41 protein-coding genes and 1 pseudogene (1 of these 42 cut by a window edge) are annotated in these 48,942 nt (G+C 70.6%); 25 read left to right on the top strand and 17 right to left on the bottom strand.

Translation table 11 applies throughout. From position 1 onward, the window contains the following. Nucleotides 1–244 precede the first annotated feature (244 nt). The 6 genes from AB0J91_RS19610 (at nt 245) to AB0J91_RS19585 (ending at nt 5,722) form a co-directional block, all read left to right on the top strand. Nucleotides 245–934 (top strand): energy-coupling factor ABC transporter permease, encoded by a 690-nt coding sequence (locus tag AB0J91_RS19610; protein ID WP_363794346.1) that lies wholly within the window; start codon nt 245–247, stop codon nt 932–934. Continuing rightward, nucleotides 931–1,266: a PDGLE domain-containing protein gene (locus AB0J91_RS19605; RefSeq protein ID WP_363870706.1), complete on the top strand. Its 336-nt coding sequence runs from the start codon at nt 931–933 to the stop codon at nt 1,264–1,266. Before AB0J91_RS19610 ends, AB0J91_RS19605 begins: the two co-directional genes overlap by 4 nt. Then, the gene (cbiQ, locus tag AB0J91_RS19600) at nt 1,267–2,034 is read left to right on the top strand and encodes a cobalt ECF transporter T component CbiQ (protein ID WP_363870703.1); all 768 of its coding nucleotides are present in this window, start codon (nt 1,267–1,269) and stop codon (nt 2,032–2,034) included. Beyond that, a complete protein-coding gene (locus AB0J91_RS19595; protein ID WP_363870700.1) occupies nt 2,022–2,798 on the top strand; it encodes an ABC transporter ATP-binding protein in 777 nt (258 codons plus the stop codon). The genes cbiQ and AB0J91_RS19595 overlap by 13 nt, the downstream gene beginning before the upstream one ends. A gap of 65 nt (nt 2,799–2,863) precedes the next feature. Continuing rightward, on the top strand, nt 2,864–4,363 hold the full coding sequence (locus tag AB0J91_RS19590; protein WP_363870697.1) for an AMP-binding protein: 1,500 nt from the start codon (nt 2,864–2,866) through the stop codon (nt 4,361–4,363). Between the two features lie 171 nt (nt 4,364–4,534). Then, a complete protein-coding gene (locus AB0J91_RS19585; RefSeq protein ID WP_363870694.1) occupies nt 4,535–5,722 on the top strand; it encodes a Bcr/CflA family multidrug efflux MFS transporter in 1,188 nt (395 codons plus the stop codon). 37 nt (nt 5,723–5,759) lie between these two features. On the opposite strand, the gene AB0J91_RS19580 is transcribed toward AB0J91_RS19585, so the two are convergent. Further along, nucleotides 5,760–7,448: a hypothetical protein gene (locus tag AB0J91_RS19580; RefSeq protein WP_363870691.1), complete on the bottom strand. Its 1,689-nt coding sequence runs from the start codon at nt 7,446–7,448 to the stop codon at nt 5,760–5,762. A gap of 243 nt (nt 7,449–7,691) precedes the next feature. On the opposite strand from AB0J91_RS19580, the gene AB0J91_RS19575 reads away from it, so the two are divergent. From AB0J91_RS19575 to AB0J91_RS19560, 4 genes are read left to right on the top strand one after another with little or no spacing between them, the layout of a single operon-like run. Further along, on the top strand, nt 7,692–9,773 hold the full coding sequence (locus AB0J91_RS19575; protein ID WP_363870688.1) for a DUF6541 family protein: 2,082 nt from the start codon (nt 7,692–7,694) through the stop codon (nt 9,771–9,773). 2 nt (nt 9,774–9,775) lie between these two features. Further along, nucleotides 9,776–11,779: a DUF6541 family protein gene (locus tag AB0J91_RS19570; protein WP_363870685.1), complete on the top strand. Its 2,004-nt coding sequence runs from the start codon at nt 9,776–9,778 to the stop codon at nt 11,777–11,779. Further along, nucleotides 11,776–12,471, top strand: coding sequence for a glycosyltransferase family 2 protein (locus AB0J91_RS19565; protein ID WP_363870682.1), 696 nt, complete (start codon nt 11,776–11,778; stop codon nt 12,469–12,471). The genes AB0J91_RS19570 and AB0J91_RS19565 overlap by 4 nt, the downstream gene beginning before the upstream one ends. Then, on the top strand, nt 12,468–12,803 hold the full coding sequence (locus AB0J91_RS19560) for a DUF2304 domain-containing protein (protein ID WP_210969732.1): 336 nt from the start codon (nt 12,468–12,470) through the stop codon (nt 12,801–12,803). The genes AB0J91_RS19565 and AB0J91_RS19560 overlap by 4 nt, the downstream gene beginning before the upstream one ends. Here AB0J91_RS19560 and AB0J91_RS19555 read toward each other — a convergent pair. Beyond that, nucleotides 12,735–13,796 (bottom strand): NAD-dependent epimerase/dehydratase family protein, encoded by a 1,062-nt coding sequence (locus tag AB0J91_RS19555; RefSeq protein WP_363870678.1) that lies wholly within the window; start codon nt 13,794–13,796, stop codon nt 12,735–12,737. The two genes, AB0J91_RS19560 and AB0J91_RS19555, sit on opposite strands and share 69 nt — an antisense overlap. Before the next feature lie 283 nt (nt 13,797–14,079). Between AB0J91_RS19555 and AB0J91_RS19550 the strand changes: the two genes are divergently transcribed. Then, nucleotides 14,080–15,396 carry a hypothetical protein gene (locus AB0J91_RS19550; RefSeq protein ID WP_363870675.1) on the top strand — a complete coding sequence of 439 codons (1,317 nt, stop codon included), beginning with the start codon at nt 14,080–14,082 and terminating at the stop codon, nt 15,394–15,396. 34 nt (nt 15,397–15,430) lie between these two features. Here AB0J91_RS19550 and AB0J91_RS19545 read toward each other — a convergent pair whose 3' ends face one another. From AB0J91_RS19545 to AB0J91_RS19530, 4 genes are all read right to left on the bottom strand, one after another. Then, nucleotides 15,431–16,309 carry a 3-methyladenine DNA glycosylase gene (locus AB0J91_RS19545; protein WP_363870672.1) on the bottom strand — a complete coding sequence of 293 codons (879 nt, stop codon included), beginning with the start codon at nt 16,307–16,309 and terminating at the stop codon, nt 15,431–15,433. 26 nt (nt 16,310–16,335) lie between these two features. Next, the gene (locus AB0J91_RS19540; protein WP_363870669.1) at nt 16,336–18,051 is read right to left on the bottom strand and encodes a protein kinase; all 1,716 of its coding nucleotides are present in this window, start codon (nt 18,049–18,051) and stop codon (nt 16,336–16,338) included. A gap of 162 nt (nt 18,052–18,213) precedes the next feature. Further along, nucleotides 18,214–19,254, bottom strand: a complete 1,041-nt coding sequence (locus AB0J91_RS19535; RefSeq protein WP_363794316.1) for a hemolysin family protein — start codon at nt 19,252–19,254, stop codon at nt 18,214–18,216. After that, a complete protein-coding gene (locus tag AB0J91_RS19530) occupies nt 19,251–20,591 on the bottom strand; it encodes a hemolysin family protein (protein WP_363870666.1) in 1,341 nt (446 codons plus the stop codon). The genes AB0J91_RS19535 and AB0J91_RS19530 overlap by 4 nt, the downstream gene beginning before the upstream one ends. 412 nt (nt 20,592–21,003) lie before the next feature. On the opposite strand from AB0J91_RS19530, the gene AB0J91_RS19525 reads away from it, so the two are divergent. Beyond that, entirely contained in the window at nt 21,004–22,482 is a 1,479-nt protein-coding gene (locus AB0J91_RS19525; RefSeq protein ID WP_363794312.1) for a peptide MFS transporter, read from the top strand. Nucleotides 22,483–22,549: 67 nt separating this feature from the next. Here AB0J91_RS19525 and AB0J91_RS19520 read toward each other — a convergent pair whose 3' ends face one another. The 3 genes from AB0J91_RS19520 to AB0J91_RS19510 form a co-directional block, all read right to left on the bottom strand. Beyond that, entirely contained in the window at nt 22,550–24,067 is a 1,518-nt protein-coding gene (locus tag AB0J91_RS19520; RefSeq protein WP_363870663.1) for an alpha/beta hydrolase, read from the bottom strand. Nucleotides 24,068–24,168: 101 nt separating this feature from the next. Next, a complete protein-coding gene (locus AB0J91_RS19515; RefSeq protein WP_363870660.1) occupies nt 24,169–26,250 on the bottom strand; it encodes an FUSC family protein in 2,082 nt (693 codons plus the stop codon). A gap of 70 nt (nt 26,251–26,320) precedes the next feature. After that, entirely contained in the window at nt 26,321–26,914 is a 594-nt protein-coding gene (locus AB0J91_RS19510) for a helix-turn-helix domain-containing protein (protein WP_363870658.1), read from the bottom strand. Nucleotides 26,915–27,167: 253 nt separating this feature from the next. Between AB0J91_RS19510 and egtA the strand changes: the two genes are divergently transcribed. From egtA to egtD, 4 genes are read left to right on the top strand one after another with little or no spacing between them, the layout of a single operon-like run. After that, complete coding sequence (egtA, locus tag AB0J91_RS19505; RefSeq protein ID WP_363870656.1) at nt 27,168–28,328, top strand: ergothioneine biosynthesis glutamate--cysteine ligase EgtA; 1,161 nt, start codon at nt 27,168–27,170, stop codon at nt 28,326–28,328. A 17-nt stretch (nt 28,329–28,345) separates the two neighbouring features. After that, on the top strand, nt 28,346–29,680 hold the full coding sequence (gene egtB, locus AB0J91_RS19500; RefSeq protein ID WP_363870653.1) for an ergothioneine biosynthesis protein EgtB: 1,335 nt from the start codon (nt 28,346–28,348) through the stop codon (nt 29,678–29,680). A 2-nt stretch (nt 29,681–29,682) separates the two neighbouring features. Beyond that, the gene (gene egtC / locus AB0J91_RS19495; RefSeq protein WP_363870650.1) at nt 29,683–30,459 is read left to right on the top strand and encodes an ergothioneine biosynthesis protein EgtC; all 777 of its coding nucleotides are present in this window, start codon (nt 29,683–29,685) and stop codon (nt 30,457–30,459) included. Continuing rightward, on the top strand, nt 30,441–31,406 hold the full coding sequence (gene egtD / locus AB0J91_RS19490; protein ID WP_363870647.1) for an L-histidine N(alpha)-methyltransferase: 966 nt from the start codon (nt 30,441–30,443) through the stop codon (nt 31,404–31,406). Before egtC ends, egtD begins: the two co-directional genes overlap by 19 nt. A gap of 1 nt (nt 31,407) precedes the next feature. On the opposite strand, the gene AB0J91_RS19485 is transcribed toward egtD, so the two are convergent. Next, entirely contained in the window at nt 31,408–31,638 is a 231-nt protein-coding gene (locus AB0J91_RS19485) for a hypothetical protein (protein ID WP_363794296.1), read from the bottom strand. A gap of 458 nt (nt 31,639–32,096) precedes the next feature. Between AB0J91_RS19485 and AB0J91_RS19480 the strand changes: the two genes are divergently transcribed. The 3 genes from AB0J91_RS19480 to AB0J91_RS19470 all read left to right on the top strand — a co-directional run bounded on the left by AB0J91_RS19480 (nt 32,097) and on the right by AB0J91_RS19470 (nt 35,900). After that, nucleotides 32,097–33,386, top strand: a complete 1,290-nt coding sequence (locus tag AB0J91_RS19480; protein ID WP_363870645.1) for an aminotransferase class III-fold pyridoxal phosphate-dependent enzyme — start codon at nt 32,097–32,099, stop codon at nt 33,384–33,386. A 106-nt stretch (nt 33,387–33,492) separates the two neighbouring features. After that, entirely contained in the window at nt 33,493–34,923 is a 1,431-nt protein-coding gene (locus tag AB0J91_RS19475) for a PrsW family intramembrane metalloprotease (RefSeq protein ID WP_363870643.1), read from the top strand. 101 nt (nt 34,924–35,024) lie between these two features. Continuing rightward, nucleotides 35,025–35,900, top strand: a complete 876-nt coding sequence (locus AB0J91_RS19470) for a LysR substrate-binding domain-containing protein (RefSeq protein WP_363870640.1) — start codon at nt 35,025–35,027, stop codon at nt 35,898–35,900. 21 nt (nt 35,901–35,921) lie between these two features. On the opposite strand, the gene AB0J91_RS19465 is transcribed toward AB0J91_RS19470, so the two are convergent. Then, nucleotides 35,922–36,644 carry a haloacid dehalogenase type II gene (locus tag AB0J91_RS19465; RefSeq protein ID WP_363870637.1) on the bottom strand — a complete coding sequence of 241 codons (723 nt, stop codon included), beginning with the start codon at nt 36,642–36,644 and terminating at the stop codon, nt 35,922–35,924. 76 nt (nt 36,645–36,720) lie between these two features. Further along, nucleotides 36,721–37,722 (bottom strand): aldo/keto reductase family protein, encoded by a 1,002-nt coding sequence (locus AB0J91_RS19460; protein WP_363870634.1) that lies wholly within the window; start codon nt 37,720–37,722, stop codon nt 36,721–36,723. 123 nt (nt 37,723–37,845) lie between these two features. Here AB0J91_RS19460 and AB0J91_RS19455 point away from each other — a divergent pair, with 123 nt between their 5' ends. Next, entirely contained in the window at nt 37,846–38,127 is a 282-nt protein-coding gene (locus AB0J91_RS19455; protein WP_363794284.1) for a hypothetical protein, read from the top strand. Nucleotides 38,128–38,258: 131 nt separating this feature from the next. Here the strand turns inward: AB0J91_RS19455 and AB0J91_RS19450 are convergent, their stop codons facing one another. Then, nucleotides 38,259–40,088 (bottom strand): glycoside hydrolase family 3 N-terminal domain-containing protein, encoded by a 1,830-nt coding sequence (locus AB0J91_RS19450; RefSeq protein WP_363870631.1) that lies wholly within the window; start codon nt 40,086–40,088, stop codon nt 38,259–38,261. A 338-nt stretch (nt 40,089–40,426) separates the two neighbouring features. Between AB0J91_RS19450 and AB0J91_RS19445 the strand changes: the two genes are divergently transcribed. Further along, nucleotides 40,427–41,872, top strand: coding sequence for a glycoside hydrolase family 30 beta sandwich domain-containing protein (locus AB0J91_RS19445; RefSeq protein ID WP_363870628.1), 1,446 nt, complete (start codon nt 40,427–40,429; stop codon nt 41,870–41,872). Between the two features lie 132 nt (nt 41,873–42,004). Then, on the top strand, nt 42,005–42,604 hold the full coding sequence (locus tag AB0J91_RS19440; protein WP_363870625.1) for a cadmium resistance transporter: 600 nt from the start codon (nt 42,005–42,007) through the stop codon (nt 42,602–42,604). A 213-nt stretch (nt 42,605–42,817) separates the two neighbouring features. Here AB0J91_RS19440 and AB0J91_RS19435 read toward each other — a convergent pair whose 3' ends face one another. Beyond that, nucleotides 42,818–44,014: a cytochrome P450 gene (locus AB0J91_RS19435; RefSeq protein ID WP_363870622.1), complete on the bottom strand. Its 1,197-nt coding sequence runs from the start codon at nt 44,012–44,014 to the stop codon at nt 42,818–42,820. Nucleotides 44,015–44,230: 216 nt separating this feature from the next. Here AB0J91_RS19435 and AB0J91_RS19430 point away from each other — a divergent pair, with 216 nt between their 5' ends. Further along, complete coding sequence (locus tag AB0J91_RS19430; RefSeq protein ID WP_363870619.1) at nt 44,231–45,658, top strand: serine/threonine-protein kinase; 1,428 nt, start codon at nt 44,231–44,233, stop codon at nt 45,656–45,658. A 1-nt stretch (nt 45,659) separates the two neighbouring features. Here the strand turns inward: AB0J91_RS19430 and AB0J91_RS19425 are convergent, their stop codons facing one another. After that, on the bottom strand, nt 45,660–46,313 hold the full coding sequence (locus tag AB0J91_RS19425) for a response regulator transcription factor (RefSeq protein WP_363794270.1): 654 nt from the start codon (nt 46,311–46,313) through the stop codon (nt 45,660–45,662). After that, entirely contained in the window at nt 46,310–47,404 is a 1,095-nt protein-coding gene (locus AB0J91_RS19420; RefSeq protein WP_363870616.1) for a histidine kinase, read from the bottom strand. Before AB0J91_RS19420 ends, AB0J91_RS19425 begins: the two co-directional genes overlap by 4 nt. 162 nt (nt 47,405–47,566) lie before the next feature. On the opposite strand from AB0J91_RS19420, the pseudogene AB0J91_RS19415 reads away from it, so the two are divergent. Beyond that, a pseudogene (locus AB0J91_RS19415) lies at nt 47,567–47,994 on the top strand (hypothetical protein); the annotation flags it as partial. Here the strand turns inward: AB0J91_RS19415 and AB0J91_RS19410 are convergent. Continuing rightward, nucleotides 47,949–48,146: a hypothetical protein gene (locus AB0J91_RS19410; RefSeq protein WP_132673685.1), complete on the bottom strand. Its 198-nt coding sequence runs from the start codon at nt 48,144–48,146 to the stop codon at nt 47,949–47,951. The pseudogene AB0J91_RS19415 and the gene AB0J91_RS19410 sit on opposite strands and share 46 nt — an antisense overlap. 127 nt (nt 48,147–48,273) lie before the next feature. Between AB0J91_RS19410 and AB0J91_RS19405 the strand changes: the two genes are divergently transcribed. Further along, a protein-coding gene (locus AB0J91_RS19405; protein WP_363870613.1) for a dipeptidase crosses the window boundary here: on the top strand, nt 48,274–48,942 show its 5' portion. Its footprint extends 525 nt past the window's final position; the window shows 669 of its 1,194 coding nt (coding positions 1–669); it begins with the start codon at nt 48,274–48,276; the stop codon falls past the right edge of the window.

The raw sequence follows: 48,942 nt of genomic DNA, 5'->3' as shown, positions 1-48,942 counted from the left end.
ACCTCGTCGCCGCGCCGCGGGCGGCGGGGGTTGCGCGGGCGCCCCCCGCGGATCCGCCCCACCCAATACCACATAACCCCCTCTTGCGCCCCCCCCCCGGGTGGTGCACCCGGGTCGACGGCTTTTTCGGCCTGATTGCGACGAGCACCTCTTGCCAGGACCTGGTGATAGCGGGTGATCGGCAACTACCCTTGACCGGCGGTTGTTCCATCGGGGAACACCGGTTCGCAGGAGAGGGAGCCCAGTGCCGACCACGACGCTCGCCATGCACATGAGCGACGGGCTGCTCGACGCCCGCACCGCGGTCCTGTTCGCCGTCGTGGCGATAGCCGGCCTGGCGGTGGCGCTGGTGCGCGCGAGGGCCGATCTGGACGACCGCACGGCCCCGATGGCGGGGCTGGTCGCGGCGTTCGTCTTCGCCGCGCAGATGATCAACTTTCCGGTGCTGCCCGGCGTGAGCGGGCACCTGCTCGGCGGTGCGCTGGCCGCCATTCTGGCCGGCCCGTGGGTCGGGGCGCTGTGCGTGGCGATCGTGCTGGTCGTCCAGTCGCTGCTGTTCGCCGACGGCGGCCTGACGATGCTCGGCGCGAACATCACGAACATGGCGTTGATCGGCACCGCCGTCGGTTACCTGGTGGCGCTGGCGCTGCGGAAGCTGGCCACCCGCAGCCGGGCCGGTCTGCTGGCCACCGCGTTCATCGCGGCGTGGGTCAACACCGTGGCCGCCTCCTGCGGGTTCCTCGTCGAGTACGCCATCGGCGGCGCCGCCGGGTTCGGCCTGGCGACGGTCTCGGTGGCGATGATCGGCGTGCACTGCCTGATCGGGCTCGGCGAGGGTCTGATCACCGCCGCCACGGTCGGCGCCGTCGCCAAGGCCCGGCCGGACCTGGTCCACCTGTTGCGCGGTGCCCGGCGCGAGGAGGTCGCCCGATGAAGCGCTTTCTGCTGATCTTCGCCCTGGTCGTGCTCGCCGTCGCCGGGGGTGTCGCCTACTTCGCCGACTCCGACCCCGACGGTCTCGACGCCGTCACCCAACAGGGCTGCTCGGTCGTGCAGACCGAGCGCGGCGAGTCGTTGGAGGGCAACTGCATCGCCCAGCACGCCGGAGACCACGCCCTGGCCGACGGACCGCTGGCCGACTACGCCGTCGGCGGTGACGAGAGGTTCACCGGTGTCGCCGGGGTCATCGGCGCGGTGGTCACCCTCCTCGCGGCGGGCGGCCTGTTCTGGGGGCTGCGTCGCCGCTCCGGATCAGAGGAGGCGTAGGTGGGCACCGGGCACGCCGACGCCCTGCACCTGCCCGGTGACACGGCGGTGCACCGGCTCGACCCGCAGGTGAAGATCACCGCCGCGTTCCTGCTGGTGCTGTGCGTGGTGGCCACGCCGCGGGAGATCTTCTGGGCCTTCGGCGGCTACGCGGTGCTGCTCGCCGCGCTGGCCGCCATCGCGCGCATCCCGCCGCGCTGGCTGGCCGCGCGACTGCTGATCGAGGTGCCGTTCGTGGTGCTGGCGCTGCTGCTGCCGTTCACCGCGGGCGGCCCGAGCACGGAGGTCGCCGGCCTCGCGCTGTCCACCGAAGGACTGCTGGCCGGGTTCAACATCATGGTCAAGGGCACGCTCGGGCTCGGGACCTCGCTGCTGCTGGCGGCCACCACCGCGCCTCGCGAGATCGTGCTCGGCCTGCAACGGCTGCGCGCGCCGAAGCTGGTGATCACCATCATCACCCTGATGCTGCGGTACGCCGAGGTGATCGTCGCCGAAGCCGGCCGGATGCGCATCGCGCGGATCTCCCGGGGGCACGACCCGAGGTTCCTGTGGCAGGTCGGGGCGACCGCGCGCGGCGTCGGCAGCCTGTTCATCCGCTCCTACGAGCGCGGCGAGCGCGTGCACCTGGCGATGGTCTCGCGCGGCTGGGAAGGCGAGATGCCCGAGCTGGAACCGGCTCGCCGCACCTCGTGGAAGACCTGGAGCACGGGCCTGGCCGCGCCCGCCGCAGCGGCCGTCGTACTGGGGGTGTCGCTGTGGACCGCGTGACCGAGCAGCCCGCCGGGCTCCGCGAAGCGGTGACCGCACCCGCGCTGGAGATCACCGGTCTGGCGCACGCCTACCCCGACGGGCATCGCGCGCTGCACCACGTCGACCTGCGCGTCGAGCCGGGGGAGCGGGTCGCCGTGCTCGGCCCCAACGGTGCGGGCAAGACGACGCTGACCCTGCACCTCAACGGCGTGCTGCGGCCCACGGCGGGCAGCATCTCGGTGGGCGGGATGCCGGTGGAGACCCGGCACCTCAAGGAGATCCGCCGCCGCGTCGGCCTGCTCTTCCAGGACCCCGACGACCAGCTGTTCATGCCCACCGTCCGGGAGGACGTCGCGTTCGGACCGGCCAACTTCGGGGCGCGCGGCGCCGAGCTCGAACAACGCGTCCAGGAGGCCCTCGACGCGGTCGGGATGACCGAGCACGCCCACCGCTCACCGCTGCACCTTTCCGGTGGCCAGCGCAAACGCGTCGCGCTGGCCGCCGTGCTGGCGTGCCGCCCGGAACTGCTGGTGCTCGACGAGCCCTCGGCGAACCTGGAACCGGTCGCGCGCCGCGAGCTGGCGGAGGTGCTGCTCGCCGTGGGCGGGACGACGCTGATGGTCACCCACGACCTGCCCTACGCGCTGCAGCTGTGCCCGCGCAGCGTGATCATCGACGACGGCCGGGTGGTCGCGGACGGCTCCACCGCCGAACTGCTCGCCGACGAGGAGCTGCTCGCGGCGCACCGGCTGGAACTTCCGTTCGGGTTCCGCGTGCCGTGACCGCTTGACCCCCGCCATCCGGCGAGTGACCGTGATCACGGTCCGCGCGACGGGGAGGTCAGGCGATGTTCGACAGGTCCGGCATCGAACGCGACGAACGAGGCATCGCCCGCTACACCGGGCTGGCCGAGTCGCTGGTGGACATGCTGCGAGGCGCGGTCGAGCGGTTCGGCGACCGCGAAGCGCTGGTGGAGGTCGGCGGCGGGCGCGTGACCTACCGGGAGCTGTGGGACGGGGCCGCCCGGATCGCCGGCGGGCTGCGCGCGGCCGGGATCTCCCGCGGCGACCGCGTGGCCAACCTGCTTCCCGCCGGCGTCGACTGGGTGCTGGCGTTCCTCGGCACGCAGCTGGCCGGCGCGATCGCGGTACCGGTCAACACCCGCTTCGCCAAGCCCGAGGTCGACTACGTGCTGGCCGATTCCGGCGCGGCGTTCACCTTCCACCCCGGCGCACCGCTGCCGGACGGACCACCCTCCGCCGTCGACGACCTCGCCCGGGACGAGGTGGCGGCGATCTTCTACACCAGCGGCACCACCGGGCGCCCCAAGGGGGCGATGACCACCCACGAGAACTTCTTGTCCAATGTGGAGAACGTGTGCCGGGTGAAGGGCATCGACGTCGAGAACGGCTGGCGGACGCGAAACCTCGTGTCCGTTCCGCTGTTCCACGTCACCGGTTGCAACACGCAGCTGCTGCTGCAGCTCTCCTACGGCGGATCGACCGTGGTGATGCCGTCGTTCGACGTGCGCCAGTTCCTGCGGATCATCGCCGAGGAGCGGATCAACCTGTTCACCACGGTGCCCGCCATCTACGCGCTCGCGCTCAAGCAACCGGACTTCGCGGAGTTCGACACGTCCTCGGTCGAGCACGTCTCCTACGGCGGCGCTCCCACGGCGCCCGCGCTGGTCGAGCGCATCAAAGCGGCGTTCCCGCGGGCGCGGGTGGGCAACGGCTTCGGGCTGACCGAGACCTCGTCGATCTCGACGTTCCTGCCGCACGAGCACGCGGTCGCCCACGCCGACTCGGTCGGGTTCCCTGCGCCCGTGGTCGACGTGGCGTTGGACGAGCCCGACCCGGTCACCGGCGTGGGCGAACTGCTGATCCGCGGACCCAACGTCGTCGCCGGTTACTGGAACAAGCCCGAGGCCACCGCGTCGACGTTCGTCGACGGTTGGCTGCGCACCGGTGATCTCGCCCGCGTCGACGACGCCGGGTTGGTCTACGTCGTCGACCGGGCCAAGGACGTGATCAACCGGGGCGGCGAGAACGTCTACTCCGTGGAGGTCGAGAACGCCCTGGCGGCCGCGCCGGGCGTGGTGGAGGCGGCGGTCGTCGGGGTGCCGGACGACGTGATGGGGGAGAAGGTCGGCGCGGTGATCGTCGCCGACGACACCTTCGACGCCGAACGGCTGCTGGCTCATCTCGGGGAGCACCTGGCGGACTTCAAGATCCCCCAGTTCCTGCACCTCAGCGAGCGGCCGCTGCCGCGCAACCCCGGCGGCAAGCTCCTCAAGCGCGACCTGCGCGCCACCTCCACCTGGCAAGGGCCGCTCTGGGGGCGGTGAGCACGGGCACCGGGCGGTTCTCGTCCGAAGCGTCCGTGATCGAAGTCCTCTTCGTCCGGTCGGTTCGGACCAAAACCGCCGCCTGGTGCGATGAACGACTCATCGCGAGGGCGCTCCGCCGCGGGTTACCGTTGAGCCGAACTGATTCGCGGTGCGAACGATCGAGGGCGGATGTCAGAGCAGTCGCGCGGGAAGTACGCGCTGATCCTGGGCGGGATGTCGGCGTTCGGGCCGCTGTCGATGGACATGTACCTCCCCGCCCTCCCGGCCATCTCCGGCGAGCTGCACGCGGGCGCCTCCCAGGTGCAGCTGTCGCTGATGGCTTGCACGATCGGGCTCGCGCTGGGGCAGCTGGTGATGGGTCCGCTGTCGGACACCTACGGTCGACGCCGCCCGCTGCTGATCGGTGTCGTCGTCTTCGCCCTCGCCTCGCTGGCCTGCGCGCTCGCGCCCTCCGCCTACGCGCTGGCCGCGCTGCGGCTGGTGCAGGGCTTCGGCGGAGCGGCCGGCATCGTGATCGCGCGAGCCGTGGTGCGCGACCTGTTCTCCGGCGTCGCGCTGGCGAAGTTCTTCTCCCTGCTGATGCTGGTCAACGGTGTGGTCCCGGTGCTCGCGCCGGTGCTGGGAGGACAGCTGCTGCGGGTCACCTCGTGGCGCGGGGTGTTCGTGACGCTGTGCGCGATCGGTGCCGCGCTGCTGGTCGCCGCCCTGCTGGCCCTGCCCGAGACGTTGCCGCCCGAGGGGCGGCGTCCCGGCAGCCTGCCGCAGACCCTGCGCACCTTCGGCGGACTGCTGCGCGACCGGAAGTTCACCGGTTTCGCGCTGTCGGCGGCGCTGGCCTTCGCCGCCATGTTCGCCTACATCTCCGGTTCGTCGTTCGTGCTGCAGGACGTCCACCACCTCTCGCCGCAGATGTTCAGCCTGGTCTTCGGCGTGAACTCGATCGGCATCGTGACGATGGGCCAGATCAACGGGCTGCTGGTCGGCAAGGTCGACTCGCGGCGGTTGCTGGCGATCGGGCTGAGCTGCAACGCCCTCGGCGGCGTTTCCGTGGCCGTGTCGACGCTGCTGGGCCTGGGGCTGCTCGCACTGCTCCCTGCTCTGTTCGTGACGGTGGCCAGCATCGGCCTGGTGTTCCCGAACGCCACCGCTCTCGCCCTGTCCGGGCACCGCGAGACGGCCGGGAGCGCCTCGGCGCTGCTGGGCGTGCTGCAGTTCATGATCGGCGGTCTGGTCTCCCCGCTGGTCGGCATCGCAGGCTCGGACACCGCGGTCCCGATGGGCCTGGTGATGGGCGCGCTGTCGGTCTCGGCGGTCGTGGTGTTCGCGGTGCTCACCAGGGGCCGCGCCCGAACCTGAGCCGCGTTGACACCTCCCCTCCGGTGAAGGGAGGGCGTCAGCGGCCGACCCGGAGGACGGGTCCGCAGTCGCGGGTCGGGACGGTGGCATCGCGGTGGTTGATCTCGTCGATGTGGCGCCCGGCGTCGGCGCGCAGAGCCGGGAGCAGCGCGGGATCCGCGACGGCCTCCCTGCGAATCCAGTCCTGGTTGGGAGCCAGGGCCTGGTCGGCGTGGACGAGCACGTAGTCGCGGGCCAGCCGCGGATCGCCGAGGACGCCGGTGGCCGCGCTCCAGTGCCCGTGCGCGTGGATGATCGTCGGGCGTGCGCGGTCGAAGACGTGGTCGCGCAGGCCGCGCATGTCGCCGCGGTGGTGGTGCTCGGCGATCGCCGCATCGGTGAGCCCGGCGAGGTCGACGATGCGGAGCCGGCTGGTCAACGCCGTGCCGCCGACGTCGGGGACGAGCAGGGTTCCGCTGCGCAGGCCGAGGAGATCGGCGTAGCGGTCGGGCACGTGACCGTAGCGTTCGGTGATCGAGCAGAGCGGCACATCGGGAGCGGCGCGAAACGCCGTGGCATCGCGATGCAGCCGCGGTGCGCCGACGAGTCCGGCGAGCACGACGACCAGCACCAGTGCGACGCGCCACCGGCTGCGTTGACCGGCGAGGCCGGCTGTGACGACCAGCGCCGTGGTCAGCGCGGCGAGCGTCCAGACCGGGGTGGCGAAGCGGTACTGGCTCATCCAGTCCTCCGGCAGCAGGGTGTAGGCGAGGACCGCGAGGACCAGCGGGATCAGCAGCGCGGGAAGCGCGGCGCGGTGCTCGCGACGACGCCCCAGCACCACCACGCCGATCAGGAGGGCGACGGTGGCCGGCCATCCGGGGTAGGAGAGGAGCTCGCGCAGCCGGTCCAGTTGAGGCGCGCCGAGCGCGATCCCTCCCTTGGCGACGGCGGTGTTGGGCACCAGAATTCCGAAGTGGACGAACCGCCAGGCGAGGAAGAGTCCGAAGGGGACGATGAAGGACGCGCAGGAGATCAAGATCGCGCGGATCGCCGCGCTGCGCGCGCACCAGACGGCGAGCAGGGGGAACGCGGCGGCGAGCAGCGCGCCGTCGGGTCGCGTCATCGCGGCCAGCACCGCCAGCGCTCCCGACGCTGCGGCGATGCGCGGGTGCAGCAGCGTTCCGGCGAGACTCGCTCGCAGCAGCAGCGTGGCCAGCGCCGCGGTGATGAGCGCGTACAGCGGGTTCTCCAGACCGGAGAAGCTCCAGATCACGAACGACGGCAGCGCCGCGAGGACCGCGCCCGCGACCAGCGGAGCCCACGCGGCCCGGGAGGTCAGCGGCCGGGCGGCGGCGTAGCAGCAGACGAGCACGCCCGCGCAGCAGCCGAGCGCCAGCAGCTTCGGAAAGGCGACGTAGTCGGGAACCCCGAACAAGGTGCCGGAATCGAACAGGCCCAGTGCCCGGCCGAGGGTCAGCAGCACCAGCCACGTCGGGTTGGAATAGCCCTCGACCGGCATCGCGCCCTGCTGGAGCACGAGGCCCGCTCCGCTCGCGAGGTTTCGCGCGTAGGCGAACGTGATGGCCGCGTCGTCGATGAGCCAGGAACCGTAGGCGCGCGCGTGCACGGCGATCAACGCGGTGCCGCAGCCGACGGAGAGGACCGGGCCCCAAGCCGATCGGTGCCGCAGCGTCGTGCGGAGTGAGCGTGCCGGTGCGGAGCGATCGGCCAGCGTCTTGGCCATCGATACCCTCTTTTGAGTAGTGAACGGACATGTCTGCGCGGCTGCTTCGTGGCGACGCTAGTTTCGAAGCGGGGTGCGCGCGAACGCTCGATCACTCGTCCGGGCACCGGTTCTGGGACTGCGATCACGACCGCTCTGGTTTAGCTTGCCTGTGCCGTGATCAGAGCCGTCGTCGATTGCGGTGACGTGCGACGTACGTCGCCGGGACACTCCCGGCGACGCAGCCAACGCAGGTGGGACACGGTGAAGACCTTGTGGGTGCTCGCGGTTGCGACGTCGGTGCTGTTCGTCCCCGGCGCGATCGTGCTGCTGGCGGCCCGGGTGAGACGGGTGAGCTGGTTCGCCGGGGTGGCGCCGCCGATTTCGTTGGGGATCGCATCGCTGACGGCGATGGGCTGCGCGCTGATCGGCGTCCCGTTCGGACCGGGTCCGCTCGGCCTGGTCGTCGGTCTGGTGGCGCTGGTCGGCGTGGGGGTGCGGTGGCGGAGTCCCCGCAAGCCGTTGACCGGGCCGCGGCGTCGGCCGGTCGAGGTGGCCGGAGCGGCGTGCGGCGTCGTGCTGGTCGCGGGCGCCATCGCGGCAGGCGTGCGGTCGTGGTTGGCGGGCATGGGTTCGCTCCGCACCCTGCCGCAGGAGCACGACATGGTCGTGCACACGACGTTGACGGCCTTCATCGAACGCACCGGGCGGGGCGCTCCCTGGCAGCTGCTCCCGGCCGACCTGCTCACCGGAGCACCCGCTCAGCCGTATCCGGCGGGGCTGCACCTGCTCTCGGCGGTCGTGGCCCGGTTCGCCGGGGATGCCGTGGTCGGGTTGAACGCGGTGTCCATCGTGGTCTGCGCGGTGGTGTGGCCGGTGTCGGTGGCGACGCTGGGCGTGCTGGCGGCCCGACGAGCGCGAATGGGCTTCGGAATCGCGATGCTCGCCGGGGGAATGGCCGCTGTGGTGGCGATCGGCCTGCAGCAGCCCATGTTCCTGCTCAACCACGTCGGCGGGATGCTGCCGAACGCGACCGCGCTTGCGATGACGCCGGGCATCGTGGCCGCCCTCGTGACGATGCCGCTGGCAACGGGCCCGGTGCTGGCGGCCGGGCTCGCGTGCGCGGGCGCCGTGGCGGTGCACCCGAGCGCCGGCGTGACGGTGGGTGTGAGCCTGGTGGCCTGGTGCGCGGGCGAGCTGTTCACGCGGGGCGGAGCGGGTTTCGCCAAGGAGCGGGTGCGCGCGGTGGGGGCGGCGGTCGTGGTGGCGGGGGTGATGTCACTGCCGGGACTCGCCGCAGTGCTGTCGCAGAGCGCGACCGTGACCTCGTTCCCGTCGGAGAAACCTGCTGAGACGCTGGCGCAGGCGGTGGGACGGGTTTTCGCGGTCCCCTACGACGGGTTCCCGGGTGACACGGTGCCGTTGGGCGCCGGGCAGTTCGCGGTGATGCTGCTGTTGCTGGCGGGATTGGTGGCGATCCTGGTCAGGGGAGGGCCGTGGGGGCTGATCACGACGTGGGGCGCGTGGGCGATCGTCGTCGTGGCCATGTACGTCAGCCCCGGTCGCGGCTGGGAGGCCGGGATCACCCGCTACTTCTACAACGCGACGTTTCGGATCTCCAGCCACCTGAACCTGTTCGTGCCGGTCATCGCGGCGTTGGGCGTCGTGTTCACGGCCGCGGCAGTGGCGCGGCGGCTGCCGCGGCTGCCGTCGCTGCGCCCCTCGGCAGGGCGGTGGGCCGCGGTCGGGCTGGTGATGGTGCTGGCGGTGACCTACGGCGTGGCCGTTCTGCCGGGATACCTGCGCACCGGCCAGTCCACGGTGGCCAGCCGGTTCAGCAATCCGACTCCGTACGTGCGGGTGTCGCCGGACGATCTCGCCGCGATCCGGTGGCTCGTTCCCCGCGTGCTGCCCGGCCAGCGCGTGCTGAACTCCGCCAACGACGGGTCGACCTACCTCTACGTCCTCGGTGGCGTGCCGGTGGTGAACGTGCTGACGCTGGGCGCGGCCACGTGGCCGCCGAGCTACGCGCTGTTGGCGGACTTCAACCGGTATCGGACCGACCGCTACGTGCGGCGCGCCCTGATCGATTTCGACATCGCCTGGATCTACGTGGACACGAAGACCCCGACGATCAGTTCGGCGGGAGCGCCCGAGAACTGGGTTTCCGGGCCGTCGTACGGGCTGGCACCTGGACTGCTGAACCTCGAAGCGCTGCCCGAGGTCCGTCCCGCGTTCCGCAGCGGCACGGTCGCGGTGTACTCGGTGGACCTGAACGCGATTCGCACGCTCGACGCGGCGCCGCCGGCCGGACGCCCTCCCGTCGTCGTGGGCTCGACGAGGTGACGATGGCCGATGCTTGGTCGCACGCGGTTCCGCTCTGGGCGACGGCGGTGGTGTGGACGTTGCTGGCGGGGTTGCCGATCGCCTCGGCGATGGGACTGCGGGGATGCGCGGCGTGGGCCGCGGCTCCGGCTCTGGCGGTGACGACCCTGTCGATGGCTGCCGTGGCGGCCGGGGCCGCGTCGGTGCGGTGGTCGCCCGTCGTGGCGCTGGGCGCGGTCGTGCTCGCGACGCTGCTCGCGATGGCGGTGAACGGGCTGGTCGGCGGACGCCCTGCGCGTGACCCGGGATCGGTGCGGGCCTGCGCTGCCGGCGGTGTGCTGGCCGGGGCCCTGCTGGGCGGGGTCGCGCTCGTGCTGGCGTTGCGAACCCCGGCGGCGTTGTCGCAGAGCTTCGACGCGGTGTTCCACTACACCGCGCTCGCCGCGATCCGGGACTCCGGGGACGCGTCGTCGCTGACGGTGGGCGCGTTGGACGTGCCGGGGGCACCACCCCGGTTCTACCCGGCCGCGTGGCACGACCTCACCGCAATGGTGCTCGCCACCGCCGGTGGAGCGATCCCGGCCGGGGCGAACGCGGTCGCCGGGGTGATCGCCGTGCTGGTGTGGCCGTTGGCGTGCGTCTTCTTGGCGCGCCAGGTGTTCGGCCCGAAGCCGGGGACGTTGGCCGTCACCGGGCTCTACTCGGTCGGGTTCACCGCGTTCCCGTGGGGCCTGCTCAAGTGGGGCGTGCTGTGGCCGAACCTGCTGGGGATGAGCCTCGTCCCCGTGGCGCTGGGACTGGTGCTGGCGGTGATGGGCCGAGCGGTCGACGACGCCGTGGGTCGGCCTCGCGCGCTCGTGCTGCTCGCCGTGACGCTCGTGGGGATGGCGTTCGCGCACCCGAACACGGTGGTGTTCCTGGCGGTGCTGGCCTCGGTCCTGATCCTGGTGACGACCGCGCAGCGGGCGCGCGAGCACGTCGCGGACGGCCGCGTCGGTCGCGCGGGGTGGACCGTGGCCGCAGCGGTGGTCGTGCCGGTGGCGCTGCTGGCCGGGTTGCGCATGACGCCGCTGATGCGGGAGGTCGCGGCCGTGTGGTGGGCACCCACCACCACCGCGGCCGGAGCCGTCGGCGAGGCGCTGCTGCACGCCACGCACGGACGTCGCGCGGAGTGGCTGCTGGCGGCGGTGGTCCTGGTGGGGATCGTGCGATCGCTCCGCGATCCCGGGTTGCGGTGGCTGGCCGCGGCCCACGCGGTGTCGGCGGCGCTGTTCGTGATGGCCGCGTCGATCCAGTCGCCGTGGACGATGCTGCTGACCGGCTTCTGGTACAGCGACTCGTGGCGGATCGCGGCGATGCTGCCGATCACCGGGGTGCCGCTGGCGGCGCTGGGCACGGTCGCGATCGCCGAGTGGCTCCGGGAGCGGATCGACCTCCGGGTCGCGGTGCCGGTCGGCGCGACCACGCTGCTGATCGCGGCGATCATCGCGGGCGCCACGAAGGGCATGCACCTGGGCCGCTCCGCGATGCTGGTGCACAGCACGTTCGCCGCCGAGGACGCCCCGGCGACCAACATGGTCAGCCCGGACGAGGCGGAGTTCTTCGCGCGGATCCGCGACCGCATCGAACCGGACGCCGTGGTCGCCAACAACCCGTGGGACGGCAGCGCGCTGCTGTGGCCGCTGCAGGGCCGCCGCGTCCTGTTCGGACAGCTGGACGGCCGGAAGCAGACCGCCGAGCAGAACTACCTCGCCCAGAACCTCGTCTTCGCCGCATCCGACGCGCGCGCGTGCCGGATCGCGACGAAGCTGGGCGTGCGCTACCTGCTCGTCGGCGAGGTGCACTTCTGGCCGGCCGACCCTAGGGTCGACGACTACCCCGGTGTGCGTGATCCGGGACGAATAACCGGTTTTCGACTGGTCGAACGGCAGGGTGAACTGGCCTTGTTCGCGCTGTCCTCCTGCTCGGAGAACTCCAACCTGGATTCGTCGGCGCCGGCGCCCGACGGACGGAGGGGAACGCGATGACTGCACGGGACGACATCTGGGTGATCATCCCGATGTACAACGAGGCGACGGTCATCCACGAGGTGGTCACCGAGCTCAGGCAGGCGTTCCCGAACGTGGTGTGCGTCGACGACGGCAGCGCCGACGATTCGGCCGCCCTGGCGCGCGATGCCGGGGCGGTGGTGGTGCGTCATCCGGTGAACCTCGGGCAGGGCGCCGCGCTGCAGACCGGGGTCGAGTTCGCGCGAACGCGGCCGGGTGCCCGATGGTTCCTGACCTTCGACGCCGACGGCCAGCACCAGGTGTCCGACGCCCTCCGGTTGCTCGACGAGCTCGCAGCGGGTGATCGCGACATCGTCATCGGCACTCGTTTCGGCGACGGCGCAGCGTCCGTCCCGATCCTCAAACGAGTGGTCCTCCGCACGGTGGTGCGGTGCAGTCCGAGCTTGCGACGCCTGCAGCTCTCCGACGCGCACAACGGGTTGCGGGCGTTCAACCGATCGGTCGCCGACACGATGGAGATCACCTGCGACGGCATGGGTCACGCCTCCGAGATCATCGGCATGATCCGGCGTCTTGGCTGGCGGGTCGCCGAGAGCCCGGTGACCATTCGGTACACCGCCTATTCCATGGCGAAGGGACAGTCACTGCTCAACGCGGTCAACATCGCGTTCGAGACGGTGGTGCGGACCAAGACGGAGCACATCAGATGACAATTCAGGTGATACTGGTCGCCGCCGTGACGGCACTGCTGGTGTTCTTCCTCCGGCACCACGGCACGACGTACGTGACCGCCGCTGTCCGAATCGGCTTCATCATGTTCCTGGCGTTCGGCGTGTTCGCCGTGCTGCGCCCGGACACGCTGACGGTGCTGGCAGCCGCCGTCGGCGTCGGCCGGGGCTCGGACCTGCTGCTGTACGGGCTGGTGACGGCGTTCGCGTTCTTCTCGCTCAACACCTACCTGCGGTTCAAGGAACTACGGGTGCGGTTCTCGCGGCTGGCGCGCGCGGTCGCCCTCGACGAAGAGCGCGATCGGACCTCCTGAACCTTCTCGTGAGACGGCTTCGGGTCGGCGGCGTCGGGGTCCTGGAACCGGGATGTCGCGCTGCGACAGCAGGTGCTCCACGACGCTGCCGATGCCGGTGACGAGGTCGATCTGCGGTTTCCAGCCGAGTTCACGGCCGATGAGGGACCAGTCGAGCACGGAATCCCGCACGTCTCCCTGCCGCGCGGGCAGGAACGCCGGTTCGTCGGGAGCACCGGTCGCCGCGGCGACGATGGAGTGCAGTTCCCGGTCGGAGGTCGGCACTCCGGTGCTGACGTTGTAGCGCTTGCCCGATCCCCGCTCTCCCGAGGCGGCGATGAACGCGGCGATGACGTCGTGGACGTGCACGTAGTCTCGGGTGTTGCGGCCGTCGCCGTAGATCGCGGTCGGCGCGCCGTCGAGCATCGCACCGGCGAACACGGCCACGACTCCCGCCTCGCCGAGCGAGAGCTGGCGGGGCCCGTACACGTTGGCCATCGCCAGGTGCGTGCACTCCAAGCCGTGCAGCCGCCGGTAGGTGTCGAAGTAGATCTCGCCCGCGAACTTGGACGCCGCGTACGGCGAGAACGGTTGAACGCGTTCGGATTCGTCCGTCGGAACGGTCTCGGCGTGCCCGTAGATGGAACCGCCGGAGGTGGCGTAGACCACCTTGCGGGCGCCCGACAACCGGGCCGCTTCGCCGACGTTGACGACGCCCAGGACGTTGGCGCGAGCGTCGGCGAGCGGGTCGGCGACGCTCGCGCGCACGTCGATCTGCGCGGCGAGGTGGTACACGACCTCCGGGCGATGTTCTCCAGCCAGGGCAACGACTTCGGGAGAGCAGACGTCGACGCGATGAAGGCTCAGGTTTCCGGTGTCGAGCGATGCGGCCAGGTTGTCCACACTTCCCCGGCTGAGGTCGTCGACCACGCACACCTCATGACCGTCACGAACGAGCTGCTCCACGAGGTGCGAGCCGATGAAACCGGCCCCGCCTGTCACCAAAGCGCGCACAAGTTTCCTCCTGAATGACGAAAACGATTCCGATCCCAGGTGCCTGAGGCCACCCGCTGCGACCTGATACCTGCGAGCGTGGGTGGCCCCGAGCGCGAGCCGCAAACCGGGAGGTGGCACACCACTCAAACACGTGATGCTCCCGACGGCCGCGCAGATTCTCGAACGAGAAACGTGAAAACGGTGTTCTCGCGCGGTGATGTTCGTCCTTTGGGGACACCGGAACCGTGGCGGCGCTCGTGCGTTCTGCGGGGGTGCGCTCGCACGCGTAGCGTGCGACTCCGTGACCGGAGGTGAGCAGTCAGGGGCAGTGGCGCTCGCGGTGGGAACCGTTCTGGTCGGAGCGGCGGGCTACGCGTTCGTCGCGTTGGCGGGACACCTGTTCGCCCCGTCCGAGGCGGCGGCGGTGTCCACGTTGTACATGGTCGTCAACATCCTCGGTCCGGGTGTCTTCCTCGCCTTGGAGCAGGAGGTGAGTCGCCGCACCGCGCACGCGGTCGCGCTGGGGCGGTCGGTGCGAGAAGCCGTGGCGTGGACGGCGATTCGCGGTGCGGCGTTGCTCGTCGCAGGACTGCTGGCACTCGTGGCGTGCGCGCCGCTGCTGGTCGACGACGCGCTGGCGGGCCACAGCGGGCTGCTCGTCGTGGCCGCGGTCAACACCGCGCTCACCGCGATGATGTCGCTGGTGCGCGGGGTGCTCGCTGGTCTGGACGATTTCGGTGGCTACGCGGCGTCATTGGGCGCGGAGGGGATCGGACGGCTCGTGTTCGTCGGTTCCGCGTGGGTCGCGGGTCCGGTTCCGGTGACGTGGTACGCGGCCACGTTCGCGGCGGGGACCGGGTGCAGCGCGCTCGTCGGCGCGCTGTGCGCGGTGAGGCGGAGGCGTCCGCTCGTGCACCCGGGTCCTGGGGATGCTGCCGTGCAAAGCGTTTCGCGTCCGGGCGCGTCCGGCGGGTTGCCGTCGCTGGCGGTGGCGACGCTGCTGACGTACGTGATCGCCAACCTCTCGGTCGTGATCGTCACGACTCGGCTGCACGATGCCGCGCTGGCAGCGGCTTTCGCCGCCGGACTGCTGCTGGCGAGGATGCCGCTGTTCGTGTTCTCGCCGGTGCAGGCGTTCCTGCTGACCGCGCTGACCGATGCTCAGGCGCGCGCGCAACGGCACCGGTTCCGGGCGACGGTCAGGAACGGCATGGCGGTGGCGTTGGCGTTCGGAGCGGCCGGGTTCCTGGGCGTTGCCGGCCTCGGCGGGTGGGCTTTGCGAGAGTTGTTCGGAACGCGAGTTCCCCTGTCGACGCTGACCTCGGTGTGCCTGGTCGGCAGCACGGTGCTGCTGATGGGAGCGCAGGTGCTGCACGCGGCGCTGATCGCACGCGGTCGGCACCGGAAGGTGGCGGCGTCCTGGCTTGCGGGAGCGGTGGTCTTGGTGGCGGTGCTGACATCACCGGCCGAGCCCGTGGCGGCCGCGGTCGCCGCGCAGGCGCTCGCGGCCGTGACGGTGGTGGTCGGCATGGCGTGGGCGCTGAGCCGGTCCTCGACGACACCCGGGAACACGGGAACCCCGGCGGGCGCTGTCGGCACCCTGGCGGGGGAGCGCTAGGCGAGAAACCGAATCCCCTTCCGCTGAGGACGTTTCAGACCGGACTCGGCGCGGCCCAGGTCAGGACGTCGCGGCAGGTGTCGATGAGCCGTTGCCGCAGCCCCGCAGCTTCCTCGGCGAACTCGCGCTGCCGCCGCGCGTAGTCGGCGCGTCCCTGCGGGGTCTCGATCGGCACCGGCTCGTAGCCGAGCTCGGAGAGATCGTACGGGCTGGCGCACATGTCCAGCTCCCGGACCCGCACCGCCAGCTCGAAGCAATCGGCGATGAGCTCGCCGGGCACGAACGGGTCGAGTTTGTAGGCCCACTTGAAAAGATCCATGTTCGCGTGAAGGCAACCGGGCTGCTCCAGCCTGACCTGGTCGGCTCGGGACGGTTGCAGCTCGTTGAGCGGGCGCGCCTGCGGGGTGAAGAACCGGAACGCGTCGTGGTGGGTGCAGCTGATCGGCATCGACTCCACGACCTGGTCGGTGCCGTCGTGCCCCAGCCGCAGCGGCCAGCCGCTGTGCCGGACGTCGCCCGGCTCGGTGCGGTAGACCATCGCCCACTCGTGCAGTCCGAAGCAGCCCAGCCGGGCCGGACGGGACGCGGTCGCGCTGAGCAGGCCGAGGATGAACTCCGCCGAATCACGCCGCTTGTCGGTCAGCGCCGCCGGGTCCAGCGCGACACCGCCGGGCGCCTCGGTGAAGCCCTTGCGGGACAAGAACTCCTGACCGTTCTCCAGCACCACGCCGACGCCGGGCTGCCACCGCTCCAGGCGGGCCGGGCGGAACGAGTAGTAGGTGAACAGGAAGTCCAGCACCGGATGCTTGCGCTGGTTGTGCTGACGCCGCCGGTGCGGCGAGGTCCACCGGGCCACCCGCTCGCGGTGGGCGGTCTGCCGCTCGCGCCACTCCTGCTCGGTCAACACCAACATCGCTGGTCAGGGTATCTGCCCGGGGTTCAGCGGTGGAACTGGACCCAGTCCAGCTGCAACGCCTCGCCGCCGACCTGCGAGCTGATGACCAGGTAGACCGTGTGCTTGCCCGACACACCGCGCTCCAGCTCCACCGGCACGGTCTTCCAAGCGCTGTCGTGGTGGAGGTCCGCCACGTTGATCTGGCCGACCCGCTCGCCGTTGGGGCTGGCCAACCGGACCGCGATCGTCGCGTTGGCCGACGACGGCACCGAGGTGCGGAACCGCGCGGCGACCTCGGTGGCGGGCACGGGCCCGAAATCCACCTGGTCGAACCGCAGCACGTGGCCCGGCAGCAGGGGGCCGGCGTAGGTGACGCCCTGGTAGGTGGTGGTGCCGAACGAGCGGCCCGTCCAACCGGCGAGCTCGGCCTGCAGCGCATCGTAGGCACTGCCGGCCGGGCGGCTCGGCTGGATGGTCGATTGGGGGTCTTCTTCCTCGTTGCCGACCGCGTAACCGAACACCGCCGCGCCCGCGACCAGCACCAGCGTCACCGCACCCGCGATGATCGTGGTCCGCCCGACGCGGCGCCGGGACGCGGGCTGCTCGGGTGACGGGTGCGAGGAGCCGGGTCCGTGCTGACCCTGCCAGGCGCCGGACTGGGCGGACAGGTTCGGTTGTTCGGCTCGCACCTGCTGCGGGGGGATCCACGGCTGCGGGGTGCCCGCCATCGGCCGGGGGGTCGACGGCGGCGTGGGCGTCACGCGCGGGATCGACTGGCGGCGGTCGGCGGGCCGAGCCGGCGGGCGGGGCACCGCCGCCGGGGCCGCCACCGGGGTGGGGAAGCGCTCGGTCGCTTCGGGCGAGCCGGGGTCCAGCAGGGGTTCGAAGGGCTCGTCACCGGCGGACCTGACGATCTCGTGCAGCCTGCGGCGCACCTCGACCAGCGGCATTCTCCGACCCGGCTCCTTGATCAGGAGCCCGCCGAGGACCTCGCCGATCGGGCCGGTCTGGTGGTGGCGGGGCAGCGGCCCGTGCACGATCGCGCTGATGATGACCAGCGGGTCATTGGTCTTGTCGTACGGCGGGTGGCCTTCAGCCGCCGAGTAGAGCGTGGCGCCGAGGCTCCACAGATCGGCCTGGGAGTCGAGAGCGCCCCGGCGCGCGATCTCCGGGGGCAGGTACGCGGGCGTGCCCAGCAGCATCTCGGACCGGGTCATGGTGGTCTCGGCGATGTTGCGGGAGAGCCCGAAGTCGGCGAGCTTGACCTGCCCGCGCGGACCGAGGAGCACGTTGCCCGGCTTGACGTCGCGGTGCACGATGCCGACCCGGTGAGCGGCGTCGAGCGCCGCGGCCACACCGTCGATCATGACGGCCAGCTGGTAGTGGTTGAGCGCGCGGTGCTTCTTCAGGATCGCCGACAGGCTCCGCCCCGGCACCAGCTCCATGACCACGAACGGGCCGGCGGCGTCCTCGCGGACCACGTCGTAGAGCATCACGGTGTTGGGGTGGCTGAGGGTGGCCATGGCCCGGGCTTCGCGCAGGGCTCGTTCGCGCAGCTCATCGGCGCCTTCTTCGGGCAGGTTGGCAGGCAGGTGGAGTTCCTTGACCGCCACCGGGCGCTCCAGGACCTCGTCCGTCCCGGACCAGACGTAGCCCATCCCGCCCTTGCCGATGGTGCGGTCCAGCCGGTACCTGCCGCCGATCACGCGGCCCGAAGAAGATGTGTCCGCGTGGGACGGCGAGAGCTGATCATCTCGCACGCATGGACACTACCGAGCGCGGTTCCGGGTTCGCGCCGGGGGCATCCCCGGCGCGAACTGGGAAAACGGGATTTTGCGGCCGTTCGGGCAATCCCGTGCGCCCGTCTTTTCCCGTGAAGTTGGGCCATCTGGAGGAGAGTCCTCCGCCCGCGCCTCGTCCGGTCAGTGGACGTGGGTGCCGTCGCGAACGGTGCCCACGTACTCCTCGACGAGGTCCTCCAGCGCCACCACACCGACCGCCGCGCCACCGGCGTCCACCGCCGCGGCCAGGTGACTTCCCGCCCGGCGCAGCGACGTCATGGCCTCGTCCAGGCGCGCGGTCACCGGCACCGTCGGCAGGTCGCGCCGCCGGGCGTCGGAGATCGGCGTCTGCGGATCGTCGCCCGCCTGGTCGAGCACGTCCTTGATGTGCAGGTAGCCCAGCAGCCTGCCGTCGTCGTCGCGCACCGGGAACCGGGAGAAGCCGGTGTCGGCCACCAGCCGCTCCACATCGCCCAGCGTCGGACGACCCGGCAGCGTCGTGACCTCCGGCAGCGGAACCAGGACGTCGGCGACGGTGTGCTCCACCGACGACAGCGTCTGGGCGAGCCTGCGGTGCTCGGAGTGCTCCAGCAGCCCCTCGCGCCGCGACTCCACCAGCAGCTCGGCCAGCTCCGCGGAGGTGTAGGCGGTCTCCAGCTCGTCCTTCGGTTCGATCCGCAGCAGCTTGAGCACCGCGTTGGCCATCATGTTGAACAGCGCGATGAACGGGCGCGCCAGCTGCACGAACCCGACCAGCGCTGGCACCAGCCACAGCGCCATGCGCTCCGGCTCGGCCAGCGCCAGGTTCTTCGGCACCATCTCGCCGACCAGCACGTGCAGGATCACCACGATCGCCAGGGCGATCGTGAACGCCACCGCGTGCGTCACCGGCTCCGGGATGCCCAGAGCGGTGAACGGCGCTTCCAGGGTGTGCGCGACGGCGGGCTCGCCCAGCCGTCCGAGACCCAGCGAGCACAGCGTGATGCCCAGCTGCGCGCTGGTGAGCATCAGCGAACCCTCCTGGCTCGCCTTGATCACCGTGCGCGCCCCGCCGACGCCTTGGGCCAGCAGGGCCTCCAACCGGTCGCGGCGGGAGGACAGCAGGGAGAACTCCGCGCCCACGAACAGCGCGTTGAGCAGCAGCAGGAGCACGCCGAGCAGCAGTGCGTAGGAGTCGCTCATCGGATCGCCCCCATCGCCTCGGCCTGGGCCGGCTGCTTGGTGAGGCGCAGCTCGGCGATGCGGTGCTTGTCCATGCGCATGACGGTCAGCCGCCAGTCCTCCAGTTCGAGCTGGTCACCGACCGACGGGATCCGGCCCAGCCGCCACAGCAGCAGGCCGGCCACGGTCTCGTAGTCGCCCTCGGGCATCTCGAAACCGGTGGCCTCGGCGAGCTCGTCGGGGCGCAGCAGACCGGAGATCAGCCACGAGTCGTCGCCGAGCCTGCGCACGGCGGAGATCTCCAGTCGGTCGTGCTCGTCGCGAACGTCGCCGATGATCTCCTCGACCACGTCCTCCAGGCTCACGATTCCCGCGGTGCCGCCGTACTCGTCGACGACGACCGCCAGCTGGAGGCCGGAACCGCGCAGCCGGTTGAGCAGCGCGTCTCCGTCCAGCGTCTCAGGCACCGTCGGCACCGGGCGGGTCAGCGTCTCCACGCGGGTGGACTCCCGGCGGGAGGCCGGGACGCCGAATGCCTGCTTGACGTGCACGACGCCCTGGATCTCGTCGAGGTCGCCGCCGTGCACCGGGAACCGGGAGAACCCGGTCCGGCGGGCGAGGTCGAGCAGGTCCACGAGCGTTTCGCCGACCTGCAGCGAAGCGACGCGCACGCGCGGGGTCATCAGTTCCTCCGCGCTGCGGTCGCCGAAGCGCAACGAGCGGTCCATCAGCCGGGCCGTGGACTCGTCGAGCGTGCCGTGCGCGGCGCTGGAACGCACGATCGAGCCGAGCTCGTCGGGGGAGCGCGCCGAGCGCAGCTCCTCCTGGGGCTCGATGCCGAGCCTGCGCACCACCCAGTTCGCGCTGTTGTTCATGGCGTCGATGAGCCACTTGAACACCTGCGAGAACCCCGCGTGGTAGCCGGAGACGGCGCGCGCGGTCGGCAGCGGGCGGGCGATGGCGAGGTTCTTCGGCACCATCTCGCCGAAGACCATCGACAGCGCGGTCGCCAGCAGGATCGCCAGCGCCAGCGACACGCCCCCGGCCACGCCCAGCGGCATGCCCAGGGCCGTCAGCACCGGCTGGATCAGGTCGCCGATGAGCGGCTCGGCCACGTAACCGGTGATCAGCGTCGTCAGGGTGATCGCGACCTGCGCGCCCGAGAGCTGGAACGACAGCGTGCGGTGCGCGCGCTGCACGGCGCGGGCGCGCTTGTCGTCCACGGAGTGCACGTGCGCGTCCACCGTGGAGCGTTCCAGCGAGGTCAAGGAGAACTCCGCTGCCACCGCGAGACCGGTGCCCAGCGTGAGCACTGCGATGAACAGAAGGCCGGCAACGGCCAACAGGATTTCGATCAACCCTCGGCCCACCTCGTGCGAGTGACCGACGATCGGAGATAGCCGGGTCTACTGCCCGGCTCGGTACTGCTTCCCTCTGGGGATTGTGCCGCTGGCACTGAAGTGCTCACTCCCGTGAATTGAATGGACCAGGTGAAAAGGTCATACCGAGTATACCGGCGTTGACGGCATGCAATCGGTAGCGGCGCGATCACGATTGCCGGGTTTCCCGGAGTTCGGCGGCGGCCGGGTGCGCGCGCGGATGTACCTCGGGGAGTGCTCCCACCAGGTGCGTTGGGGTGCAGCGGAGTCCGTTGTGGCCGGTCGTTGGCTGCTTCTCGCCCCGATGGTCTGATCCAGTCTACCTAGAAGTAACCTGCGACGGAGTTGTCGCGGTCACCGCCGCGCTGAACAATCACGAGAGGACGTGATCGTGAGCACACCCACGGTTGCGGACGCGCCGCAGAAGGGTTTCTTCGGGCACCCGCGCGGTTTGTTGACGCTGTTCTTCACCGAGATGTGGGAGCGGTTCTCCTACTACGGCATGCGCGCCATTCTGGCGTACTACCTCTACTACGCCGTATCCGAAGGCGGCCTGGGAATCCCCGAATCGACCGCGCTGTCGGTCGTCGGCGTCTACGGCGCCTCGGTCTACATGACCGGCGTCCTCGGCGGCTGGCTGGCCGACCGGGTCGTCGGCGCCCAGCGGGCGGTCCTCTACGGCGGCGTGATCATCATGCTCGGCCACATCGGACTGGCCCTGCCCGGTGGCATGACCACCGTGCTGATCGGCCTGGTGCTGCTGGTCATCGGCACCGGTCTGCTCAAGCCGAACGTCTCCGGCCTGGTCGGCGGCCTCTACGGCGAGCAGGACACCCGCCGCGACGCCGGTTTCTCGATCTACTACATGGGCATCAACCTGGGTGCGTTCATCGCGCCCTTCGTCGTGGGCACCCTCGGCGAGAAGGTCAACTGGCACCTGGGCTTCGGCGCGGCCGCGGTCGGCATGGCGCTGGGCCTGATCCAGTACACCCTGGGTCGCAAGAACCTCGGCAGCGCCGGCCTGGTCCCGGTCAACCCGCTGCCCGCCGAGCACAAGGGCCGGGTCCTCGGCCGCGCGGGCGGCATCGCCCTGGGCTTCGTCGTGGTGCTGGTCGCGCTCGCGGCGAGCGGCATGATGGGGCTCGACGGTCTGGTCAACCTGATCAGCATCATCTCGGCGGTGCTGCCGATCATCTACTTCGTGGTCATGCTCTCCAGCAAGCAGATCACCAAGGTGGAGCGCGACCGGCTGATCGCCTACATCCCGCTGTTCCTGGCCACCGCGCTGTTCTTCCTGCTGTTCGAGCAGCAGCCGAACACGCTGGCGAACCTGGCCGAGTCCGACACCGACCTCAACGTGCTCGGGTTCGCCGTCCCGGCCTCGTGGTTCCAGTCGGTCAACCCGCTGGCGATCATCATCCTGGCGCCGGTCATGGCCGCGCTGTGGATGAAGCTGGGCGAGCGGCAGCCCTCCACTCCGCAGAAGTTCGTCGGCGGTCTGTTCTTCGTCGGCGTGTCGTTCCTGTGGGTCGTTCTGTCGAAGTTCGCCGCCGGTGACGACGGCAAGCACCTGCCGATCATGCTCGCGCTGGTGTTCGTGATCATGACCGTGGGTGAGCTGATGCTCTCGCCGGTCGGTCTGTCGGTGAGCACCAAGCTGGCGCCGAAGGTCTTCGCCTCGCAGACGATGGGCCTGTACTTCCTGGCCCCGGCGATGGGCCAGGGCCTGGGCGCCCAGGTGGTCAAGCTGTACTCGGTGGACAACCAGCAGGTGTACTTCTCCATCGTCGGTGTGGCCACGATCGCGTGCGCGCTCCTGCTGCTGGCCTCCGCGCGCAGCGTGAAGCGCTACATGCACGGCGTGAACTGACGGTTCAGCGCGCGAAGAAGGCCGGTCCCGTTCCCGGGGCCGGCCTTCTTCGTCGTCGTGGCGAGGATCAGCGAAGGTCGAAGGTGCGGGAGTCGCGCGCGTCCGAACCCGACGGGTCCGGCTCGGGGTGGCCCGGGATGGCGACGTCCTCGGCGGGCAGGGCGCCGTGCACCAGGTAGTCCGCGCCGATCCGGTTCGCATCGGCGTTGCCGGACAGCGCCCAGACCCCGTGCTTGCCCGCGTCGCGTTCGGTGACCAGCACCGACGACGGCAGCGAGTGGTGCATCTCGACGGCACCCTCGTACGGGGTCGCGACGTCGTGCTCGGAGTTGAACATCAGCACCGGGGGCAGCTTCTCACCGGTGATCTTGGTGGGCTGCTGCCGGGGCGCGTGCCAGGTGCGGCACGGCGCGACGGTCCAGCTGTTGTACCAGGCGGCGAACGGGTGCCCGGTCGCCATCTGGCGGGAGTCGCGCTCCCACTCCGCGCGGCGGGTCGGCCAGGGCGCGTCGGCGCACTCGACCGCGTTGTAGATCGCGTTGCCGTTCTCGGCCAGCGCGTCCTTCGGGGTGACCATCGCGGCCAGCGCGCGGTCGTCGCCACGCAGCTGGAAGTCGGCGAGTCCCTGGGCCAGCGGCTGCCAGTCGGATTCGCCGTAGAGCGCGTTGAAGCTGATCTCGATCAGCTCCGAGGGGCCCAGCGGTCCGCGCGGCGCCTTCCGCAGGTCCTCCTGCGTGCGCTGCCAGGCGGCCTTCACCGCCGACCCCTCGGTGCCGAGGTGGAAGACCTGGTCGTGCCGGGCCACCCAGTCGAAGAAGTGGTCGAGCCGCTGCTGCGCGGCGACGTCCTGGGCGAGGTTGTTGCCGTACCAGATCTCCGAGACGTCGGGGTTGACCGAGCTGTCCAGGACCATCCGGTCCACCCGCTCCGGGAACAGCTGCCCGTAGACCGCGCCGAGGTAGGTGCCGTAGGAGTAGCCGAGGAAGCTGATCTTCTGCTCGCCCAGCGCGGACCGGATGAGGTCCATGTCGCGGGCGTTGGTGGGCGTGTTCAGGTGCGGCAGGTACTTCCCGGCGCGCTGCGCGCAGCCGTCGGCGTAGGTCTGCGCTCGCTGCCAGTTGGTCTCGCGGGCGGCGGGGGAGTCCGGATCGGGCAGCGGGTTGGCCCAGTAGGTCGCCGGGTCCACGCAGCTGATCGGGGTGCTGTGCGCGGTGTTGCGGGTGTCGAAGCCGATCAGGTCGTAGGAGTCGCGCACCTGCGGCGGTACCAGTTCGCCCAGGGTGCCGGCGAAGTCGGCTCCGGGGCCTCCGGGCCCGCCGGGGTTGACCAGCAGCGAGCCGCGCCGCGCCTGCGGGTCGCGGGCGGGCAGCTTGGTGACCAGGATCTGCACCCGCTCACCGCCGGGGTTGGCGTGATCGAGCGGGACCTCGATGGTCGCGCAGCTCAGCTGCGGGTAGGGCGTGGCGATGTCCTTCGGGCACTGCCCGAACTGCAGGGCAGGTCGGGGCGCCGCGATGCTCGCCGCGGGTGGCGCGACGGCCAGTGCCGCGACCGCAGCCAGGCCGAGCGCGATCGAACGCTTCACGTGGGGGGCTCCTCAGACGCGTGGAGGCAGTTGATCTCGCAGCGTAGGAGCGGTGGCGGTGGCGACCTACGCACTCGGTGCCGTGTCGCCGGAAGAGTGGATCAGCTTCGCCCGGCCAGGTGAGCGTCGGTGCCGAGTTCGCGCGGCAGCTCGTCGAGGACCTGCGTCGTGCGGTCCAGCCACCGGATGCTGCGGTGCAACGACGTCGGTCCGTCGGTGAGCGATTCGGCCAGGTCGTGCAGCTCGTCGGAGCGGCGGTGCGCCGCCGCGATCGCCTCCTCGAACGGGACCTGCCCCTCATCGGTGAGGGACTCGGCGGCGTCGGCCAGCGCCCACAGCTGCTCGGCCAGGCGCTCCCGGGTGTCGGCGTCGACCATCTCGGCCGTGTCGCCCAGCGCCACCGAGAGGTTGCGGACGTAGTAGGCGCAGCCGCTGAGCTTGGTCGCCGTGCGCTGCACCTGGCTGCGCCGGGACCGGAACCGGTAGGCCGTGAGCGGGTTCGCGCTGGTGAGCACCTGCTGCAGCGCGTCGTCGAGCGCGCGCGTGGGTTCCTGCAAGCCCGAGGCCGTGCCCTGCTCGCTGAGCTCGGTTCCGGTGCTGCGCAGGAAGTCCCGCAGCGCCTTGAGGAACTCGCCGGTGTTGGTGCGGACCAGCTCGCGGGTGCGGGTGGGCAGCACGAACACCGCCGCCAGCACCCCGGCCAGCGCCCCGACCGCGGTCTCGGCCAGCCGCGTTTCCAGCACGGAGGCGTCGAAGGTGCCGAGCATCCCGTACAGCGCCCCGAGCAGGGTGGTGATGAAGAAGGTCATCGCGGCGTAGGAGTAGCCGACGAAGTAGAAGGCCAGGAACACGCACAGCAGGATCACCGACAGCTCGGCGGTGAGGTCTCCGCCGACCTGGGCGGCGACCACGATGCCGGCCAGCACGCCGAGGATGGTGCCCGCCGTCCGCTGCCAGGCGCGCACCAGCAGCTCGCCGCGGCTGTTGGCGCTGATGAACACCACGAACGCGGTGATCACCGCCCAGTACCAGCGGTTCGGCGAGACCAGCTGCCCGAGCACGATCGCCAGGCCCGCGGCCACGGTGACCTGGATGGCGGTGCGCAGCTCCGGTCGTGCCAGCCCGGTCTGCTCGTCGCCGGACTCCTCGGTGTCCTCCTCCGCCGCGCTCTCCGGTTCGTCGCGCTGCTCGCCCAGCTCACCGGCCGCTTCGGCGAGTTCGGCCAGTTCGGTGCCGAGCCTGCGAACCGCCATCGCGAGGTCGACCGATCCGCGGTCCTCGATCTGCTCGGACACCCGCCGGGTGGCCTCCCGGATCTCGCGCGGGCGGCTCTCCAGCACCGACAGCAGCGCGCCGACCGCGTGCGGCACGGCACCACCACCGCTGGGGTGGTCGACCAGCCGCAGCAGCCGGATCACCAGGTTCTCCGCGGCCAGCTCCACGTCGAGGATCCGCTGCCGGAGCACGTCACGACCGGATTCGGAGAGCTCGTCCATCCGGCCGACGGTGGTCTCCAGCATCAGCGAGGTCTCGTTCAGCCGCACCGAGCGGTTGTGCAGCTTGCGCCGCCGGGCCGTCGACGTCGGCTGGTCGGCGACGTCGCGCACCGCGTGCAGCAGGCCGTGCACCTGGGCGCGCAGCGTGCGGCGGCCACGCGCCAGCACGCCTTCGGGATCGTCGCGCAGCACCAGGAACCGCAGGGCGGCGGCCATGATCGTGCCGATGAGCACCGCCGCGACCAGCGCCGGGAAATGCGCGAGCTGCGGGCGCAGGAACATCGCGAAGAAGTAGCCCATGAACGCGACCATGCCCAGCGGGAAGTACCGCGGGCCGAACCTGCGCACGTACACGGCCACGAAGATGACCAGCAGGAAGACCCCGCTGTGCAGCGGCGGGGAGAACTGGGTGGCGATCGCCAGGCCCAGGGCCGCCAGCACCGGCAGCGGCAGCAGCGCGTAGGTGACGGCCTGCTCGCGGGGCTCCGGGTCGTTGACGCCGAGCGAGCCGTTGATCGCCACGACCGCGCCGATCATGGCGCTCGGCAGCGGTTGCCCCCACCAGGCCAGCAGCGGCACGGCGATGGCCAGCGTCAGCGCCACCGCGAGGGTGACGCGCACGGCGGTGCGCAATCTCCGCAACGACGGATCGGAAGCGAGGAAGCGGTTCCACCACTCGCTGCCCATGCCGCGCGTTCTCCTTCGCCTCAGCTGTCGTTGGCGTGAGATTACGCCGAGCGGGCCCCGCGCTGTTGGATCACCGGCCGCGGTGGCGTCGCACGCTCTCCTCGACGACGTCGAGGACCGAGCCCAGGTGCTTCGCCGGGAGACCCATCGCCAGGTGCGAGACCAGTCCTTCCAGGACCAGTTCCAGGTAGGCGGTCAGCACGTCGACGTCGACGTCGTCGCGCAGGTTCCCGGACCGGCGCTGCCACTGCAGACGCGCCCGGGTGGCGGCGGTGAGCAGCTCGGAGCGCTGCGCCCAGCGGTCCCGGAACTCGTTGTCGGTGCGCAGCCTGCGGGAGACCTCCAGCCGGGTGCCCAGCCAGTCGGCGCCGAGCGCTTTCGCCTCGACGCCGGAGGGGGCGTCGAGCAGGTTGCGCATCACCTGCACCAGGCCCTGTTCGGCGACCACGTCGGCCATCCGCGCGGCGTCGTCCTCCGCCAGGGCGAGGAACAGCGATTCCTTGTCCTTGAAGTGGTGGAAGATCGCTCCGCGGGACAGCCCGGTGGCTTCTTCCAGACGTCGCACGGTGGCACCCTCGTACCCGAAGCGCGCGAAGCAGGACCGCGAACCGTCGAGGATCTGACGGCGTCGCGCGTCCAAGTGGTCCTGGCTGACCCGGGGCATGGCGTGAATCCTGGCAGGACAGTCCGCGCCATCGCAATCCGTACGTACGTTTTGTTGACTTTTCGGGCCGAATCCAGCGCAACCGCACCGGATCGGGCGGTGTTTCGCGCCGCTTCTAACAGGTGTGCGAGCGCAGAACAAGGGTCGCGACTGTCGGGGGCTGCCGGTAGCGTCGGTAACCGGCCAATCACGGGCGGTGATCATCTTGGCGATATCGACCGATCCTGCAACCGGCGAGTTCCCGACCTCACGAGTGCGCACCAGGGCGGAGGCGGAAGCCTACGTCGCGTCGGTGTGCTTCAAGCACGGACCTCCCCGGCTGCTGGGTGTCGAACTCGAATGGACCGTGCACCACCGATCTGATCCGGGACGTGCCCTCGACGCTGCGACTCTCATCACCGCGCTCGGCTCGCACGCACCCCGCTCCCTGGTTCCCGACAGCCCGCAACAACCGCTGCCGAACGGCTCCGTGCTCACCGTTGAGCCTGGTGGCCAGGTCGAGATCTCCAGTCTTCCCACCACATCGCTGCGCTCGCTGCTGAGCGTCGTGGCCGCTGACACCGACTACCTGCACCGCCTGCTGGACAAAGCGGGACTGGTGCTGGGCGACAGCGGAACCGACCCCTACCGGTATCCGAACCGGATCCTGCGCGTACCGCGCTACCAAGCCATGGAAACCGCGTTCGACCGCATCGGCCTGGACGGCAGGCTGATGATGTGCAGCACCGCCGGAGTGCAGGTGTGCCTGGACGCGGGCGAACCGGACCGGATCGCCGCGCGCTGGAACGCGCTGCACGCCCTCGGACCGGTCATGATCGCCGCCTTCGCCAACTCGCCCCGGTTGTTCGGCGAGGAGACCGGCTGGGCCTCCACCCGCACGCGCGTGCTGCTCGACACCGACCCGCCGCGCACCAGACCCGGCCCGACCAAGGGTGACCCGGTCAGCGGCTGGGCGCGGCGCATGCTGGACATGTCGGTCGTCTGCCGACGCCGAGACGGCGAGGACTGGTCGGCGCCCAGCGGCCTGAGCTTCGCCGAGTGGATCCACGGCGGGCTGCCGGAACCACCCACCCGCGAAGACCTGGACTACCACCTGACCACGGTGTTCCCGCCGGTCCGCGCCCACGGCTACCTGGAGGTGCGCTTCCTCGACGCGCAATCCGGATCCGACTGGATGCTGCCCACCGCCGCGCTCGCCGCGCTGTTCGGCGACGAGTCCATCGTGGACAAGGTCGCCGTGATGGCCGCGCCCGCCGCCGGGCGCTGGGTGCACGCCGCCCGCTTCGGCCTCGCCGACCCCGTGCTGGCTCGCTGCGCCCGGGAGATCTTCGACCTGGCCTGCCGACTGCTGGGCGCCACGGGCGACGGGCTTTCCGACCGACTCGCCGAGCACGTCGCTCGGCGCCTGAGCTGAACCCGTCACGACCGGAGGTGTGGACGGTGAAAGACGTCCAAGAACTGGGAACCGAAGAGCTGCGCGAGCACGTCGCCGCCGAACTGGCGCGCACCCGGCAGCGCAGCGCGCAGCTCACCGACGCCGTCGACGACGAGGAGCTCGTCAAGCAGCACTCACCGCTGATGTCGCCGCTGGTGTGGGACCTCGCGCACGTCGGCAGCCAGGAAGAGCTGTGGCTGGTGCGCGACGTCGGCGGACGCGAGGCCGTCCGGCCCGACATCGACGACCTCTACGACGCCTTCCAGCACCGCCGCGCGGACCGGCCCGAGCTGCCGCTGCTCGGCCCGCGCGAGGCCCGCGACTACATCGCCACCGTGCGCGACAAGGTCTTCGACCTGCTCGACGAGACCCCGATGGAAGGCCGCAGGCTCGTCGAGCGCGCCTTCGCCTTCGGCATGATCGTGCAGCACGAGCAGCAGCACGACGAGACGATGCTGGCCACCCACCAGCTCCGCGACGGCCCACCCGCGCTGACCGCCGAACCGCCGCCGCGCTCCTCCGACGCGCTGCCCGCCGAGGTGTTCGTGCCGGCCGGACCGTTCACCATGGGCACGTCCACCGAGGCGTGGGCGCTGGACAACGAACGGCCCGCCCACGAAGTGCACGTGGACGCCTTCCACCTGGACACCACACCGGTCACCAACGCCGAGTTCGCCCGCTTCATCGAGGCCGGCGGCTACCGGGATCCGCGGTGGTGGAGCGAAGCCGGGCAGCGCTACCGGCACAAGGCTTCCCTGGAGGCGCCCCGGTTCTGGTTCCGCGACGGGCAGCGGTGGATGCGCCGCCGCTTCGGGCACGTCGAAGAGGTGCCCGGCGACGAACCCGTGGTGCACGTCAGCTTCTACGAGGCCGAGGCCTACGCGGCCTGGGCGGGGAAGCGGCTGCCCACCGAGGCCGAGTGGGAGAAGGCGGCCCGCTTCGACCCAAGCACCGGGCGCTCCCGCCGGTACCCGTGGGGCGACGAGGACCCGACACCCGAGCAGGCCAACCTCGGGCAGCGGCACCTGCAACCCGCACCCGCCGGCGCCTACCCGCTGGGCGAAGCGCCGTGCGGTGCGCGGCAGCTCATCGGCGACGTGTGGGAGTGGACCTCCAGCGACTTCCTGCCGTACCCGGGATTCGCGGCGTTCCCGTACCGCGAGTACTCCGAGGTGTTCTTCGGAACCGACCACAAGGTGCTGCGCGGCGGCTCGTTCGGCACCGACCGGTCGGCCTGCCGGGGCACCTTCCGCAACTGGGACTACCCGATCCGGCGGCAGATCTTCGCGGGCTTCCGCTGCGCCCGCACCCCGAGCCCGGACGAGCGCTGAGCATGTGCAGGCACCTGGCTTACCTCGGGACACCCGTGCCGCTGGCCGAGCTGCTGCTCGACCCGGAGCACTCGCTGCTGGAGCAGTCCTGGGCGCCGAACGACATGCGCGGCGGCGGGACCGTCAACGCGGACGGCTTCGGCGCCGGCTGGTTCCGCGACGACGGCACCACCGGCGTCTACCGCAACGGCGCTGCGATGTGGACCGACACGTCGTTCCCCGGGCTGGCCCGGGACCTGCGGTCCTCCGCGGTGGTGGCGGCCGTGCGGTCGGCGACGGTCGGCATGCCGGTGGGACCCGAGCTGTGCGCGCCGCTGACCGACGGCCGGTGGCTGTTCAGCCACAACGGCAAGGTCGGCGGCTGGCCGGACTCGCTGGCCAAGCTCGCCGCGCGACTGGACCCGGCGGAGCTGCTCACCGCCCAGCCCACCGATTCCGCCGTGCTGTGGGCGCTGCTGCGCCGGAGCCTCGCCGACGGCGCCGAGCCCGGGACCGCGATGGCGGAGCTGGTGCGCGACGTGCACACCGCAGCACCCGACTCGCGGCTGAACCTGCTGCTCGGCGACGGCACCCGGATCGTGGCCACGACCTGGACGCACTCGCTGTGGGTGCGCCGGGAGCCCGATGCGGTGACCGTCGCCTCCGAACCCTTCGGCCGGACCGCTGAGACCGGCGGAACCAGATGGGTCGAGATTCCCGACCGCCGCCTGGTGGTCGCCGACACCGAACACACCGAGATCGTCTCCCTGGGGGAGGATTCGTGCGAATTCCCGAGCTGACCGTGCGCTTCACCGAAGCCGATGCCGATCGCGAACTGCGCGCCGAGGTCCGAGAAGGACTCACCGACGACCCGAAGTGGCTTTCGCCCAAGTGGTTCTACGACGCGGTGGGCAGCGAGCTCTTCGAGCGCATCACCGAGCTCGACGAGTACTACCAGACCCGCGCCGAGCACCAGATCCTGCGGCGGACGGCGCTGACCATCGCCGAGCTCACCAACGCCGCCACGCTGGTAGAGCTCGGCTCCGGCTCGTCGGAGAAGACCCGGCTGCTGCTGGACGCGCTGAGCAAGCACGGCACGCTGCGCCGGTTCGTGCCGCTGGACGTCTCCGAATCGGCTCTGCGATCGGCGGTCGCCGCCATCGAGGCCGACTACCCGGACCTGGAGGTCTCCGGAGTCGTCGACGACTTCACCACCGGCCGCCTCGACCACGGCGAGGACCGGCTGGTGGCGTTCCTGGGCGGCACGATCGGCAACCTCCTCCCGGAGGAGCGCGCCGGGTTCTTCGCCTCGCTGCACGCCGCGATGCGGCCGGGGGAGTGGTTGCTGCTGGGCACCGACCTGGTCAAGGAGCCGTCGCGGGTGATCCGCGCCTACGACGACGCCCAGGGCGTGACGGCCGAGTTCAACCGCAACGTGCTCACGGTGCTCAACAACCGGCTCGGCGCCGACTTCGACGCCGACGCCTTCGAGCACGTGGCGCGCTGGAACAGCGATCAGGAGTGGATCGAGATGCGGCTGCGCGCCCGGCGGCCGATGCACGTGCGGGTGCGCGAGCTCGCGCTGGACGTCGACTTCGCCGAAGGAGAGGAGATCCGCACCGAGATCTCGGCGAAGTTCCGGCGTAATCGCATCGCCGACGAGCTGGCGGTGGCCGGTTTCGAGCTGGGGAGCTGGTGGCTGGACGACGCGTCGGAGTACGCGCTGTCGCTGTCGATCGCGCGCTGAGTCACCGCTCGAGCTCCTGCTCGGAGGGTCCGGGCAGCCGCGCCATGCACCGCACGCAGGGCATCCCGGCCGGGTGGTCGGACACCTCGGCGACGTACGAGGGGATCTGGATGCCGCACAACGTGCGCCAAGCGGCTGGGAACGGTCCTTCCGGCTGCGCCGCGAGGTGCGTTTGGCGACGCGACTCGGCCACCACTCCCGCGGCGAACCTCACCGCGACCACTGAGCTCATAGTGCCGCCCCCGGTGGTTGTGCCCGGCCCGGCCGCAGGCTGGTGTCCACCGGGTCTCCCGGCAGACCGCGGGCGGGCAGGGCGATGTGGACTCGGTTGATCATCTGGCACCTCCTGCGAACGGGACTCGTCCGCCGGTGGCACGTGACGCGAGGCTAGGTGTGTTGACCCGTTCGGCCTAGCGACGTTGCGCGAGAACGCCCAACTGATCACCCGAAGGGATTGCCCGGGTGCGGCTGTCCGCACTGCTGAGCACGGGGAGTGGGGCTGATAGGGCCGGCCACGCGGCGCCAGCTACTGGGGGGAGGTGCTGGTGCGGCGTGACCGGCGGGGCACAGGCTACACCCCGTGGGTGCGCGATCATCGGGGGTAGTCGACCAGACGGCGGGTCATGGCCCGGAGGCCTTCGGCGCGGGACACTGGCCTGACCGCACGTGGTCGCAAGAGCAGGAGGAAGCATGTCGGATTCGCTGCTGGCTCGGCACAAAGCCGTGCTGCCGGACTGGCTGTCGCTGTACTACCAGGAGCCGATCGAGATCGTCAGCGGCTCGGGACGGCACGTCACCGACGCCGACGGCAACACCTACCTGGACTTCTTCGCGGGCATCCTCACCAACGCCATCGGCTACGACATCGACGAGATCAGCGGCGCGATCCGCCGCCAGGTCGACACCGGAGTCCTGCACACCTCAACGCTGTACCTGATCCGGCAGCAGGTGGAGCTGGCCGAGCGCATCGCCGAGCTGTCGGGGCTGCGCGAGCCGAAGGTGTTCTTCACCAACTCCGGCACCGAGGCCAACGAGACCGCGTTGATGCTGGCGACGCAGAAGCGCCGCAGCAACCAGGTGCTGGCGCTGCGCAACTCCTACCACGGGCGGGCTTTCGCGACGCTGGCCGTGACCGGCAACCGGGGCTGGTCGGCGACGTCGCTGTCGCCGGTGAAGGTCAGCTACGTGCACGGCGGCTACCGGTACCGCAGCCCGTTCGCGGAGTTCTCCGACGCCGACTACATCGCCGCCTGCGTCGACGACCTGCGCGAGGTCATCGAGACCACGACGGCCGGTGACGTGGCCTGCATGATCGCCGAACCGATCCAGGGCGTCGGCGGCTTCGCCACCCCGCCGGACGGGTTGCTGGGCGCCTTCGCCGAGGTCCTCGACGAGTACGGCATCCTGCTCATCTCCGACGAGGTCCAGACCGGTTGGGGGCGCACCGGCGAGCACTTCTGGGGCATCCAGGCGCACGGCGTCACGCCGGACGCGATGACCTTCGCCAAGGGGCTGGGCAACGGGCTGGCGATCGGCGGTCTGGTCGCCGAGGCCGCGCTGATGGACGACATCGGCGCGAACTCGATCTCCACCTTCGGCGGCAACCCGATCTCCACCGGTGGTGCGCACGCCGCGCTGGAGTACCTGCTCGCGCACGACCTGCAGGGCAACGCCGCGAAGCTCGGTTCCCAGCTGCTGCAGGGACTTCGCTCGCACGACAGCGCGCTCGTCGGCGACGTGCGCGGCAAGGGCCTGATGATCGGTGTCGAGCTGGTGGCGCCGGGCGGGAAGAAGCCGGTGCCGGAGGCCGCCGCGCGGGTGATGGAGCTGGCCAAGCAGCGCGGCCTGCTGATCGGCAAGGGCGGGCTGCACGGCAACGTGCTGCGCCTGGCTCCGCCGATGACGCTGACCGAGTCCGAAGCCGCCGACGCGCTGCGGATCCTGACCGACGCGATCTCGCAGGCCGAGCGGGAGCTGTGACGTCCTCTGTGGACTCATCGTTGAGGCGGTGGAGCACGTCCGGTCGGTCCGGTGATTTTCGGGGCTGACCGGACGTGATCGGGGATCATCTCCTACGCTGCCGGGCATGCCCGCTCTGAGCCCGCAGTCGGTCCTGGAAGGCCGCAACTCCAACCGCGCGCCGGTGTCGCTGATCATCGGCCTGGTGGTCTCCGGCATCTGCATGCTGCTGGCCCTGGCGTCCTACTTCCTGCTCGTCCCCGGCGCGCCCGGCAACGTCGTGCTCGGCATGCTGCTGGCGCTGCCTACCGCGATCGTGCTGGTGGCGCTGTTCTTGCTGGTGGACCGCCTGGAACCGGAGCCGCGGCTGAACCTGCTCGTCGCCTTCGGCTGGGGTGCGGGGGTGGCGCTGCTCGGCGCCTTGATCGTCAACACCCTCGGCGAGTCGGTGCTGGCCGTGGTCTTCGGTCCGGAAACGGCGACGGTGCTGACCGTTTCGGTGATCGCACCGGTGGTGGAGGAGAGCTTCAAGGGCGCTCTGCTGCTGTTCCTGCTGGTGGTCCGCCGCAACGAGATCGACGGCCCGACCGACGGAATCGTCTACGCGGGCCTGTGCGGACTGGGCTTCGCCCTGGTCGAGAACGTCCTCTACTACATGCAGGGCCTGGCCTCGGTTCCCGGCGAGATCTGGGGCACGGTCCTGATCCGGGGCGTGGTGGCCCCGCTGGGACACCCGATGTACACGGCGATGACCGGGTTGGGCATCGCCTACGCGGCCACGCACCGGGGTGCCGGCCGGATCTTCGCGATCTTCTTCGGCTGGTGCGCGGCGGTGTTCCTGCACGCGCTGTGGAACGGCGGATCGGTGCTGTTCGGGATCGGCGGCCTGATCCTGGCCTACATCGTCGAGGCCGTCGTGCTGCTCATCCTGGTGATCATCCTGATCCGCGACCGCAGGCGTCTGGTGCACCTCATCGGCCGGTACCTGCCCGCCTACATCCCCAGCGGTCTGGTGGCCCCGAACGACCTGAACATGCTCGGCACCATGCAAGGCCGCAGGCAGGCCCGGCACTGGGCGCGTTCCCAAGCGGGCAACGTCGGGGCGCAGGCCATGGGCGACTACCAGCTCGCCGCGACGGAACTCGCGCTGCTGCACTCCCAGGCCGAGCGCCGCACGATCGAGCCGCAGGCGTTCTTCACCCGCCGGGATCAGATCGTCGGTCTGATGCGCGTGGCCCGGGACGCCTTCTTCCTCCGCAGGCCCCAGCCGGCACCGGCTCCGTGGGCACGCAACGAGCAGTCGGGCTTCTTCACGCTCCCCAAGCAGCTCAACGAGATGCCGACCCACAAGCTGCGCATCCAGCCACCGTCGCAGCCGCAGCCGCCGCAGCACCCGGGACAGGGGCCGGGGAACCCGCCCCGCCCGGGACCGCAGCCGCCGATGCCGCCCGGCCAGCCGATGCCTCCTGGACAGCAGATGCCGCCCGGTCAGCAGTGGCCGGGGCAGCCGGGGCCTCAGCAGGGGCCGGGGCAGCAGGGACCGTGGCCGCCGCGGTAGTGGTGGTCTGACGGTCGGTTTTCGGCTGCGGCATCGGTAAGCTGAGCCATCAATGCAGGACCGGACCTGCTGAGGCGGCCACCGATACTGAGGCGGCATCGATGTTCACCCTGACCCACCTGGCCGGTTTCGTCGCGGTGGCCGAGGAGCAGCACTTCGGCCGCGCCGCGCAGCGGCTCCGCATGACCCAGCCGCCGCTGACGCGGCAGATCCAGCAGCTGGAGAAGGAGCTGAAGGTCCAGCTGTTCGACCGCACGAGCCGCACGGTGCGGCTGACCCCGGCCGGACGGGCCTTCCTGCAGGACGCCCGGCGGTTGCTCAGCGAGGCGGAGAACGCGGCGCTGTCGGTGCGGCGGGTGACGGCCGGGCAGGCCGGGATGATCCGCGTCGGGTTCACCGCGACGTCGGCCTACGGCGAGCTCGGCAGGGTGCTGGCGACCGTTCGCGAACACCTGCCGCACGTGGACGTGGTGCTGCACGAGCTCGTCACCCGCGACCAGATCGAACGCCTCTCAGGCGGTTCCCTGGATCTTGGCCTGGCACGGCCCCCCGCCGCGCGGCCGGAGCTGGCGTCGCGCCGGTTGCGCGCGGAACCGCTGCTGGCAGCCCTGCCCGAGGAACATCCGCTGGCCGAGGGCTCGGAACCCCTGGACCTGGCGCGGTTCCACGGCGCGGACATGGTGATGTACTCGCCGACCGAAGCCCGCTACTTCCACGAACTGCTGGTCACGATCTTCGGCAACGCCGACGTGCAACCGACCTACGTCCAGCACGTCAGCCAGATCCACACCGCCCTCGCGCTCGTGCAGGTGGGACTCGGCTCCGCCCTGGTACCCGCCACCGCGGCCCGGCTGCGCCTGGAAGGAGTGTCCTTCCGCCCGATCCACCTCCCCGAACCGGAACCGGTCGAACTCCACCTCCTCTGGCGCCACGCCAACGACAACCCGGCCCTGCGCGCCCTCCTCGACCTGCTCTGAGACCGGTCCGCCCGCGCGAGGTCAGCCCGGGACGTGCTGCGGGAGCTGGACCGAGAGGTCGACGATGTCCTGCGCGATGACGTCCCACGGCCCCGTGGCGTGGAGGTCCTTGCGTTGGCTCGGGCCGTACTCGGTGGGCCGCGGGATGAACGCCGTGCGGAGCCCTGCCTGCTGCGCGGCCTCCAGGTCGGTGTTGTGGGCCGCGCACAGCATGACGCGTTCCGGTGGTAGCCGGAGGAGTTCGGCGGTGCGGAGGTACGCGTTCGGGTCAGGCTTGTAGGCGCGGGTGATGTCGGAACCGATGATCACGTCCCACGGCAGTCCCGCGTGCTTGGCCATGTTGGTCAGCAGGGCGGTGTGGCCGTTGGACAGCGGCCCGATGATGAAGTGCCGCTTCAGCTCGGTCAGTCCGGGGACGCTGTCGGGCCAGGGCGGAAGCCGGTGCCACGCGCGGTTGAGCCAGTCCACATCGGACGGATCGGCGGTGTCGAGGGGGAGGCCGAGCTCGGCCGCGGTGGCGTCGAGGTTCTCCCGGTGCAGGAGGTCGAGGTCGACGAATTCCCGCTCGCCGCTGCGAACCGGCGCCATCGACGGTTGGTAGCGGCCGCGCCACGCCAGCGCGAACTCGTTCGGGTCGACGGCGCCGGAGAACTCCGCCACCGCCTGCGAGATCCCGGTCCTCCAGTCGACGACGGTGCCGAAGGTGTCGAACAGCACCGCGTCCACCAGGTGCTTCGGTCGCATCGTCGCCCTCCCGGGTCGTGTCCAACGCTCGCAGGTTACGGGCTCGTCGGCACGCCCGGAAGGGCGACGTGGTGGGTCAGCTGCGGGACTTCGGGGCGTTTTCGGCGGTCTTGCCCGGATCGGTGACCGCGACCGGAGCGAGGAGGTCGTTCATCTTCGCCACCAGCTCCCCGTCGAGCCGCACGCCTGCGGCGACGGCGTTCTCCGACACCTGCTCAGGCCGGGAGGCACCGATGATGGCGGCCGAAACGTTGTCGTTCTGCAACACCCACGCCACCGCCAGCTGAGCCGGCGACAAGCCCGCCTCCTCGGCCAGCGGCTTGAGCTGCTGGACGCGCTCCAGGACCTCGTCGCGCAGGTAGCGGGCCACGAACGTCGAGCCGCGCTCATCGGTGGCGCGCGAACCCGCCGGTGGCTCGGCGCCGGGCCGGTACTTCCCGGTCAGCACGCCCTGGGCGATGGGGGAGAACACGATCTGCCCGATCCCCAGCTCGCGAGACGCAGGGACGACCTCGCCCTCGATGACCCGCCACAGCGCCGAGTACTGCGGCTGGTTGGACACCAGCGGGATCCGCAGCTCCCGAGCCAGCGCGTGACCCGCGCGGATCTGCTCGGCGGTCCACTCGGAAACCCCGATGTAGTGCGCCTTCCCGCTGCGGACGACGTCGGCGAAGGCCTCCATCGTCTCCTCCAGCGGCGTCTCCGGGTCGTAGCGGTGCGCCTGGTAGAGGTCGACGTAGTCGGTCTGCAGCCTGCGCAGCGAGTTGTCGATCGACTCCATGATGTGCTTGCGCGACAGCCCGCGGTCGTTCTTGCCCTCGCCCATCGGGTGGTAGACCTTCGTGAAGATCTCCAGCCCCTCGCGGCGCTCCGACCGCAACGCCCGCCCGAGCACCTCCTCGGCGCGTCCGCCCGCGTACACGTCGGCGGTGTCGAAGCTGGTGATGCCGTTGTTCAGCGCGGCACGCACGCAGGCCACGGCGGCGTTCTCCTCGACCTGGGAGCCGTGCGTGATCCAGTTGCCGTACACCAGCTCGCTGATGATCAAGCCGCTGCTGCCCAGATGCCGGTAGTGCATTCGCGTCCTCCTGGTCGCCTCGAAGCGCAAGCCGCCGTTCGTAGCATAAGCCGCTGCTCCACCCGATCGGCTAACTCTCATTCGATCCTCGCAGGTCAGACCTGCATTTACGATCAACTGAGCGTGTTCGCCGATGATGATCTCTTGCGTAAACGCGAGGTAACCGCCAAGGTATCCAGCGCACGCCGCGCTTCGGCCGGGTGTGTGGCCTGGCGAGACAACGGAGTCTTGCCAGGCGTCGAAAGTTCAGGGCCGATGTGCGACGACGCCCGGCCCGACGGATTCGAAGAGGACTTCCAGGTGCGCAACATCCGCCGGCAACCGACCGCCGACGACAACGCAAGCCCCACCCGCCTCCTCCTCCGCGCGGCCTGGCTGCAGCTCTTCACCTCCTTCGTGCGCTGAGGCCGCTCTGCGGCGACGGCCGGTCCTGCGCTCAGGACCGATCCGGTCCGCGGTGCGGCAGGGCTCCGGCGCCTGATCCTGAGCCGAACCGGACGCTCACCCCGCGAACCGGGGTGAGCGCCCGGATGACGTCAGTACTGCAGGCCGAAGCCGTAGGGGAACAGGGGTTTCTGGCCGTCTCCGTCGTTGATGGGTTGTTGGTCGGCCGAGTTCATCCAGGTCATCGGCAGGGTGCCGGTGGGGTTGTAGTCGCCGAAGAGGACGTCGGCCACGCCCGCGCCTTCGGTGCCCGGCAGCCAGGAGGCCAGCAGTGCGTCCCAGTTCGGCAGGTCCTGGCTGATGTCCAGCGGACGTCCCGAGACCGTGACCGCGATGACCGGAACTCCGCTGTCCGCCAGCTTCTTCAGCGTCTCCTGGTCCTCCTGGTCCAGACCCATGCCGGCCGGGCGGTCGCCCTTGCCCTCGGCGTAGGGGGTTTCGCCGACGACCGCGATGGCGGCGCTGTAGGTGTTGTCGATGCCCGTGCCGTGGCGGTCGTAGGTGACCTGCGAGCCCTTGGCCGCGTCCTTGATGCCCTGCAGGATCGTGGTGCCCGGGGTGATCTGGCCGCTCTCGCCCTGCCAGCTGATCGTCCAGCCGCCCGACTGGTTGCCGATGTCGTCGGCGTTCTTGCCCGCCACGAACAGCTTCCCGCCGTCCTTGGGCAGCGGCAGCAGGCCACCGTCGTTCTTCAGCAGCACCTGCGACTTGCGGACCGCGTCGCGGGCGAGCGCGCGGTGCTCCGGGCTGCCGACCGTGCCGGTGAACTGCCTGTCGGTGTAGGGGTTCTCGAACAGGCCGAGCTCGAACTTCTTGGTGAGGATGCGCCGGTTGGCATCATCGATGCGCGACATAGGCACGTGCCCGTTCTCCACCTCGCCGCGCAGCAGCTCGGTGAACTTCTTCCAATCGTTGGGCACCATGATCATGTCCAGGCCGGAGTTGATCGCGGTGGCGACCTCCTCGGCGGTGAAGCCCAGCTGGCCGTCGATCTGGTCGATCGCGTCGTAGTCGGAGATCACGAAGCCCTTGAAGCCCAGCTCGCCCTTGAGCACGTCGTTGACCAGGTACGAGTGGGCGTGCAGCTTCAGGCCGTTCCAGCTGCTGTAGGAGATCATCACCGAACCCACGTCCCGGTTGACGGCCTCCTGGAACGGCGGCAGGTGCACGCGGCGCAGCTCCTGCTCGTCGATCTCGGTGTTGCCCTGGTCGTCACCGCCGGTCGTGCCGCCGTCGCCGATGTAGTGCTTGGCCGTGGCCAGCACCGATCCGGGGGCGTTGAGCGCTTCACCCTGCAGGCCGTTGATGGCCGTGGCGTGGGCGGTGGGCCGCTCCGGGGTCTCGCCGAAGGACTCGTAGGTGCGTCCCCAGCGGTCGTTGCGGGCCACGCACAGGCACGGGGCGAAGTCCCAGTCGATGCCGGTGCCCGAGATCTCCTCGGCGGTCGCGCGCCCGATGTCCTCGGTCAGCTTCGGGTCGTCGGCCGCGCCCAGGCCGATGTTGTGCGGGAAGATCGTCGCGCCGTGCACGTTGTTGTGCCCGTGCACGGCGTCCACGCCGTAGATCAGCGGGATGCCCAGCGGGGTGGCGGTCGCCGCGCGCTGGTAGTCGTCGTACATGTCCGCCCAGGACTCGGCGGTGTTGGGGTCGGGCGCCGACCCGCCGCCGCTGAGCACCGAGCCCAGCGACGCCGAGGCCGCGGTCTGCGGGTCCGCCGCGACGCGCTCGGCCTGCGTCATCTGACCGATCTTGTCCTGCAACGACATCCGCGACAGCAGGTCCTCGACCCGATCGGGAACCGGCGCGGACGCGTCGCGGTAGGTCGGAGCGGCAGCGGCAGCGGCCACCGTCGGGGTGATCACCGCCGTGCACGCGAGGGCGGCGCCGATCGCCGCCACGCGCATCCGTCTGCTGAAGGCCATGAACGCATCTCCTCGGCGTTGAGAAAGCACTGTGCTGAAAGGCATTCGCGCGACTTCGAGTCGAATTCCGAAAGATTTCGGATTCCTGCGCGGATCGAATGCCTCCGAACCGATACAGTCCTGGGACGTCGCGGTGTGGTCGGGTTTGTCGCGATTGCCGAACATAGCACCGGGAACGCGAATCGCGTGATCGTTGGCGAAAGTTCGACACGATGGCCCAAAAGTCGGCGCCATGTTCGCCGGAACGCCGGATCAAATGGGAATTCCATGTGCGCTCGGGAGGAATTCGGCGAACAATCCCCGTCGTTCACCCGTCCCTCGGTTGAGAGGAACTCGCGATGAAGCGAACCCGACCCTGGCGCAGGCGCGTCGCGCTGCTCGCCGGCACCCTGCTGCTGGGAACGGCGGCGGGCGCCGCGCCCGGCGGTGCCGCGCCGGTCGTGCAGGTGTGGGAGACCACCGGCGACAAGAGCAAGCTCCTCGAACGCCAGGAGGACGAGGAGTTCGGATCCGGCGGCAGCGCCCAGACCATCATCGACGTGGACCCGTCCACGACCTACCAGACCATCGACGGGTTCGGCGCCGCCTTCACCGACTCCTCGGCCGCCCTGGTCGCCAACGACCTCGACCAGGGCGCGCGCGACGAGCTGATGAACGACCTCTTCGGCGCCGACGGCATCGGGTTGAGCGTGGTGCGGCAGCCGTTGGGCGCCAGCGACTTCGCCACCGCCGAGTCCGGCGACTACACCTTCGACGACACCTGCTGCGACCTCTCCGACTTCAACACCGGTCACGACGAGGCCTACATCCTGCCGATCCTGCGGCAGGCCAAGCAGATCAACCCGGACCTGAAGGTGATGGGCACGCCGTGGAGCGCTCCGGCGTGGATGAAGACCAACGACAACGTCGACGGCGGTGAGCTCAAGACCGAGAACCACGGCGTGTTCGCCGACTACCTCGTCAAGACCGCCCAGGCGTACTCCGACGCCGGTGTGCCGCTGGACTTCCTGAGCATCCAGAACGAGCCCTACCACCCCGAATCCGGGGACGGTTCCTCCGGGTACCCGTCGATGCACATGTCCCCGGAGCAGCAGGCCGCGGCGATCGGCGACGAGATCGGCCCGAAGTTCGCCGAATCCGGCCTGAAGACCCAGCTGCTCGCGTGGGACCACAACTGGTCGCACCCCGAGTACCCGGGCATCGTCGCCGACGACCCGGAAGCGGGTCAGCACGTCGCGGGCGCGGCGTTCCACTGCTACGAAGGCGACGCGTCCGGTCAGAGCGAGTTCCAGCAGGCGCACCCGGACAAGGGCATCTGGTTGACCGAGTGCTCCGGCGGTGACTGGTCGCCGGACTTCGCCCAGAACCTCAAGTGGCAGACGCAGAACCTCGTCATCGGCGGTACCCGGAACTGGGCCAAGGGCGTCGCGCTGTGGAACGTGGCGCTGGACCAGAACCACGGCCCAACCAACGGCGGCTGCTCCGACTGCCGGGGCGTGGTCACCGTCAACACCGACGACGGGCAGATCACCTACAACGAGGAGTACTACGTCCTCGGCCACGTCGCGAAGTTCGTGAAACCCGGTGCGCAGCGCGTCGAATCGACCAGCAACCCCAACGGCGTCGAGTCGGTCGCCTTCCGCAACACCGACGGCTCCACCGCCCTGCTGGCGCTGAACGCCTCGGACTCCGAGCAGACCTTCCAGGTCCGCACCGGCGGTCAGAGCTTCGAGCACACCCTCCCGGCGGGAGCCGTCACGACCTTCACCTGGCAGGGAACCTGACATCGGGTGGGGTCCCCATCTTCCCGTCGAGGTCCATGTGTTCGGTGCGGTAGCTCGCGCCCGGCTCGGGTCATGCCTGCCGTCGACCACGTAGGGTCGCCGCGTCAGATGAATGCGGGCGGGAAGGTTGCGGTGGAGCTGACGCTGGTCGGGCAGGCCGTGGGCATGTTCGCGGTGACCAACATCGATGACATCGTGATCCTGGCGCTGTTCTTCGGTCAGGCCGCTGGTCATCCTGCGGGCGCTGTGCGGGTCGTGGCCGGGCAGTACCTGGGCTTCGGCGCGATTCTGGCCGCGGCGATCGTCGGTGCGCTCGGCGCCGGTCTACTGCCCGAGGTGGCTCTCCCGTACCTCGGGTTGCTTCCGCTGCTGCTGGGCATCCGCGCCGGGTGGTCGGCGTGGCGCGAACGCCATGACGGGGACGACGGAGAGATCCCGAGCGCGGACGATGGCCCGACGATGTGGGCCGTCGCCGCGGTGACGTTCGCCAACGGCGGGGACAACATCGGGGTCTACATCCCGGTGTTCGCCACCGCCGGCTCGGGCGGACTGGCCGTGTTCGCGGTCGTGTTCCTCGTGCTGGTGGCCGTGTGGTGTGCCGCAGGACGGTACTTCGCAACCCGGCCCGTGATCGCTCGCTCCCTGTCGCGCTGGGGTCACATCGTGCTGCCCGTGGTCCTGATCGGCCTTGGCCTGGTGATCCTGATCGAAGGTGGAGCGTTCGGGCTGTGAGCCGCGGGGAGGCCGGATAGGTGAGCTCTGACCGCGATGGTGTGGCCGGTGCGAACCCCGTCGGCAAGGCGCGAGGCGGCTGCTGCCGATCTCACGCAACGCCGCCGGGGTGCGAACCGAGCGAGCAGGGTCAGCGCGCGGTCGGACTTGCTGAAGTCGAAAGCGCGCTCGAACCCGGGGAAGTGTTCGAGCAACTGCGCACGTCGGGTGCGGTCACTCGCCGACGGCCACGACCATGCCGCGGAGTTCGTAGCCGCCGATGGCGTCGTTGAACGACACCTTCGGCGGGGTGTGCAAGCGGACGCCGGGCAGGACGAACAGCCTGGTCAGGAAGACGTCGGTCTCCTGGATGGCGATGTTGTTGCCCGGGCAGCGGTGCGGGCCGTCGCTGAACGACAGTCCCGGTGCCGTCGCGTCTGTGAGCTCGCGGTGCGGGCACACCTGCAGCGGCTTCTCGCCGAACGCGGCCTCATCGGCGTTGGTGCTGGTCACGTCGATGTCGATGACCTCACCGGCCGGAACGGTGTGCGTCTGGCCGTCTTCGCCGGGCAGCTCCACCTCAGCCGTGGTGCGGCGCAGCAGGTGCGCGACCACCGGCTCCAGCCGCAGGAACTCGTGCAGGATCGCCAGCCGCTCGGACTCCTCGGCGTTGACGTAGCGCTCGCGCAGAGCGTCGTCGGTGAACAGGTGCCAGGCGGCCAGGTTCACGAACTCGCGGGTCGTGACCATGCCCGCCGCCGCGACCGTGATGCACTCGCCGAGGATCTCCGCCGACGAGCAACCGTCGGCCAGCAGGTGCGAGATGAGGTCGTCCTGCGGCTCCTTGCGCCGGGCGCGCACCGCGGGCAGCACGTCGGCGAAGTAGATGCCGCCCCAGTTCACCGCCTGCCGCCACACCCAGTACAAGCCGTGCAGGCTGGTGAAACCCGGCTCGCCGAACTCCTCCGGGAAGAACCGCTCCAGGCGTCCCGCCAGCCCCGGCCGGCTCTCGGTCAGCCCGATCACCGCGCACGCCACGCCGATCGCCAGCTCGAAGCTCAGCTCGGAGAGCACCGCCGTGCCGTTCGCGGTGAGCTTGGCCAGCTGCTCGTCGCTGACCCGCTCCATGATCCCCCGGTAGGACTCGTCGACCTTGCGGGGAGTGAAGTACTTCGCCGTCTGGCGGCGGTGCTCGCGGTGCTCCGGGCCATCCCTGTAGAGGACCGGACGGCGGATCTTGGCGGGCATCTTCTCCACGGTCTCCACGCCGAGACCGGCCTGGACCGTGTCGGTGCTGCGCAGGGCCGCGCGGGCGGCGGCGTGACCGCGAACTCGCCACACACCGTCGGAATCCCGGCTCACCGGGCATCCGCCGGTGCTCTCCCCGCGATCGATCTTGCGCGCGTCCGTGCCGTCGTCGGTCGTCGACATCTGTGGGACCGGTCCTTTCCCGAAGCCGGTGGCGGAACATGATCTTGCCTCACCTTTGGTAGCAGGCGCGCGATGGTCGGCGCAGCCGGGTCTGGCGCTTCGTAGCGGAAACTTCACCGAGCGCAGCGGCCGTTCAGCGGATCGGGCAGTGGGCCGTGCTGAGCGCTGTGCGTCACCCAATAGGATGGCCGCAACTTCGGATGAGGAGCAGCAGTCGTGCAGTCGCAGTTCGGCCCGTACCGGGTGGAGGGCGTCATCGCCCGCGGGGGAATGGGCGAGATCCTGCGCGCCTACGACACCCGCCACGACCGCATCGTCGCGCTCAAGCTGCTCGCCCCGCACCTGGCGGCTGACCAGGAGTTCCGCGAGCGCTTCAAGCGCGAGGCGCACGCCGCCGGCCGCCTCAACGAACCCCACGTCATCCCGATCCACGGCTACGGCGAGATCGACGGCCGCCTCTACTTGGACATGCGCCTGGTCGAGGGCGAAGACCTCGGCGCGCGGCTCAACGCCCACGGCCCGATGCACCCGCAGGACGTGGTGCACGTGATCGAGCAAGTCGCGCAGGCGCTCGACGCCGCGCACGCCGCGCGCGTGGTGCACCGGGACGTCAAGCCCTCCAACGTGCTGCTCGGCGCGGGCGGCTTCGCCTACCTCGTGGACTTCGGCATCGCGGCCTCCATCCAGGACGCCACGAGCCGCACCTCCGGCAGCGTCACCATGGGCACGCTGGCCTACATGGCGCCGGAGCGCTTCGGCGACGCCCCGTCCGACCACCGCGTGGACGTGTACTCGCTGGCCTGCGTTCTCTTCCAGTGCCTCACCGGAGCCAAGCCCTACGGCGTGACCAGCACCGAAGCGCTGATCTACGCCCACCTCAACCGCGAGCCCCCGAAGCCCTCGGCTGAGGTGGCCGGCGTGCCGCCGGAGTTCGACCGCGTGGTGGCCACCGGCATGGCCAAGAACGCCGCCGACCGCTACGCCACCGCCGGTGAGCTCGCCGCAGCGGCCCGGCGGGCGCTGCGCAGCACCGCCCCGCTCGGGGCCGCCGGAGCCGAGCCCGAGCGGCGCAAGTCGCGGTGGCCGATCGCCCTCGCCGGCATCGGCGCGGTCGCCGCGGTGGCCGGCGTCGCCGCGGCGGTCATGACGCTGCAACCCGAACCCACCGACGGCCAGGCGACGCCGATCGTGCCCCCCACATCGCCCGCGGCGCCGACGAGCCTGCCCGCGACGAGCGCCTCGCTCGTGCCCACCAGCTCGCCGACCGTTGCGCCGCCCTCGGAGGCGCCCGCGCCGCCCAGCACCACCGCGAAGCCGACGACCTCGCGGCCGCCGTACGTGCCGAAGACGTGCAAGACCATCACCTACGAGGGCAAGGCGCGCGGCAACGGGTGCTTCAACGCCGACCGCGACCACATCGGGATCAAGGACACCTACAAGGACGGGTACTGGGTCAAGATCCGCTCGGAGACCGACTACCACCACACCGCCGAGTGCCGGGACACCAGCAGCGAGGGCGAGTACGTCGAGTGCAAGCTCCAGCTCAGGCCCGAGGGTTCGGTGCGGGTGATGGTCGAGCTGTGGGACGCGAACAAGAAGCTCGCCGACACGCCCTGGTCGGAGTTCGCGCCGGTCAGCAAGTGAGTCAGTCGACGACGCCGGACTGGTAGGCGAACACCACCAGCTGGGCGCGGTCGCGCGCACCGAGCTTGACCATCGCGCGGCTGACGTGCGTGCGCGCCGTGGCCGGGCTGACCACCAGTCTTCCGGCGATCTCCTCGTTGCTCAGGCCCTCCGCCACCAGGGCCAGGACCTCGCGCTCGCGGTCGGTGAGCGTGTGCAGCTGCGGGTGCGGATCGCGGGTGCGCGGCGCCAGGTGGACGAACTCGCGCACCAGCTTCCGCGTCGCCGACGGCGCGAGCAGCGCCTCCCCGCCCGCGACCAGGCGGATCGCGCGCAGCAGGTCCACCGGAGTGGTGTCCTTGAGCAGGAATCCGCTGGCACCGGCGCGCAGCGCGCTGAAGACGTACTCGTCGATCTCGAACGTGGTCAGCACGATCACCTTGGTACCGGCCAGATCCGCGTCCGCCGTGATCCGCCGCGTCGCCTCCAGACCGTCCACACCGGACATCCGGATGTCCATGAGCACCACGTCGGGGTGGTGCTCGCGCACCTTGCGGACCGCGTCGAGCCCGTCGGCGGCTTCACCGGCGCAGTCGAGGTCGTCCTCGGACTCGATGAGCGTCCGCAACCCGATGCGCACCAGGTCCTGGTCGTCGACGATGAGCACGGTGATCACCGCTGCGCTCCGATCGGCAGCCGGGCGTGCACCCGGAATCGGCCGCCGGAGGACCCGGCGCTGAACTCGCCCCCGAGCGCCTCCACGCGGCGCCGCATCCCCGGGATGCCGAGGCCGTCGCCGCCGGTGGTCGCGGGGGAGGGGTTGGTGACCTCGATGCGGACCTCCTCCGGCGAGTAGTCGACGGTGACCTCCGCGCGCTGCTCCCGGCTGTGGCGCAGCACGTTGGTCAGGGACTCCTGCAGTATCCGGTATCCGGTGAGGTCGACCGCCTTCGGCAGCTCCGGCATCTCGCCGCGCACGCGCAGGGAGACCTCCACCCCGGCCTCGCGGGTGCGGTTGACCAGGTCGGGCGCGCGGCTCAGACCGGGTTCGGGGCCGTGCCCGGTTCCGGCGCGGACGACGGCCAGCGTCGCTCGGAGTTCGTCGAGGGCGTCGCTGCTGGTGCGGCTGATCGCGTTGAGGGCGATCTCGGCCTGGTCGGGCTTCTTCGGCAGCACGTGCAACGCCACGTCGGCCTGCATCTTGATCGCAGCCAGCCCGTGGCCGACCACGTCGTGCACCTCCTGGGCGATGCGCAGCCGCTCGTCGTCGACCCGCCGCCGCAGCGCCTCGGACCGCTGCCGGGCCACGGCCTCCGACTGGGTGCGCGCCACCAGGCCCGCGGCGAAGGGCACCAGCACCCACGCCGACGCCGGGAGGATGCCCGCCCACCCGGGGCCGGTGAGGAAGGTGTGCGCCCACAGCAGCAGAAGAGCGATGCCGGCGGCGATGCCCGCGGTGCGGGGTGGCCTGTGACGCGCGGTCGAGTACACCGCGACAAGCAGCGCCAGCAGGATCGGCCCGTACCGGAACCCGGCGACGAGGTAACCGGACACCGCGACGGCCACGACCCCGAGCACCACCAGCGGCATGCGGCGTCGCCACGCCAAGGTCAGCCCTGCGACCACGACGAACGCGATGGCGATCCCGTTCAGGCCGCGCATCCCGTGCCCCGCCCACCGGTGGGCGGCGATGGTCCCGACGACTCCGACCGCGGTCACCAGCAGCGCCAGAACCACATCGCCGAAGCGAGGGCGCAACACACTCATGCCGACCAGTCTCACCGACCGGCCCGCGCTCCGGCGTCCTCCCAGTGCCGACACACCGGCTACGTCCTCGGACGTACTCAACGGTCAGCGTCATCGATAACTTCAGTGTCGAATGAATTCAATCCCGGATGGCGCCAGGAGGAACGGCCAGGAGCGAGGGACAAGTCGATCATCCAGCCGGTGGAGACGCTCTCCGCCGGGCAGCGTCAAGGCGCGCCCGCGCGGCGTTCGGGAGCAAGGCCGTCATCGTGGACGAGCCCACCGCAGCGCTGGGCGTGGCCGAGGCGGGCAAGGTCCTCGAACTCATCGGCAGGATCCGCGCGAGAGATCTGCCGGTCGTGCTGATCAGCCACGACATGCCGCACGTGTTCGACATCGCCGATCGAATCCGCGTGCACCGGCTCGGCAGGTGCGTCGGCGTCGTCTCGTCGCGCACCCGCGACATGAGTCAGGTCGTCGGGCTGATCACCGGAGCGTTGGAGGCAGGGCAGGACGGGACGTTGCGCGAAGTCTCAGGTGCTCGGCGCCGGGAAGGCCGAGTCCGTCAACTGTCCACAATGGAGTGGTATTCGGTCAGGCGGGCGACGTAGTCGTCGATCTGCTCGTCCAGCTCGGCCAGCCGGGCGCGCAACCGCTCGGCCTGCTGCGTCGAGGCACCGGGCAGTTGCGCGGCGAGGTGCCCGTACTCGGCCAGCACCGTGGGGAGGTTGCTGGTGTCCTGCTGCCTGGGAATTCGCTCCATATCACGATGGTGCGGCCGAACGTCCGATTCGTCGATTCGATCTACGGCGTGCACACGTCCCTGGTCGGGTGATCTCGAGCGGATATGCTCACCGAGAACAACCGACCGGGTGAATTGGGGAGGCGCGATGAGCGACGCGGACGTGGTGGCCCAGGCCCGAGAGCTGCTCAAGGCCACGCCGGTGCTCGACGGTCACAACGACCTGCCCTGGGCACTGCGGGAGCAGGTCCGCTACGACCTCGACCAGCGCGACATCGCCACCGACCAGACCGGTCGCCTGCACACCGACCTCGCGCGCCTGGACGCCGGGGGAGTGGGCGGGCAGTTCTGGTCGGTCTACGTGCCCACCGAGCTGCAGGGCGACGACGCGGTCAGCGCCACGCTGGAGCAGATCGACTGCGTCAACGCCCTCGCCGCCCGCTACCCGGACCGGCTGCGCCTGGTCCGCACCGCCGACGAGATCGAGGCCGCCCGCGCCGATGGCAAGATCGCCTCGCTGATGGGCGCCGAAGGCGGGCACTCGATCAACTGCTCGCTGGCCACCCTGCGCGCCTTCTACGACCTGGGCGTGCGGTACCTGACGCTGACGCACAACGACAACACCCCCTGGGCCGACGCCGCCACCGACGAGCCCGCCCACGACGGGCTCACCGCCTTCGGCGTCGAGGTGGTGCGCGAGATGAACCGGATGGGCATGCTCGTCGACCTCTCGCACGTCGCCGCCGAGACCATGCGCGACGCGCTGCGCGCCAGCCGCGCCCCGGTGGTGTTCTCGCACTCCTCCTCGCGCGCGGTC

The sequence above is a fragment of the Saccharopolyspora sp. NPDC049357 genome (assembly GCF_040677225.1).
In the GTDB taxonomy this organism is placed as follows: Bacteria; Actinomycetota; Actinomycetes; order Mycobacteriales; family Pseudonocardiaceae; genus Saccharopolyspora.
This window is presented reverse-complemented; position numbering and strand designations above follow the sequence as displayed.

Bases quoted from the DNA above. Each gene is read 5' to 3' on its own strand.
- AB0J91_RS19605 (WP_363870706.1), top strand. From the start codon at position 931: ATGAAGCGCTTTCTGCTGATCTTCGCCCTGGTCGTGCTCGCCGTCGCC.
- AB0J91_RS19590 (WP_363870697.1), top strand. From the start codon at position 2,864: ATGTTCGACAGGTCCGGCATCGAACGCGACGAACGAGGCATCGCCCGC.
- AB0J91_RS19585 (WP_363870694.1), top strand. From the start codon at position 4,535: ATGTCAGAGCAGTCGCGCGGGAAGTACGCGCTGATCCTGGGCGGGATG.
- AB0J91_RS19580 (WP_363870691.1), bottom strand. From the start codon at position 7,448: ATGGCCAAGACGCTGGCCGATCGCTCCGCACCGGCACGCTCACTCCGC.
- AB0J91_RS19570 (WP_363870685.1), top strand. From the start codon at position 9,776: ATGGCCGATGCTTGGTCGCACGCGGTTCCGCTCTGGGCGACGGCGGTG.
- AB0J91_RS19565 (WP_363870682.1), top strand. From the start codon at position 11,776: ATGACTGCACGGGACGACATCTGGGTGATCATCCCGATGTACAACGAG.
- AB0J91_RS19560 (WP_210969732.1), top strand. From the start codon at position 12,468: ATGACAATTCAGGTGATACTGGTCGCCGCCGTGACGGCACTGCTGGTG.
- AB0J91_RS19545 (WP_363870672.1), bottom strand. From the start codon at position 16,309: ATGTTGGTGTTGACCGAGCAGGAGTGGCGCGAGCGGCAGACCGCCCAC.
- AB0J91_RS19535 (WP_363794316.1), bottom strand. From the start codon at position 19,254: ATGAGCGACTCCTACGCACTGCTGCTCGGCGTGCTCCTGCTGCTGCTC.
- AB0J91_RS19515 (WP_363870660.1), bottom strand. From the start codon at position 26,250: ATGGGCAGCGAGTGGTGGAACCGCTTCCTCGCTTCCGATCCGTCGTTG.
- AB0J91_RS19510 (WP_363870658.1), bottom strand. From the start codon at position 26,914: ATGCCCCGGGTCAGCCAGGACCACTTGGACGCGCGACGCCGTCAGATC.
- egtC (WP_363870650.1), top strand. From the start codon at position 29,683: ATGTGCAGGCACCTGGCTTACCTCGGGACACCCGTGCCGCTGGCCGAG.
- AB0J91_RS19485 (WP_363794296.1), bottom strand. From the start codon at position 31,638: ATGAGCTCAGTGGTCGCGGTGAGGTTCGCCGCGGGAGTGGTGGCCGAG.
- AB0J91_RS19480 (WP_363870645.1), top strand. From the start codon at position 32,097: ATGTCGGATTCGCTGCTGGCTCGGCACAAAGCCGTGCTGCCGGACTGG.
- AB0J91_RS19475 (WP_363870643.1), top strand. From the start codon at position 33,493: ATGCCCGCTCTGAGCCCGCAGTCGGTCCTGGAAGGCCGCAACTCCAAC.
- AB0J91_RS19470 (WP_363870640.1), top strand. From the start codon at position 35,025: ATGTTCACCCTGACCCACCTGGCCGGTTTCGTCGCGGTGGCCGAGGAG.
- AB0J91_RS19465 (WP_363870637.1), bottom strand. From the start codon at position 36,644: ATGCGACCGAAGCACCTGGTGGACGCGGTGCTGTTCGACACCTTCGGC.
- AB0J91_RS19460 (WP_363870634.1), bottom strand. From the start codon at position 37,722: ATGCACTACCGGCATCTGGGCAGCAGCGGCTTGATCATCAGCGAGCTG.
- AB0J91_RS19450 (WP_363870631.1), bottom strand. From the start codon at position 40,088: ATGGCCTTCAGCAGACGGATGCGCGTGGCGGCGATCGGCGCCGCCCTC.
- AB0J91_RS19445 (WP_363870628.1), top strand. From the start codon at position 40,427: ATGAAGCGAACCCGACCCTGGCGCAGGCGCGTCGCGCTGCTCGCCGGC.
- AB0J91_RS19435 (WP_363870622.1), bottom strand. From the start codon at position 44,014: ATGTCGACGACCGACGACGGCACGGACGCGCGCAAGATCGATCGCGGG.
- AB0J91_RS19420 (WP_363870616.1), bottom strand. From the start codon at position 47,404: ATGAGTGTGTTGCGCCCTCGCTTCGGCGATGTGGTTCTGGCGCTGCTG.
- AB0J91_RS19410 (WP_132673685.1), bottom strand. From the start codon at position 48,146: ATGGAGCGAATTCCCAGGCAGCAGGACACCAGCAACCTCCCCACGGTG.